Origin of the sequence: Streptomyces sp. NPDC001868 (assembly GCF_040297125.1) — a bacterium.
Taxonomy (GTDB): Bacteria; Actinomycetota; Actinomycetes; order Streptomycetales; family Streptomycetaceae; genus Streptomyces.
In genome coordinates this window covers 1-57,671 of record NZ_JBEOYO010000049.1, presented here as the reverse complement: position 1 = coordinate 57,671, position 57,671 = coordinate 1, and the positions used below count along the sequence as shown (strand labels likewise).

General features: G+C 71.4%; 41 protein-coding genes (1 of these 41 running past the window's edge). 16 read left to right on the top strand and 25 right to left on the bottom strand.

Annotated elements, in window-relative coordinates:
- The 4 genes from ABT147_RS37140 to ABT147_RS37125 all read left to right on the top strand — a co-directional run.
- Positions 1-499, top strand: the 3' end of a protein-coding gene (locus ABT147_RS37140; RefSeq protein ID WP_502983223.1) for an LpqB family beta-propeller domain-containing protein. It extends 1,370 nt beyond the left edge of the window; only the last 499 of its 1,869 coding nucleotides appear in the window; its start codon lies off the left edge, out of view; the stop codon is at positions 497-499.
- A gap of 316 nt (positions 500-815) precedes the next feature.
- Positions 816-1,607 carry a ComF family protein gene (locus ABT147_RS37135; RefSeq protein ID WP_351414682.1) on the top strand — a complete coding sequence of 264 codons (792 nt, stop codon included), beginning with the start codon at positions 816-818 and terminating at the stop codon, positions 1,605-1,607.
- 314 nt (positions 1,608-1,921) lie between these two features.
- A complete protein-coding gene (gene hpf / locus ABT147_RS37130) occupies positions 1,922-2,614 on the top strand; it encodes a ribosome hibernation-promoting factor, HPF/YfiA family (protein WP_502983222.1) in 693 nt (230 codons plus the stop codon).
- A gap of 205 nt (positions 2,615-2,819) precedes the next feature.
- On the top strand, positions 2,820-3,569 hold the full coding sequence (locus ABT147_RS37125) for a response regulator (protein ID WP_351414657.1): 750 nt from the start codon (positions 2,820-2,822) through the stop codon (positions 3,567-3,569).
- A gap of 55 nt (positions 3,570-3,624) precedes the next feature.
- Here ABT147_RS37125 and ABT147_RS37120 read toward each other — a convergent pair whose 3' ends face one another.
- Positions 3,625-4,815: a winged helix-turn-helix domain-containing protein gene (locus tag ABT147_RS37120; RefSeq protein ID WP_351414655.1), complete on the bottom strand. Its 1,191-nt coding sequence runs from the start codon at positions 4,813-4,815 to the stop codon at positions 3,625-3,627.
- 190 nt (positions 4,816-5,005) lie between these two features.
- Positions 5,006-5,575: a GNAT family N-acetyltransferase gene (locus tag ABT147_RS37115; RefSeq protein ID WP_351414653.1), complete on the bottom strand. Its 570-nt coding sequence runs from the start codon at positions 5,573-5,575 to the stop codon at positions 5,006-5,008.
- A gap of 301 nt (positions 5,576-5,876) precedes the next feature.
- Between ABT147_RS37115 and secA the strand changes: the two genes are divergently transcribed.
- Positions 5,877-8,723, top strand: a complete 2,847-nt coding sequence (secA, locus tag ABT147_RS37110) for a preprotein translocase subunit SecA (RefSeq protein ID WP_351414651.1) — start codon at positions 5,877-5,879, stop codon at positions 8,721-8,723.
- Positions 8,724-8,887: 164 nt separating this feature from the next.
- On the opposite strand, the gene ABT147_RS37105 is transcribed toward secA, so the two are convergent.
- On the bottom strand, positions 8,888-9,394 hold the full coding sequence (locus ABT147_RS37105; RefSeq protein ID WP_351414649.1) for an Rv3235 family protein: 507 nt from the start codon (positions 9,392-9,394) through the stop codon (positions 8,888-8,890).
- 342 nt (positions 9,395-9,736) lie between these two features.
- Between ABT147_RS37105 and ABT147_RS37100 the strand changes: the two genes are divergently transcribed.
- Together ABT147_RS37100 and ABT147_RS37095 are read left to right on the top strand one after the other, a co-directional pair.
- Positions 9,737-10,252 carry a DUF6912 family protein gene (locus ABT147_RS37100; RefSeq protein WP_319126809.1) on the top strand — a complete coding sequence of 172 codons (516 nt, stop codon included), beginning with the start codon at positions 9,737-9,739 and terminating at the stop codon, positions 10,250-10,252.
- 370 nt (positions 10,253-10,622) lie between these two features.
- Positions 10,623-11,291 carry an HAD family hydrolase gene (locus ABT147_RS37095; RefSeq protein ID WP_351414647.1) on the top strand — a complete coding sequence of 223 codons (669 nt, stop codon included), beginning with the start codon at positions 10,623-10,625 and terminating at the stop codon, positions 11,289-11,291.
- Positions 11,292-11,311: 20 nt separating this feature from the next.
- Here the strand turns inward: ABT147_RS37095 and ABT147_RS37090 are convergent, their stop codons facing one another.
- Positions 11,312-11,878 carry a DJ-1/PfpI family protein gene (locus ABT147_RS37090; protein ID WP_351414645.1) on the bottom strand — a complete coding sequence of 189 codons (567 nt, stop codon included), beginning with the start codon at positions 11,876-11,878 and terminating at the stop codon, positions 11,312-11,314.
- Positions 11,879-12,473: 595 nt separating this feature from the next.
- Between ABT147_RS37090 and ABT147_RS37085 the strand changes: the two genes are divergently transcribed.
- The 3 genes from ABT147_RS37085 to ABT147_RS37075 all read left to right on the top strand — a co-directional run bounded on the left by ABT147_RS37085 (position 12,474) and on the right by ABT147_RS37075 (position 21,646).
- On the top strand, positions 12,474-17,447 hold the full coding sequence (locus ABT147_RS37085) for an NAD-glutamate dehydrogenase (protein ID WP_351414643.1): 4,974 nt from the start codon (positions 12,474-12,476) through the stop codon (positions 17,445-17,447).
- Positions 17,448-17,678: 231 nt separating this feature from the next.
- A complete protein-coding gene (locus ABT147_RS37080; RefSeq protein WP_351414679.1) occupies positions 17,679-20,531 on the top strand; it encodes a bifunctional glycosyltransferase/CDP-glycerol:glycerophosphate glycerophosphotransferase in 2,853 nt (950 codons plus the stop codon).
- Positions 20,528-21,646 carry a glycosyltransferase gene (locus ABT147_RS37075; protein ID WP_351414641.1) on the top strand — a complete coding sequence of 373 codons (1,119 nt, stop codon included), beginning with the start codon at positions 20,528-20,530 and terminating at the stop codon, positions 21,644-21,646. The genes ABT147_RS37080 and ABT147_RS37075 overlap by 4 nt, the downstream gene beginning before the upstream one ends.
- Position 21,647: 1 nt before the next feature.
- On the opposite strand, the gene ABT147_RS37070 is transcribed toward ABT147_RS37075, so the two are convergent.
- The gene (locus tag ABT147_RS37070) at positions 21,648-22,481 is read right to left on the bottom strand and encodes an ABC transporter ATP-binding protein (protein ID WP_502983224.1); all 834 of its coding nucleotides are present in this window, start codon (positions 22,479-22,481) and stop codon (positions 21,648-21,650) included.
- A 10-nt stretch (positions 22,482-22,491) separates the two neighbouring features.
- Positions 22,492-23,439: an ABC transporter permease gene (locus ABT147_RS37065; protein ID WP_351414639.1), complete on the bottom strand. Its 948-nt coding sequence runs from the start codon at positions 23,437-23,439 to the stop codon at positions 22,492-22,494.
- Positions 23,440-23,647: 208 nt separating this feature from the next.
- Between ABT147_RS37065 and ABT147_RS37060 the strand changes: the two genes are divergently transcribed.
- Together ABT147_RS37060 and ABT147_RS37055 are read left to right on the top strand one after the other, a co-directional pair.
- On the top strand, positions 23,648-24,286 hold the full coding sequence (locus tag ABT147_RS37060; RefSeq protein WP_351414637.1) for a TetR/AcrR family transcriptional regulator: 639 nt from the start codon (positions 23,648-23,650) through the stop codon (positions 24,284-24,286).
- Positions 24,287-24,386: 100 nt separating this feature from the next.
- A complete protein-coding gene (locus tag ABT147_RS37055) occupies positions 24,387-24,878 on the top strand; it encodes a DUF6174 domain-containing protein (protein ID WP_351414635.1) in 492 nt (163 codons plus the stop codon).
- 5 nt (positions 24,879-24,883) lie between these two features.
- Here the strand turns inward: ABT147_RS37055 and ABT147_RS37050 are convergent, their stop codons facing one another.
- The 3 genes from ABT147_RS37050 to ABT147_RS37040 are packed head-to-tail and all read right to left on the bottom strand — an operon-like array spanning position 24,884 to position 26,875.
- The gene (locus ABT147_RS37050; protein ID WP_351414633.1) at positions 24,884-25,831 is read right to left on the bottom strand and encodes an ADP-ribosylglycohydrolase family protein; all 948 of its coding nucleotides are present in this window, start codon (positions 25,829-25,831) and stop codon (positions 24,884-24,886) included.
- Positions 25,818-26,015 (bottom strand): DUF397 domain-containing protein, encoded by a 198-nt coding sequence (locus ABT147_RS37045; protein WP_351414631.1) that lies wholly within the window; start codon positions 26,013-26,015, stop codon positions 25,818-25,820. Before ABT147_RS37045 ends, ABT147_RS37050 begins: the two co-directional genes overlap by 14 nt.
- A gap of 11 nt (positions 26,016-26,026) precedes the next feature.
- Positions 26,027-26,875, bottom strand: a complete 849-nt coding sequence (locus ABT147_RS37040; protein ID WP_351414629.1) for a helix-turn-helix domain-containing protein — start codon at positions 26,873-26,875, stop codon at positions 26,027-26,029.
- Between the two features lie 210 nt (positions 26,876-27,085).
- Between ABT147_RS37040 and ABT147_RS37035 the strand changes: the two genes are divergently transcribed.
- On the top strand, positions 27,086-27,466 hold the full coding sequence (locus ABT147_RS37035; RefSeq protein WP_351414627.1) for an ATP-binding protein: 381 nt from the start codon (positions 27,086-27,088) through the stop codon (positions 27,464-27,466).
- A 1-nt stretch (position 27,467) separates the two neighbouring features.
- Here ABT147_RS37035 and ABT147_RS37030 read toward each other — a convergent pair whose 3' ends face one another.
- From ABT147_RS37030 to ABT147_RS37000, 7 genes are all read right to left on the bottom strand, one after another.
- Complete coding sequence (locus ABT147_RS37030; RefSeq protein ID WP_351414625.1) at positions 27,468-27,599, bottom strand: hypothetical protein; 132 nt, start codon at positions 27,597-27,599, stop codon at positions 27,468-27,470.
- 3 nt (positions 27,600-27,602) lie between these two features.
- Positions 27,603-27,980: a toxin-antitoxin system YwqK family antitoxin gene (locus ABT147_RS37025; protein ID WP_351414623.1), complete on the bottom strand. Its 378-nt coding sequence runs from the start codon at positions 27,978-27,980 to the stop codon at positions 27,603-27,605.
- Entirely contained in the window at positions 27,980-30,430 is a 2,451-nt protein-coding gene (locus tag ABT147_RS37020) for a hypothetical protein (protein WP_351414621.1), read from the bottom strand. Before ABT147_RS37020 ends, ABT147_RS37025 begins: the two co-directional genes overlap by 1 nt.
- Positions 30,427-30,861: a DUF6507 family protein gene (locus ABT147_RS37015; protein WP_351414619.1), complete on the bottom strand. Its 435-nt coding sequence runs from the start codon at positions 30,859-30,861 to the stop codon at positions 30,427-30,429. The genes ABT147_RS37020 and ABT147_RS37015 overlap by 4 nt, the downstream gene beginning before the upstream one ends.
- Before the next feature lie 143 nt (positions 30,862-31,004).
- Positions 31,005-31,967, bottom strand: a complete 963-nt coding sequence (galE, locus tag ABT147_RS37010; protein WP_351414674.1) for a UDP-glucose 4-epimerase GalE — start codon at positions 31,965-31,967, stop codon at positions 31,005-31,007.
- Positions 31,968-32,099: 132 nt separating this feature from the next.
- The gene (locus tag ABT147_RS37005) at positions 32,100-33,692 is read right to left on the bottom strand and encodes a glycosyltransferase (protein ID WP_351414617.1); all 1,593 of its coding nucleotides are present in this window, start codon (positions 33,690-33,692) and stop codon (positions 32,100-32,102) included.
- Positions 33,693-33,825: 133 nt separating this feature from the next.
- A complete protein-coding gene (locus ABT147_RS37000; protein ID WP_351414615.1) occupies positions 33,826-34,353 on the bottom strand; it encodes a MarR family winged helix-turn-helix transcriptional regulator in 528 nt (175 codons plus the stop codon).
- Between the two features lie 129 nt (positions 34,354-34,482).
- Here ABT147_RS37000 and ABT147_RS36995 point away from each other — a divergent pair, with 129 nt between their 5' ends.
- Positions 34,483-34,896, top strand: a complete 414-nt coding sequence (locus ABT147_RS36995) for an organic hydroperoxide resistance protein (protein WP_351414613.1) — start codon at positions 34,483-34,485, stop codon at positions 34,894-34,896.
- Positions 34,897-34,995: 99 nt separating this feature from the next.
- On the opposite strand, the gene ABT147_RS36990 is transcribed toward ABT147_RS36995, so the two are convergent.
- From ABT147_RS36990 to ABT147_RS36950, 9 genes are all read right to left on the bottom strand, one after another.
- A complete protein-coding gene (locus ABT147_RS36990) occupies positions 34,996-36,585 on the bottom strand; it encodes a hypothetical protein (protein WP_351414612.1) in 1,590 nt (529 codons plus the stop codon).
- Positions 36,586-36,624: 39 nt separating this feature from the next.
- Positions 36,625-37,944, bottom strand: a complete 1,320-nt coding sequence (locus tag ABT147_RS36985) for a hypothetical protein (protein ID WP_351414610.1) — start codon at positions 37,942-37,944, stop codon at positions 36,625-36,627.
- Positions 37,941-40,256, bottom strand: a complete 2,316-nt coding sequence (locus ABT147_RS36980) for a bifunctional glycosyltransferase/CDP-glycerol:glycerophosphate glycerophosphotransferase (RefSeq protein ID WP_351414608.1) — start codon at positions 40,254-40,256, stop codon at positions 37,941-37,943. The genes ABT147_RS36985 and ABT147_RS36980 overlap by 4 nt, the downstream gene beginning before the upstream one ends.
- A 5-nt stretch (positions 40,257-40,261) precedes the next feature.
- Positions 40,262-42,478, bottom strand: coding sequence for a bifunctional glycosyltransferase/CDP-glycerol:glycerophosphate glycerophosphotransferase (locus tag ABT147_RS36975; RefSeq protein WP_351414606.1), 2,217 nt, complete (start codon positions 42,476-42,478; stop codon positions 40,262-40,264).
- Positions 42,479-42,723: 245 nt separating this feature from the next.
- Positions 42,724-44,964: a bifunctional glycosyltransferase/CDP-glycerol:glycerophosphate glycerophosphotransferase gene (locus ABT147_RS36970; RefSeq protein ID WP_502983221.1), complete on the bottom strand. Its 2,241-nt coding sequence runs from the start codon at positions 44,962-44,964 to the stop codon at positions 42,724-42,726.
- Between the two features lie 364 nt (positions 44,965-45,328).
- Positions 45,329-46,231, bottom strand: coding sequence for a carbohydrate ABC transporter permease (locus ABT147_RS36965; protein ID WP_351414602.1), 903 nt, complete (start codon positions 46,229-46,231; stop codon positions 45,329-45,331).
- On the bottom strand, positions 46,228-47,586 hold the full coding sequence (locus ABT147_RS36960) for a carbohydrate ABC transporter permease (protein ID WP_502983220.1): 1,359 nt from the start codon (positions 47,584-47,586) through the stop codon (positions 46,228-46,230). Before ABT147_RS36960 ends, ABT147_RS36965 begins: the two co-directional genes overlap by 4 nt.
- 10 nt (positions 47,587-47,596) lie before the next feature.
- Positions 47,597-49,021: an ABC transporter substrate-binding protein gene (locus ABT147_RS36955; protein ID WP_351414598.1), complete on the bottom strand. Its 1,425-nt coding sequence runs from the start codon at positions 49,019-49,021 to the stop codon at positions 47,597-47,599.
- A gap of 364 nt (positions 49,022-49,385) precedes the next feature.
- The gene (locus ABT147_RS36950; RefSeq protein WP_351414596.1) at positions 49,386-53,774 is read right to left on the bottom strand and encodes an FHA domain-containing protein; all 4,389 of its coding nucleotides are present in this window, start codon (positions 53,772-53,774) and stop codon (positions 49,386-49,388) included.
- Between the two features lie 496 nt (positions 53,775-54,270).
- Here ABT147_RS36950 and ABT147_RS36945 point away from each other — a divergent pair, with 496 nt between their 5' ends.
- Positions 54,271-55,983, top strand: a complete 1,713-nt coding sequence (locus ABT147_RS36945) for a serine/threonine-protein kinase (protein WP_351414594.1) — start codon at positions 54,271-54,273, stop codon at positions 55,981-55,983.
- A 348-nt stretch (positions 55,984-56,331) separates the two neighbouring features.
- Entirely contained in the window at positions 56,332-57,570 is a 1,239-nt protein-coding gene (locus tag ABT147_RS36940) for a serine/threonine-protein kinase (protein ID WP_351414592.1), read from the top strand.
- Positions 57,571-57,671 lie beyond the last annotated feature (101 nt).

The window sequence follows — 57,671 nt, the reverse complement described above, 5'->3', positions numbered from 1 at the left end:
GGTCCTGGCTGACGGCATGGGGGAGCCGCTGGAGGTGCGGACGCCCAGCCTGGACGGGCGGATCGAGGCGGTGCGGGTGGCCGCCGACGGGGTGCGGATCGCGCTGATCCTGGAGAACAAGGGCAAGCGGGCGCTGTACATCGGGCGCGTCGAGCGGGACGCCGACGCGGAGAGCACCACCGTCTCGATCGTCGAACTGCGGTCCGTGACACCGGATCTGGAGGACGTCACCGCCATGTCGTGGGCGGGCGACAGCCAGCTCGTGGTCGTGGGGCGCGAACCCCGTGGTGTGCAGCAGATGCGGTACGTCCGGGTCGACGGCTCGCCGACGCCGGACTCCGGGCTGTCCGCGCTCACCGGTGTGGAGGAGGTCGCCGCGTCCGAGGACGAGAGCCAGCCGTTGGTCGCGCACTCGGCCGACGGGATCGTCCGGCTCTCCCCGGGCGCGCAGTGGCAGACGGTGGTCAAGGAAGGGTCGGCGCCGGTCTATCCGGGGTGAGGGCCCGAGAACATCAGGGCCCGAGAACATGAGGACTTGAGGGCCTGAGGGCCTGAGGGCTTGAGGACCGGGCGGGCGGTGCGTGCGATCAGCACGACGTTGCCGTGCGGCTGGGCGCGCTCGACAGGGGTGACCTGCGGCGGCGGGGACCGAGTACGGTCTTCGCCGCCGTTCGGTCTTTTCGCGGTGGCATTCGGTCTTCTTCGGGCACCCGTCGTTCGTGTGGGTGACAACCCCTCTGCGGTTTCGGTGAGTTGTCCACAGGCGGTTGTCCACAGGGGTGGCAGGGCTTCGCATGCGTTGGCAGAGTGTGGGCATGCGGGGGTGGTGGCAGGACCTCACGGATCTGGTGCTGCCGGCCGAGTGCGGAGGCTGTGGAAGGCCTCGCGCGGTGCTCTGCCCGGAGTGCCGCGCGGCTCTGACCGGGGCCGCACCGTGCCGGGTGCGACCGGAGCCGGAGCCGTCGGGGTTGCCCGTGGTGCACGCGGCCGCACCGTACGAGGACGCGGTGCGGGCCACGCTGATCGCGCACAAGGAACGGGGAGCGCTGGCGCTCGCCGGACCGCTCGGCACGGCCTTGGCAGGGGCCGTGCAGGCGGGTGGCGGTGGGCCGGTGCTGCTGGTTCCGGTGCCGTCCGCGCGGCGGGCGGTGCGGGCGCGGGGGCACGACCCGGCGCGGCGGATCGCGCTGGCCGCCGCCGGGGAACTGCGGCGTACCGGGACGCCGGCCCGGGTGGCCGGGGTGCTGCGGCAGCGGCGTGCCGTGGCCGATCAGTCGGGGCTGGACTCCCGGCAGCGGCTGGACAACCTCGCGGGTGCCCTGGAAGTGGCCGCCGGGGGTACCCGGCTGCTGGGCGGTGGCGCGGTCGTGCTGGTGGACGACCTGATGACGACGGGTGCCTCGCTCGCGGAGGCGGCCCGGGCGGTGCGGGCGGCCCGGGACGGGAGGGCGGCCGAGCCGGGACAGTTCGACGCGGAACGAAAGGGGGAGGAGCAGGTGCGAACACAAGGGGTGACGGGAATGACGGGCGCGGACACCGCCCCGGACACGATCAGCGCGGCGGTGGTCGCCGCGCCGCCCGACGCTTTCGAAATAAACCGGAACTGACTGAGAACTTGCATCGTTGCAGGTAACGAGAGGGTCAATTCACCTGAACGGAGGTACGTCTCGGTAGAGGGTGACGACATCCGTCCGAGCGAGATATGTTCGGTTGTGAGGGAATGGCCCCGGCCGTTCACCACATATCCGAATGCTGTGCTGCGGGTTTTCCGAATCACCCCGCATCGGTGGGTGGAGATCTTGCCCACGGGGGAGGAGGAGGTGGAAGTCACCGAGTCCGCGGTTCCGGGAGTCACCGGAACCTGGTGCACAAGGGAGATGCTCCGCCAGTGGAGCGGAGCGATCCGGGAACGGAGTTCTGCGTGGACATCGTCGTCAAGGGCCGCAAGACCGAGGTGCCCGAGCGGTTCCGCAAGCACGTGGCCGAAAAGCTGAAGCTGGAGAAGATCCAGAAGCTCGACGGCAAGGTGATCAGCCTCGACGTCGAGGTGTCCAAGGAGCCCAACCCCCGACAGGCCGACCGCAGTGACCGGGTGGAGATCACGCTCCACTCCCGCGGGCCGGTGATCCGGGCGGAGGCAGCGGCAAGCGATCCGTATGCGGCGCTCGACCTGGCGGCGGACAAGCTGGAAGCCCGGCTGCGCAAGCAGCACGACAAGCGTTACACGCGCCGAGGCGCGCGCAGGCTCACGGCCGCGGAGGTCGCCGACCACGTCCAGGGCGTGGCGACCCTCAACGGCAACGGATACGTCGCCGACGAGGAGAAGCCGGACGGCGTGCCCACCAAGAAGATCGGCTCGCTGGAGGTGAAGGGCGAAGGCCCCCTCATCGTCCGCGAGAAGACCCATGTCGCCTCCCCGATGACCCTCGACCAGGCTCTCTACGAGATGGAGCTGGTCGGGCACGACTTCTACCTCTTCGTCGACTCCGAGACCAAGGAACCGAGTGTCGTCTACCGGCGGCACGCCTACGACTATGGCGTCATCCACCTCAGCACGGACCCGATGGTCGCCCAGGCGCACGCGGACGCCGCGGGCGGCGCGCTCGGCGGCTGACCGCGCCGGGTGACAGCTGAGCCGGTGCCCCTGGAGCGCTTGTGCGCCCCCAGGGGCACCGGTGTGCGACCCCTTGCGGCCCGCTCTGTCAGCGCAGCACGGGCCGGGCATGGAATCATGGCCGAACCGGCCCCAACCCGGGGGCCGTTGCCTTGGGTTGGCGATGGCACAGAAACACAGGCCACGGCCTTCAGGGGGAGGAACGATGGCGGACAGCAGTTTCGGACCGATGCGTGACGAGGATGCCGACGAAGGCTCCGTCGGCATGGGCTCCGCCGCGGGCTCCTCGCGCAAGGAGCCGATCCGGGTTCTCGTCGTGGACGACCACGCGCTTTTCCGCCGCGGTCTGGAGATCGTGCTCGCCGCCGAGGAGGACATCCAGGTCGTCGGCGAGGCCGGTGACGGGGCGGAGGCGGTCGACAAGGCCGCGGATCTGCTGCCCGACATCGTGCTGATGGACGTACGGATGCCCAAGCGCGGCGGTATCGAGGCGTGCACCTCCATCAAGGAGGTGGCCCCCAGCGCGAAGATCATCATGTTGACGATCAGCGACGAGGAGGCCGATCTCTACGACGCGATCAAGGCGGGGGCGACCGGTTATCTCCTCAAGGAGATCTCCACGGACGAGGTGGCCACGGCCATTCGCGCGGTCGCCGACGGGCAGTCACAGATCAGCCCCTCGATGGCGTCGAAGCTGCTCACCGAGTTCAAGTCGATGATTCAGCGGACCGACGAGCGGCGCCTCGTACCGGCGCCGCGGCTGACCGACCGGGAACTGGAAGTGCTCAAGCTCGTGGCGACCGGGATGAACAACCGGGACATCGCCAAGGAGCTGTTCATCTCCGAGAACACCGTGAAGAACCATGTGCGCAACATCCTGGAGAAGCTTCAGCTGCACTCCAGGATGGAGGCCGTGGTGTACGCGATGCGGGAGAAGATCCTCGAAATCCGTTAGGGCGGGCCGGTCACTTCGGCCGTCCGGCCCCGCCTCGGTCACTTCGGTCGGCAGGTCACGTCAGGGCGCGTACCAGGGCGGCGTGTAGCTCCGGGGTGTCCACTCGCTCCACGCGTACGTCCGTGCAGTCCACCCAGGTCGCCGCCTCCAGGAGGGCCTGGGCCACGGCCGGGACCGCCTTGGGGCCGTCGAGGGTGACCTGTTTGGCGACCAGGGTGCGGCCGTCGCGGGCGGGATCGACGCGGCCGACGAGCCGGCCGCCGGACAGGACCGGCATCGCGAAGTAGCCGTGGACGCGCTTCTGTTTGGGGACGTAGGCCTCCAGACGGTGGGTGAAGCCGAAGATCCGTTCCGTGCGGGCCCGTTCCCAGATGAGGGAGTCGAACGGGGACAGGAGCGTGGTGCGGTGGCGGCCGCGCGGGGGCGCGACCAGGGCCGCCGGGTCGGCCCAGGCGGGCTTGGCCCAACCCTCAACCGTCACCGGGACCAGGCCCGAGTCGGCGACCACCGCGTCGAACTGCTCGCCCTTGAGGCGGTGGTAGTCGGCGATGTCCGCGCGGGTGCCGACGCCGAGGGCCTCGCCGGCCAGGCGGACCAGACGGCGTACGCACTCGGTGTCGTCCAGCTCGTCATGGAGGAGGTCCGCCGGGATCGCGCGCTCCGCGAGGTCGTACACCCGCTTCCAGCCGCGGCGCTCCACGCACACCACCTCGCCGTACATCAGGGCGCGTTCGACGGCGACCTTCTCGCCGGACCAGTCCCACCATTCGCTGGTGCGTTTGGCTCCGCCCAGTTCCGTGGCCGTGAGGGGGCCCTCGGCGCGGAGCTGTTTGATGACGCGGTCGTAGGCGCCGTCCGGGAGTTGGTGGCCCCAGAGGGGGCGGGCCCGGTAGGCGCGGCGGCGGAAGGCGAAGTGGGGCCACTCCTCGATGGGGAGGATGCAGGCGGCGTGGGACCAGTACTCGAAGGCGTGGGGGCGTGCCGAAGGCGCGCCGGCGGGGGCGGTCGTCCAGTAGGCCTTGTCGACCGTGGTGCGGCCGACGGCGCCCAGGCGGGCGTACGGGATGAGTTCGTGGGAGCGGGCCAGGACCGAGATGGTGTCGAGTTGGACCGCGCCCAGGTGTCGCAGGACGCCGCGGACGCCGGATCTGCGGTCCGGGGCGCCGAGGAAGCCCTGTGCCCGTAGGGCGATGCGGCGGGCCTCGTCTGCGGTGAGTTCTGTTGTGGGGCGCGGGAGGGAGGTCATGCTCCGCAGGGTAGGGGAGGGGACTGACAGTGGGGGGTGAGCTGGGGGGGATGGGGTCCTGGGCGGGGGTTTTCGGGCGCCCGGTGGTGGTGCCGGGCGGGTGGGGTGCGCGGCTCGGCGCTGACGAGGTGCCGCTGCGCCCACCCGTGCCGCCCAAGCGGCACGACTGCCCGCAGCTACGACAGGAGCCTTACGCCCGTGCCGGTAGGTAAGGCGCCGGGGAAGGCAGGCCCAAGTCTGAGGGGAGGAGAGAGGCCAGCCAGCAGTCGCGGCGGACTCCGTTGTTGTTGAGGGCGGCTCGGAGGGTGCCTTCGAGGGTGAAGCCGAGGTGTTCGGCCACGGCTCGGGAGGCGGTGTTGCCCACTTCGGCGCGCCATTCGAGGCGGTCCAGGGCGAGGGTGGTGAAGGACCAGTGGACGGCGGCGCGGGTGGCCTCGGTCATGTAGCCCTTGCGGCGGTGCTCCTTGGTGGCCCAGAAACCGAGCTCGCCGGTGCCGAGGGCACGCATGGTGATGCCGAGCATGCCCGCCAGTTCACCGGAGGCGAGGAAGAGGCCGAAGGTGAACATCGAGGCGGTGGCCCAGCCTTCGGGAACGGCCTGCTCGACGAAACCTTCCGCGTGCTCACGCAAGTACGGTGAGGGGATCATGGTCCAGCGCTGGATGTCCGGGTCCTGCGCGGCCTCGTACACCGTGTCCGTGTCGTGGTGGTCCACGGTGCGCAGCAGCAGGCGCTCGGTGGTCAGGGTGACGGGTTCCATCGGGCGATTCTGCTCGGCGGAGCGGAGGGGCGCCATCCCCTTTTGCGGCCGGTCCGCGGCCGGTCCGCGGCCGGCGCGGGGGCGCGGTGGGTGAGGAGGCGGTCACAATTCGCGCATTTCGTGTGCGGAACGCGGCACCATCCGCAACGCCCGCCCGTTGTCCTGGTAGCTGTCACTGCCAGACCTCCCGGCACGGCGGGGTCCTCGCTTACGATGGCCGTTGCTCAAACTGTGATTCAAGTCTGCCAACTGTCATTGAACCGACCCTCCCCAGGCCCGACCGGCAAGGAGACAAACCCCCGTGTCCGTCCTCTCGAAGATCATGCGTGCAGGCGAAGGCAAAATCCTGCGCAAGCTGCACCGCATCGCGGACCAGGTCAACTCCATCGAAGAGGACTTCGTCGACCTCTCCGACGCCGAGCTGCGGGCCCTCACCGAGGAGTACAAGCAGCGGTACGCCGACGGTGAGACCCTCGACGACCTGCTCCCCGAGGCGTTCGCCACCGTGCGCGAGGGCGCCAAGCGCGCGCTGGGCCAGCGCCACTACGACGTGCAGATCATGGGCGGCGCCGCCCTGCACCTCGGCTATGTCGCCGAGATGAAGACCGGTGAGGGCAAGACCCTCGTCGGCACGCTGCCCGCGTATCTGAACGCGCTGTCCGGCGAAGGCGTCCACCTGATCACGGTCAACGACTACCTGGCCGAGCGCGACTCCGAGATGATGGGCCGCGTCCACAAGTTCCTGGGCCTGGAGGTCGGCTGCATCCTGGCCAACATGACGCCGGCCCAGCGCCGCGAGCAGTACGCCTGCGACATCACGTACGGAACGAACAACGAGTTCGGCTTCGACTACCTCCGCGACAACATGGCGTGGTCCAAGGACGAGCTCGTCCAGCGCGGCCACAACTTCGCGATCGTCGACGAGGTCGACTCCATCCTCGTCGACGAGGCCCGTACGCCGCTGATCATCTCCGGCCCGGCCGACCAGGCAACCAAGTGGTACGGCGACTTCGCCAAGCTGGTCACGCGCCTGAAGAAGGGCGAGCCCGGTCAGCCCCTCAAGGGCATCGAGGAGACCGGCGACTACGAGGTCGACGAGAAGAAGCGCACCGTCGCCATCCACGAGTCCGGCGTCTCCAAGGTCGAGGACTGGCTGGGCATCGACAACCTCTACGAGTCGGTGAACACCCCTCTGGTGGGCTACCTGAACAACGCCATCAAGGCCAAGGAGCTCTTCAAGAAGGACAAGGACTACGTCGTCATGGACGGCGAAGTCATGATCGTCGACGAGCACACCGGCCGTATCCTCGCCGGCCGCCGCTACAACGAGGGCATGCACCAGGCGATCGAGGCGAAGGAAGGGGTGGACATCAAGGACGAGAACCAGACGCTCGCCACGATCACCCTGCAGAACTTCTTCCGCCTCTACAAGCGCCACGACCACAACGGCAAGGAACGGCCCGGCCTCTGCGGCATGACCGGTACGGCGATGACCGAGGCCGCCGAGTTCCACCAGATCTACAAGCTCGGTGTCGTCCCGATCCCGACCAACCGGCCGATGGTCCGCAAGGACCAGTCCGACCTGATCTACCGCACCGAGGTCGCGAAGTTCGAGGCGGTCGTCGACGACATCGTCGAGAAGCACGAGAAGGGCCAGCCGATCCTCGTCGGTACGACGTCGGTCGAGAAGTCCGAGTACCTCTCGCAGCAGCTGAGCAAGCGCGGCGTCCAGCACGAGGTGCTCAACGCCAAGCAGCACGACCGGGAGGCGACGATCGTCGCCCAGGCCGGCCGCAGGGGCGCCGTGACCGTCGCGACGAACATGGCCGGCCGTGGTACGGACATCAAGCTCGGCGGCAACCCCGACGACCTCGCCGAGGCGGAGCTGCGCCAGCGCGGCCTCGACCCCGAGGAGCACATCGAGGAGTGGGCGCACGCCCTGCCCGAGGCTCTCGCGAAGGCCGAGGAAGCGGTCAAGGCGGAGTTCGAGGAGGTCAAGGAGCTCGGCGGGCTGTACGTGCTGGGCACCGAGCGGCACGAGTCCCGCCGTATCGACAACCAGCTGCGCGGTCGTTCCGGCCGTCAGGGCGACCCCGGTGAGTCCCGCTTCTACCTCTCGCTCGGTGACGACCTGATGCGGCTGTTCAAGGCCCAGATGGTCGAGCGCGTGATGTCCATGGCCAATGTGCCGGACGACGTCCCGATCGAGAACAAGATGGTCACCCGCGCGATCGCCTCCGCCCAGTCGCAGGTCGAGCAGCAGAACTTCGAGACCCGGAAGAACGTCCTCAAGTACGACGAGGTCCTCAACCGGCAGCGCGAGGTCATCTACGGCGAGCGCCGCCGCGTCCTGGAGGGCGAGGACCTGCAGGAGCAGATCCAGCACTTCATGGACGACACCATCGACGCGTACATCACCGCCGAGACCGCCGAGGGCTTCGCCGAGGAGTGGGACCTCGACCGGCTGTGGGGCGCCTTCAAGCAGCTCTACCCGGTGAAGGTCACCGTCGAGGAGCTGGAGGAGGCCGCCGGGGACCGGGCCGGGCTGACCGCCGAGTTCATCGGCGAGTCCATCAAGGACGACATCACCGAGCAGTACCAGGCGCGTGAGGCGCAGCTCGGCTCCGAGATCATGCGTGAGCTGGAGCGCCGGGTCGTGCTGTCGGTGCTGGACCGCAAGTGGCGTGAGCACCTCTACGAGATGGACTACCTCCAGGAGGGCATCGGCCTGCGCGCGATGGCCCAGAAGGACCCGCTGGTCGAGTACCAGCGCGAGGGCTTCGACATGTTCACCGCCATGATGGAGGGCATCAAGGAGGAGTCCGTCGGCTATCTGTTCAACCTGGAGGTCCAGGTCGAGCAGCAGGTCGAGGAGGTCCCGGTCGAGGACTCGAAGCCGTCCCTCGACAAGAGCGACGCGGTGCCGGCCCAGGCGGGCGCGTCCCGGCCGGAGATCCGCGCCAAGGGCCTGGAGGCCCCGCAGCGCCGTGACCGCCTCCACTTCTCCGCGCCGACCGTCGACGGCGAGGGCGGCATCGTCGAGGGCGACCTGCCCGAGGACGAGCCCGTGCGCTCCGAGGCCGACGGTCTCACGCGTGCGGAGCGGCGTAAGCAGCAGGGGAAGACGAGCCGTCGCCGTAAGAAGTGAGGGTCGTCGCTCCGCGAGCGGCGAGCGGTGACCATGAGTGGTGAGTAGCAGGCCGTGAGGCTGTGAAGGGCCGGGCATCTTCGGGTGTCCGGCCCCTCGTGCGTCCCGGTCGTCGTGTGTTTCGGCTGGGGTCGACGTCCGGTGCGTCGGGGCGGAGCGGTCGCTCAGTCGTCGTCCGGGTGGGGGAGCTTCGGGCCGCCCAGTTCCACGGCTGTGCAGCGCCAGCGGTGGTCGGGGCCGTGTTCCAGGCGGAAGGCCATGGCGCGGAGGCGGTCGCCCGCGCCGATGCGGGCGAAGACCTCCAGGGCGCCGGGGCCCGCCACGTAGTAGCCGATGTCCCGGACGACGGGGTGGGCGCCGTGGGTGAAGCGCAGCGGGCCGCGTTCGGCCAGCCAGGCGAGGTCGTCGTAGGCCCTTCCCGCGGTGTGGCGCAGCATGCTGTGGACCGGGCGTCGGCCGCTCAGTACGGCGAGGAGGAGGTCGGCGAAGCGGTCGGTGGGGCGGGGGTGGGGTGCGGGAACGGGGGTGGTCGGGGGCTGGGGCTGGGGTGTGGAGGGGCGGCCGGCCGCCGGGGTCGTGCGGGCGGGGGTGCGGCCGGGGCGGCGGCTGTCGTGGCGTACGGGCGGGCGGGTGCCGGGGTGGCGCCTGGTCCTGGTCATGACCTTGTTCATCGGAAAACCCCGTTCGTCGGTGAGGCCGCCGGTACCGGTCGGTAACTTGGCGATGGGGATCTTGTACGAGGCCGGAGGGGGGCGTCGCAAGGAGGTGTGGGGGTCTGCCGGGGGGCGCGGGAGATTCACCTATCAGGGTGAGCGGGAGGGGTGCCGGGCCCGGCGGGGCAGGGGTGTGCCGGGTGAGGTGGCGGGCCTGGGGTGGACGCGTCCGGGGGGCTGGGCGGGGGCTCGAAAGGGGACGCCCGCACGTATCCTGAAGGCCCTCCGGAGGCTTCGCGGGGACCTCTGCGACGAAGCTTTCGAGGTGCTCCGAGATCACGACTACGAAAGCGGCATGCCATGCGCGTCTACGTCCCCCTGACCCTTCCCGGGCTCGCCGAGGCGTACAAGACGGGTGAGCTGGGGGAGGGGGCGTTCGTCGCGTACGCCGTCACGCCGGCTCTGCGGGAGTGGTATCTGTCCGACGACATCGAGGAGTTGGAGTACGCGGCGCTGAACCGGGCGGCGCTGGCGTCGTTGCGGCTGGTGGCCGTGGATCCGGGGGCTGCTCGGCGGCGGGTCGTCGTGGCCCTGGATGTGGCCGACCGGGACGCGGTGGCCGATCCCGACCGGGGGCTCGATCCGGTGGCGCTCGGTGAGGTGCGGGTGGCCGGGCCGGTGTCGTTGGGCAAGGCGGCGGCTGTGCATGTCGACTCGGTGGAGGCCGAGGGGGAGGTGGGGGAGGCGGCGGACGCGTTGGGGGCGGCGGACCAGGGGGATGACGACGCGCAGTTCATCGTGGACGGGGCGGACGATCACGAGCTGCTCTGGTACGCGACGCAGGAGATTCCCAACCTGGTGGGGTTGGGGGGCTGAGCGGTCCGGGCGGGCATGGTGTCGCGGTGCCCCCCGCTGGGCCGGAGCCACGTACGGCCTGGGTGGGTGCCGCCTGCTGGGGCTGGGCGGGGGCCGGGTTTCGCTTGCCGGCGCTTGCCGGCGCTTGCCGGGTGCCGCTGCGCCCACCCTCCCCCACTCTCGGCTTCGCTCGAGCGGGAGGGACCCCCATCGCCCCAGCGGCACGACTGCCCGCAGCTACCTACGTATGGGCCGTGGGCGGGCGTCGCCCAGCGGCACGACTGCCCGCAGCTATGTAGGGAGTGCCCGCAGCTGCAGGTGGCGGGGGCTCCCAGGCGGTGTGGTCGGTGGCCGGGAATGGGTTGTCAGGGGGGCGGGGTACGTTGTGGGGATGGGGATGAATGGTGTCGGGGCTCATATCGTCTGGGACTGGAACGGGACCCTGTTCCATGACAACGAGGCGATCATCGGGGCGACGAACGCGGCGTTCGCGGAGCTCGGGATCGAGCCGATCACGCTGGAGCGGTACCGGGAGCTGTACTGCGTGCCGGTGCCGAAGTTCTATGAGCGGCTGATCGGGCGGCTGCCCACGGACGAGGAGTGGGAGGCCATGGATGTGGTCTTCCACCGGTACTACGCGGAGCACCGGGTCGCCTGTGGGCTGACCGACGGGGTGCCGTCGCTGCTCGCGGAGTGGCTGTCGGCGGGGCGCAGTCAGTCGATCCTCAGCATGTATGTGCACGAGGAGCTGGTTCCGCTGGTGCGCGGCTTCGGGATCGAGCCGCACTTCGTCCGGGTCGACGGGCGCACCGGGCCCTCCGGCGGCAGCAAGACCGAGCACATGGTGCGGCATCTGCGCCGGCTCGTGGGGGTGGAGCCGAGACGGACCGTCGTGATCGGGGACGCCGCCGACGACGCCGTCGCCGCCCGGCACGTGGGTGCTCAGGCCGTGCTCTACACCGGGGGCTCCCACAGCAGGGCCAGCCTGGAGCCGGTCGGTGTGCCCGTCGTGGACACCCTGGAGGAGGCCGTCGCCGAGGCCGAGCGGCTGGCGGCGTAGTACCCGACCGCCCTCACCCCCTACGTCACCGGCGCCTTCGCCCGCAGCACCGTGAGGAACTCCCGCATCCAGCCGGAGTGGTCCGGCCAGGCGCGGGCGGAGACGAGGGTGCCGTCGACGACGGTCTCGGCGTCCTGGAAGGTGGCGCCGGCGGCCTGCATGTCGAGTTCGAGGGCGGGGTACGCGGTGACGCGGCGGCCGTGGAGCGCGTCCACGGAGGCGGTGAGCAGCGGGCCGTGGCAGATCTGGGCCACCGGCTTGTCCGTGTCGAAGAAGGATTTCAGGATCTTGCGCAGCTCGGGGTCGTTGCGCAGATACTCCGGGGCCCGGCCGCCGGGGACGACGACGGCGACGTACTGACCGGGGTCGACCTCGGAGAAGGCCAGGTCGGCGGGCCAGCTGTAGCCGGGCTTCTCGGTGTAGGTGTCGTAGCCCGGTTCGAAGTCGTGGACCACGAAGCGGAGCTGTTTGCGGCTGGGGGCGGCGATATGGACCTCGTACCCCTCCTCACGGAGGCGTTGGTAGGGGTACAGGACCTCCAGTGACTCCGCCGCGTCGCCGGTCACGATCAGGATCTTGGCCGTCATGGTGGGGCTCCCCTCGGTACCTCAGGGCTTCCTTCGTCAGGCTATGGCTTCCTGGGCAACGTGCATCCGGGGTGAAGGTTTGCCAAGGGGGGTGTACGGGATCCGGGTCCGGCGAAAGCGCGTATAAGCTCGGTTGCGCGGAGGTAAGCTCAAAAGTGCGCGATGGGTACTGTGCAGAACGTCAAAGTTCGACCCCTTGTTTTGTACACATACGGCTCATGACGTGCCCCCCTTGCGGAGGGATAGCCTTGTGGCGTGATCAGCGCGATAGCTCGCGGGGACGCCTTCGTCCCTGCCCTGCGCCCGGCGCACACGGACGACATCCGTGGCCGGGCGGCGGTCGCTGGTCCTCGCGGGCGGGAGGGAGCCACCAGGGCTCCCGGGACGCCGGGTGCATCCACGGGCCGGACGGTGCCGAGAGCAGCGTCACACCCCTGCCGGGCACCGAGAATGGCTGATTACCCCCCGCTCATCTCACCCCGCGGCATAGCGTCGAATCAGACCGGACACCCCGTGTCGTGGTGGCGCGTCGGAGGGGACGAGTTCGTACTTCCTTCTACGTCACGCAACGGCGCGCGACAGGAGCCAGAGGACAATGCAGACCAAGCTGGACGAAGCCAAGGCCGAGCTGCTCGAACGGGCCGCCCGGGTAGCTGAGAACAGCCCGGTCGGGGGGTATCTACCGACTGGGACGACGAGCGAGACCACGTCCGGCATCCCGGACCACGACACCGTGCTCGCGTTCCTCCAGCGCTACTACCTGCACACCGCCCCGGAGGACCTGAGCGGCCGTGACCCGGTCGACGTCTTCGGAGCCGCCCACTCCCACTACCGACTGGCCGAGAACCGCCCCCAGGGCACGGCCAACGTACGGGTCCACACCCCGACCGTCGAGGAGAACGGCTGGACGTGCAGCCACTCCGTCGTCGAGGTCGTCACCGACGACATGCCCTTCCTCGTGGACTCCGTGACCAATGAGCTGTCGCGGCAGGGGCGCGGCATCCATGTCGTCATCCACCCCCAGGTCGTCGTCCGCCGGGACGTCACCGGCAAGCTCGTCGAGCTGATCATCGAGCCGGCCGCCGTCGCCGCGGCGGCCGCCGCCGTGGCCGCCGGTGAGACGCTGCCGCACGACGCGCACATCGAGTCCTGGATCCACGTCGAGATCGACCGCGAGACCGACCGGGCGGACCTCAAGCAGATCAACAACGATCTGCTGCGCGTCCTGTCCGACGTCCGCGAGGCCGTCGAGGACTGGGAGAAGATGCGGGAGGCGGCGGTCCGGATCGCAGACGGCCTGCCCGCCGAGCACACCGCCGACGACCTGCGCGAACAGGAGGTGGAGGAGGCCCGCGAGCTGCTGCGCTGGCTCGCCGACGACCACTTCACCTTCCTCGGGTACCGCGAGTACGAGCTCCGGAAGGACGACTCGCTGGCCGCCGTCGCGGGCACCGGCCTCGGCATCCTGCGCTCCGACCCGCACCACGCCGGACACGACCACCACCCCGTCAGCTCCTCCTTCGAGCGGCTGCCCGCCGACGCCCGCGCCAAGGCCCGGGAGCACAAGCTCCTCGTGCTGACGAAGGCCAACAGCCGGGCCACCGTCCACCGGCCGTCGTACCTCGACTACGTGGGCGTCAAGAAGTTCGACGCCGAGGGCAACGTGATCGGTGAGCGGCGCTTCCTCGGACTGTTCTCCTCGGCCGCCTACACCGAGTCCGTGCGCCGGGTGCCCGTCGTCCGCCGCAAGGTCGAGGACGTCCTCAAGGGCGCCGGATTCTCGCCCAACAGCCACGACGGGCGCGACCTGCTCCAGATCCTGGAGACCTACCCGCGCGACGAACTGTTCCAGACCTCCGCCGACGAACTGCGCGCCATCGTCACCTCCGTGCTCTACCTCCAGGAGCGCCGGCGGCTGCGGCTCTACCTCCGCCAGGACGAGTACGGGCGCTACTACTCCGCGCTGGTCTACCTCCCGCGCGACCGCTACACCACCGGCGTACGCCTCAGGATCATCGACATCCTGAAGGAGGAACTGGGCGGCATCAGCGTCGACTTCACCGCCTGGAACACCGAATCGATCCTCTCCCGGCTGCACTTCGTGGTCCGCGTCCAGCCGGGCACCGAACTCCAGCACCTCAGCGACGCCGACAAGGACCGCCTGGAGGCCAAGCTCGTCGAGGCCGCCCGCTCCTGGTCGGACGGGTTCGCCGAGGCGCTCAACGCCGAGGTCGGCGAGGAGCGCGCCGCCGAACTGCTGCGCCGGTACGCGAACGCCATCCCCGAGGGCTACAAGGCCGACCACAACCCGCGCACGGCCGTCGCGGACCTCGTCCGCCTCGAAGCGCTCGAACAGGACGAGGACTTCGAGCTCAGCCTGTACGAGCCGGTGGGCGCCGCCCCCGACGAGCGCCGGTTCAAGATCTACCGCAAGGGCGGCTCCGTCTCGCTCTCCGCGGTGCTGCCCGTCCTCAACCGCATCGGCGTCGAGGTCATCGACGAGCGGCCGTACGAGCTGCGCTGCGCGGACCGGACGACCGCCTGGATCTACGACTTCGGGCTGCGCATGCCCAGGCCGCAGGCCGGGAGCGTGGACTACGCCGGGGACGACGCCCGGGAGCGGGTGCAGGAGGCCTTCGCCGCCACCTGGACCGGGCAGGCCGAGAACGACGGGTTCAACGCGCTCGTGCTGAGCGCCGGCCTCACCTGGCGGCAGGCCATGGTGCTGCGCGCGTACGCCAAGTACCTGCGGCAGGCCGGGTCCACCTTCAGCCAGGACTACATGGAGGACACCCTCCGCAACAACGTCCACACCACCCGGTTGCTCGTGTCGCTGTTCGAGGCGCGGATGTCACCGGACCGGCAGCGGGCCGGCCGGGAGATCGTCGACGCGCTCCTCGAAGAGGTCGACGCGGCCCTCGACCAGGTCGCGAGCCTCGACGAGGACCGGATCCTGCGGTCCTTCCTCACCGTCATCAAGGCGACGCTGCGCACGAACTTCTTCCAGGAGGCCGCAGGCGGCAAGCCGCACGACTACGTCTCCATGAAGTTCGACCCGCAGGCCATCCCCGACCTCCCGGCGCCGCGTCCGGCGTTCGAGATCTGGGTGTACTCGCCGCGCGTCGAGGGCGTGCACCTGCGGTTCGGGAAGGTCGCCCGGGGCGGGCTGCGCTGGTCCGACCGGCGGGAGGACTTCCGGACCGAGATCCTGGGCCTGGTCAAGGCGCAGATGGTCAAGAACACCGTCATCGTGCCCGTCGGCGCCAAGGGCGGCTTCGTCGCCAAGCAGCTCCCGGACCCGTCCGTGGACCGGGACGCCTGGCTGGCCGAGGGCATCCGCAGCTACAAGACCTTCATCTCCGCCCTGCTCGACATCACCGACAACATGGTCGCCGGCGAGGTCGTACCGCCGTCGGACGTCGTCCGGCACGACGAGGACGACACCTATCTCGTCGTCGCCGCCGACAAGGGCACCGCGACCTTCTCCGACATCGCCAACGGGGTCGCCGAGAACTACAACTTCTGGCTCGGGGACGCCTTCGCCTCCGGCGGCAGCGCCGGCTACGACCACAAGGGCATGGGCATCACCGCGCGCGGTGCCTGGGAGTCGGTCAAGCGGCACTTCCGGGAGCTGGGCGTCGACACCCAGAGCGAGGACTTCACGGTCGTCGGCATCGGCGACATGTCCGGTGACGTGTTCGGCAACGGCATGCTGCTCAGCGAGCACATCCGGCTCGTCGCCGCCTTCGACCACCGGCACATCTTCATCGACCCGAACCCGGACGCGGCCACCTCGTACGCCGAGCGCCGCCGGGTCTTCGAACTGCCCCGGTCGAGCTGGGAGGACTACGACACCGATCTGATCTCCACCGGCGGCGGCGTCTTCCCGCGTACCGCCAAGGCGATCCCGATCAACGCCCACATCCGGGACGTCCTCGGCATCGAGGAGAAGGTCGCCAAGATGACCCCGGCCGACCTGATGAAGGCCATCCTCAAGGCGCCGGTCGACCTGCTGTGGAACGGCGGCATCGGTACGTACGTCAAGGCCTCCACCGAGTCCCACGCGGACGTCGGCGACAAGGCCAATGACGCCATCCGGGTGGACGGCGGCGACCTGCGGGTCCAGGTCGTCGGCGAGGGCGGCAACCTCGGACTGACCCAGCTGGGCCGGATCGAGTTCGCGCAGAAGGGCGGGCGGGTCAACACCGACGCCATCGACAACAGCGCGGGCGTGGACACCTCCGACCACGAGGTGAACATCAAGATCCTGCTCAACGGCCTGGTCACCGACGGCGACATGACCGTCAAGCAGCGTAACAAGCTGCTCGCCGAGATGACCGACGAGGTCGGCCGTCTAGTCCTGCGCAACAACTACGCGCAGAACACGGCGATCGCCAACGCCCTCGCCCAGTCCAAGGACATGCTCCACGCCCAGCAGCGCTTCATGCGCCACCTGGTGCGCGAGGGCCACCTCGACCGGGCGCTCGAATTCCTGCCCACCGACCGGCAGATCCGCGAGCGCCTGGGCACCGGGCAGGGCCTCACCGGCCCCGAGACGGCCGTCCTCCTCGCCTACACGAAGATCACGGTCGCCGACGAACTGCTGCACACCTCGCTGCCGGACGACCCGTACCTGCGCAAGCTGCTGCACGCGTACTTCCCTGCCGCGCTGCACGAGCGGTTCCCCGAGCATGTCGAGAGCCACCCGCTGAGCCGGGAGATCGTCACGACCCTGCTGGTCAACGACACGGTCAACACCGGCGGTACGAGCTTCCTGCACCGGCTGCGGGAGGAGACCGGGGCCTCCCTGGAGGAGATCGTCCGGGCGCAGACCGCGTCCCGCGCGATCTTCGGGTCGGGCGCGGTGTGGGACGCGGTCGAGGGCCTGGACAACACGGTCGACGCGGCCGTCCAGACCCGGATCCGGCTGCACTCCCGCCGCCTCGTCGAGCGCGGTACGCGCTGGCTGCTCAACAACCGGCCGCAGCCGCTGGAGCTCAGCGGGACCATCGACTTCTTCAAGGAGGACGTGCACCTGGTCTGGGGCGAGCTGCCCAAGCTGCTGCGCGGCGCGGACCTGGAGTGGTACCAGAAGATCTACGACGAGCTGACGGGCGCCGGGGTCCCGGAGGAGCTGGCCACCCGGGTCGCGGGCTTCTCCTCGGCCTTCCCCACGCTCGACATCGTCGCCGTCGCCGACCGGGTCGGCCGGACGCCGATGGAGGTCGCCGAGGTGTACTACGACCTCGCCGACCGGCTGCGCATCACCCAGCTCATGGACCGCATCATCGAGCTGCCCCGCGCCGACCGCTGGCAGTCCATGGCCCGCGCCGCGATCCGCGAGGACCTGTACGCGGCCCACGCCTCCCTCACCGCGGAGGTGCTCTCGGCGGGCAACGGCACCTCCACACCCGAGCAGCGCTTCAAGGTGTGGGAGCAGAAGAACGCGGCGCTCCTCGGCCGGGCGCGCACGACCCTGGAGGACATCCAGAGCTCCGACGCGTTCGACCTCGCGAACCTGTCGGTGGCGATGCGGACGATGCGGACACTGCTGCGCAGCCACTCGTAGCGGTACGGCGGTACGCGTACGACGACGGGGGCGCCCCCGGGTTCATCGGAGCCCGGGGGCGCCCCTGTGTCCGTGTCAGCCTGTCTCCGGCGCGTAGCGCGGGCGCGGAACCTGTATTCACCCATTGACATCTACCCAAGTGGCCCTGAAGCGCGCCACCGCTTATAGAGGGTAGAAGCAGGGACGAACAGAACTAATGGGGTGAATGTCGGCGTGGACCAGCGACCCGCCATGTCCGTCGTCGTGATCGTCTACAACGACGAGGCCCGGCTTCCCACGGCCGTCCGCTCGGTGCTGGAGCAGACGCTGCGGAGCGTCGAGGTCGTGATCGTCGACGACCACAGCACGGACGGCTCGTACGAGGTGGCCGCCCGCCTCGCCGCCGAGCACCCGGACCGCGTACGGGCGTACCGGCTCCCCGTGAACAGCGGCGGCTGCGGCGCGCCCCGCAACCAGGGCATCCGGGAGACCCGGGGCGAGTACGTCCTCTTCCTCGACAGCGACGACGTCCTGGAGCGGAACGCCTGCCGGAACATGCTGGAGGCCGCCGAGACCACCGGCGCCGACCTCGTCTCCGGCCTCTGCGTCCGCGTCCACGTGGACACGCGGACGCGCAAGGAGGTCAAGTGGTACCCGTGGCTGTACGCCCGCACCCGTACCCTCGACTCGGTCTCCGAGCTGCCCGACCTGCTGGTCTACGACACCCTGTCCACCAACAAGTGCTACCGCCGGGACTTCCTGGTCGACAACGGCCTGCTGTTCCCCGTCGGCATCCACTACGAGGATCTCTTCTTCTCCGCCCAGGCGTACACCGCCGCCCGCCGGATCACCCTGATCCCCAACCGGGTCTACGACTGGAACGTCGTCGAGAAGACGGCGGCCAAGTCGATCAGCAACCGGCGGGCCGAGATCGCCAACTTCGCGCACCGTATGGAGATCCACCGCCGGGTCGACCGGCTCCTCGCCGACAAGGGCATGAAGGAGCTGAAGTTCCACAAGGACGTCAAGTTCCTCAAGCACGACCTGGTGCTGCATCTGCGTGACCTGCCCTTCCGGGACGCGGCCTACCGCCGGGAGTTCGCGGAGCTGGCCCGCGCCTATCTGACGTCGATCGACCCGGCGGCGTACGACGAGGTCGAGCCCATCCACGCCATCTGCGCCTATCTCCTGCGGATGAGCGACTGGGACAACCTGCTGCCCGCCGTGGACACGCTCACCAACCGCGACAAGGTCTCCGCGCCCCTCGTCGAACGCGACGGACGGATCTACTGGTGCGCCGACCACATCGAGGAGGACCCCTTCGCGCGCCGGATCCTGGACGTCACCGAACTCGGCTACCACGCCCGCCCGGTCCGGAAGCTGTTCCTGCGCAACGAGCTGACGGAGTACGCGGAGGAGGCGGCCGGCAGGGGCGGTGTCCGGCTCGCCGGGCGCGTCACCAACCCGCTCGGGGTCATCCCGCCCGCTGCCCGGCTCACCGCCTCGCTGGAGTTCTACGCCCGCCGCCCGGGTGTGCGGTTCCAGACCTTCCGGGTGCCCGTGACGACCGTCCGGCACGACGGCCCGTACGTCTCCTGGCAGGCCGGCGTCAACCTCTCCAAGACCCTCCGCCCGCTGGGCATCGTGGACGCCGTCTGGGACGTACGCCTCCATCTGGACGTCGACGGCGAGCGCACCTCCAGCAGGCTCACCGCCGCCGAACCGGGCCTGGCCACCGGAAAGTTGCCGGTCCGCCCGCGCCTCACCCGGCTGGTCGCCGACCGGATCGAGCCGCAGATCTCCGCCCGGGGCCACCTCGCCTTCCGGCTGGTCCCCGACAAGAAGGCCAACGTCCTCGTCACCCGGGGCCTCCAGGGGACCCCTGGCCGGCTCGCCAAGTCCGGCTACCGCAAGGCCAAGGCGCTCCGCAAGAAGGCCACCTCCGGAGACACCAAAATCCGCCTCTATCACGAGGTTCTCCAGCGCATGCCGATGCGCCGGCGCCTGGTGGTGTTCGAGAGCCACCTCGGCCGGCAGTACAGCGACAGCCCCCGGGCGATCTACGAGGAGATGCGCCGCCAGGGGCTCGACTTCGAGGCGGTGTGGTCGTACGCGGGCGGCCGTCCGCAGGGGTTCCCCGCCGACGCCACCCTCGTCCGCCGCTGGTCGCTGCCGTATCTGCGGGCACTGGCCCGCGCCGAGTTCTGGATCGACAACCAGAGCTTCCCGCTGAAGCTGACCAAGCGCCCCGGCACGACCTACGTCCAGACCTGGCACGGCTCCGCGCTCAAGCGCATGGGTTTCGACGAGCCCGGCTGGAAGCTCAAGACCCGCGCCGAGCAGGCCGAACAACAGGCCACCCTCGACCGCTTCGACCACTTCCTGATCCGCTCGGAGCACGACGTCCGCACCCTGGCGAAGGCCTTCCGGCTGCGGGAGAAGGTGCTGCTGAGGGTCGGCTACCCGCGCAACGACGCGCTCGTACGGGCCCGGCGCACCTCCGAACGCGCCCGCTTGGTCGCCGAGTTGGGCATCGAGGAGCTCTCGGCGATCCCGGCGGACAAGAAGATCCTGCTCTACGCCCCCACCTTCCGGCACCAGGGGCAGCGCCGGTTCACCCTCCCCTTCGACGTGGAGCGCTTCGCGGAGACCTTCGGCGACGAGTACGTCCTCCTCGTCCGCGCCCACTACCTCAACCACGTCGTGCTCCCGCCGTCGGTGCGGGGCAAGGTCATCGACGTATCGGCGCACCACGACGTGACCCCCGTCCTCGCCCTCGCGGACGCGCTGATCACGGACTACTCGTCGGTGATGTTCGACTACGCGCTCCTGGACCGCCCGATGCTCTTCTTCACCTACGACTACGAGGAGTACGTGCACGAGGGCCGCGGCACCTACTTCGACCTCCTCGAACGGGCTCCGGGCCCGATCGTGCGCACGGAGGACGAGCTGTACTCCGTACTGCGGTCGATGCCGCTGGAGGACCAGACGCTCAAGTACGCCGCCGCGCGGGAGCGGTTCACGGCCGACTTCGGCGAGTACGACAAGGGGACGGCGGCGCAGAGCGTCGTCGACCAGTTCTTCTCCGAGTGGAGGCGCAAGTGACCGGGCGGGACGAGGCACGTGGGGCCGGGTCGCGGGACGTCTTCCTCGTCGCCAACAGTGTCGACGAGCTGGGCGGCGTGACCAGCTGGTCCCACCACCTGGCCCGCCTCCTCGCCGAGCGCGGCCACCGCGTCCACGTCATCGGGATCACCACCCCCGAGGACCCGCACGACCTCGGCGAACTCCCGTACCCCACCACGCGGTTGTACGACGGCCAGCCGCCCGCCCCCGGCCGGGCGCGGGACGCGAGCATGCGGGACAGGGCGACCGTGCTGACCGGCCTCTTCCGGGCCGCGCGCCCCGGCGGGGTCGTGATCGTGACCCAGGTGTGGGCGATGGAGTGGGTGAGGCTCGCCGACACGGCCGGGCTGACCGTCATCGGGATGAGCCACGAGTCCTTCGAGACCTCGCGCCGCTCCTCACGCTTCCAGCGGGTGCTCAGGCACTACCGGGACGTCGACCGCATGCTGGTCCTCACCCGCGAGGACGCCGACCTGTGGATCGGCGAGGGCCTCGACAACGCCTCGTATCTGCCCAACGCCGTGCCCTGGCTGCCGGAGACGCCCTCGCCGCGCACCGGGAAGGCCGTCGTCAGCATCGGCCGGCTCAGCGACGAGAAGGGCGTCGACATGCTCCTCGACACCTGGGCGGAGGTGGCCCCCCGCCACCCCGACTGGGCCCTCCTCGTCTACGGCTCCGGCGAGGACGAGGAGCTTCTGAGGAAGCAGTGCACGGCCCTGGGTCTCGACGACTCGGTGTCCTGGATGGGCCGCACGAACGACGTCCCGGGCGCCCTGCGCGGCGGCTCCGTCTTCGCCCTGTCCTCACGCGGCGAGGGCTTCCCCCTCGCCCTCATGGAAGCCATGGCGATGGGCGTCCCCTGCGTCGCCTTCGACTGCGCCCCCGGCGTCCACGAGATCGTCCGCGACGGCGAGGACGGGCTGCTCGCCACCCCAGGCAACACGGGCGAACTGGCCCGCAGACTGGACCAGTTGATGACCGACAAGGCCCTGCGGGACCGGATGGGCGACAAGGCGAGGGAGAACATCCGACGCTACGGGACGAAGGAGATCGTGGACAGGTGGGAGGCGTTGTTCACGTTCCTGGAGAGATGATCTATTTCTTCCCGCCGGTGAACTTCTCGTACTCCTTCAACACCTCGTCCGTGGGCCCGTCCAGGCGAAGCTCCCCCCGCTCCAGCCACAGCACCCGGTCACATGTGTCCCGGATCGACTTGTTGTTGTGGCTGACGAGGAACACCGTCCCCGCGTGCTTGCGCAGCTCACGAATCCGCGCCTCGGACCGCTTCTGGAAGGAGCGGTCGCCGGTGGCCAGGGCCTCGTCGATCAGCAGTACGTCGTGGTCCTTGGCGGCGGCGATGGAGAACCGCAGCCGCGCCGCCATGCCGGAGGAGTACGTGCGCATGGGGAGCGTGATGAAGTCCCCCTTCTCGTTGATGCCCGAGAAGTCGACGATCTCCTCGTACCGCTCCTTGACCTGCTCCCGGGACATCCCCATGGCGAGCCCGCCGAGGTGGACGTTCCGCTCGCCCGTGAGGTCGTTCATCAGGGCCGCGTTGACGCCGAGCAGGGAGGGCTGGCCGTCGGTGTAGATCCGGCCGTTCTCGACGGGGAGGAGTCCGGCGACGGCCTTGAGGAGGGTCGACTTGCCGGAGCCGTTCGTCCCGATCAGCCCGATGGCCTCGCCCCGGTACGCGGTGAACGACACGTTCCGCACGGCGTGCACCTTGCGGACACCGGCCGCCTGCTCGGACTTCCTCCGCCGCAGGATGCGGTTGAGCGCGGCGGTGGCGGTGCCGCGACCGGCGCCGGTTCCGTTGACGCGGTAGACGATGTCGACGGAGTCGGCGATGACGGTGGGGACGAGTTCGACGGGGGTGTGCGGGGCGGCCTCCTGGCGCGTGCCGGGAACGGTGGGGGTGGGGGTGATCGTGTCGATGTCAGCCACGGCCGTACGTCTCCTCAGCCTTCCAGAAGTAGATGAACCCGCCGACGCCCGCGACGAGCGCCCAGCCCGCGGCGATCGCCCAGACGTGGGACGGCAGTTGGCCCGCGTGGAAGCTGTCGATCAACGCGAAGCGCATGAGGTCGATGTAGACGGCGGCCGGGTTGAGCTCCAGCAGCAGGTGAACGAAGGCCGGCATGTCCCGGTCGGCGAGGATGTGGTCCATGCTGAACATCACGCCCGACGCGTACATCCACGTACGCAGCACGAACGGCATCAGCTGCGAGATGTCGGGCGTCTTGGCGCCGATCCGCGCCATCACCATCGCGACACCGGCGTTGAACACGAACTGAAGCGTCAGCGCGGGAACGATCAGCAGCCAGGACGCGGCGACCGGTACCCCGAACGCGAGCAGGATCACGACCAGCGCGGCCATCGAGAACAGCAACTGCTGGAGCTGCTGCAGGCAGAACGACAGGGGCAGTGAGGCCCGGGGGAAGTGCAGGGCCCGGACCAGGCCGAGGCTGCCGGATATGGCCCGGGTGCCCGCCATGATCGAGCTCTGCGTGAAGGTCCACACGAACACGCCGGTCACGAGGAACGGGACGTAGTCCGGCACGCCCTTCTTGGTGCCCATCAGCAGACCGAAGATCAGGTAGTACACCGCCGCGTTGAGTAGCGGGTTCGCGATCTGCCAGACCTGGCCCAGCTTCGCCTGGCTGTACTGCGCGGTCAGCTTGGCCGTGGCGAAGGCGGTGATGAAGTGCCGTCTGGCCCACAGCTGCCGGACGTACGCGCCGAGCGAGGGGCGGGCCCCGCTGACGCTGAGTCCGTACCGCTCGGCGAGCTGGGCCGGGGTCTCGGCGGGGGCGGGGGCGGGGGCGGGGGTGGCTCGGGGGGTGTCCGCCGTGGTCGGGGGCGGTGTGTGGAGGACCTGGCTCACATCCGCTGCTTTCGCTAGTGAGGTCGCTGGTGGGGGCGCTGGTGGGGTCGCTTGTGTGTGGGGGCGTCCCGCGGACGTGACTGTGCTTCTTACGTCGTCCTTGCCCTGCTCTTACGTCGGGACGGGACCGTATCGTCGCAACGCGAGAGTATGCCGTTTCAGCGTCGGAACGCAACCGTTTCGTCGTCACGCCCCTATGCTGTGAGCCATGACGACGAACGCCGACCCCTCCGCAGCGCAGCCGCCGCCACGGCCGCGCCGCCGGGCTCCCGCCGGGGCGGCCGTGCTCCGGGAGGACGTGACCGAGGCGATCCGGGGGGCGGTCTTCGAGGAACTGGCGGCCGTCGGCTACGCCCGGATGTCCATCGAGGGGATCGCGCGCCGCGCGGGCGTCGGCAAGACGGCGGTGTACCGGCGCTGGCGCTCCAAGCTGCACCTGGTCCTCGACCTGGTCTCGGCGGTGGCGGTGCAGGGCCTGCCGATGCCGGACACGGGCTCCCTGGAGGGCGACCTCCGGCTCCTCTACGAGGTCACGTCCCGCGCCCTGCGCCACCCTGTCGCCGGCCAGATCATCCCCGACCTCCAGGCCGAGGCCGCCCGCAACCCGGAGATCGCCGAGGCCATGCAGAAGGCGTTGCGGGAGGGCCAGCAGAGTGTCGCCACCGGGATCGTCGCGGCGGCGGTCGCCCGGGGCGAGGTCCGGGAGGGCGTGGACGAGGACCTGGCCCTGGACGTGATCTCCGGGCCGCTGTACTGGCGCTCGGTGGTCGTCCGGGCACCGAAGCTGCCGAAGGGGTATCTGGAGAGCCTGACCAGGGCTACGGCGGGGGCGTTGCGGGCGCTGTAGGGGCGCCGCTGCGGAGCGGCATCGAGGGCGGGGAGTGTGGACCCGAACGTTCCGCAGGCGGGCGGCGTCCTCATCACAGCCGCTCAGAAATGGGGTCGCCGTGACTCTCTTACGCTCCCGCGCTCGTTCCGTCCTCTCAGCTGCCGCGCTGATCGCGGGGATGGTGGGGGCGACCGTCGCCTGTGACGGCGAGACGCCTCCCGAACCGACCGGGAGAGCCTCGCCGAAGGACACCACGGCGCGGATCGACATCACGTGGCAAGAGCCTGCCTCGTACGTCTACACACTCACGTCGAACTCTCAGGTCCTGGCGGGGACCTTCCGTGTGACGGTCCGGGACGGCAAGGTGGCCGAGGCCGTCGGCCTCGACGACGACAGCCGGTGGATGGTGGAGCAGGGGCTTGACCGGATTCCCAAGATCGGCGACCTGTTGGACCGGCTGGAGAGGGCCTGGCACGAGCAGGCGGACACGGCGGAGGTGGAGTACGCCGCCGGCGGGTATCCCTCGCGGATCACCCTGGACATGGACGAGAACGCCATCGACGACGAGGCCGAGTACGTCATCAGCGCCTACGAGCCGGGCGACGGCTGAGGCTGTCAGGACGCCTCCTGAGCCGCCAACCGCGTTGCCAGGCCGATGAGTTCGGGCGTGCGCAGTACGCGCTCCCCGAATCCGGGGAGGGGCACGTGCAGCGGCTCCAGCCACCGCTCCGGGATGGCCTCGGCGCCGTACACGGCCCCCGCGAGCCCTCCGGTCACCGCCGCGACCGTGTCGGTGTCGCCGCCGAGGTCGACGGCCGCGCGTACGGCGTCCTCGTAGTCGCCGGTCGTCCGTACGGCCCAGACTGCGGAGCCGAGGCAGGGCCAGACGGCGCCGTTGAACTCGGTGGCCTGGTCGGGGTGCCAGTCGGGGGCGAGGACGACCTCGTACCGGGTGCGGTGGTCGGGGCGGAGCGCGGCCAGGGTCTCCGGGAGCGCGGCCAGCGGGTCGCCTCCGGCCAGCGCGACCCGGACCAGCTCGTGGAAGGCGGCGGTGCCTTCCCAGGCCGCCGGGTCGCCGTGCGTGAGTGCGGACAGCCGCCGGGCCGCGTCCATGGTGCGGTCCCGCCCGTCCGGCGCGAAGTACACGGCCGACGTGGCGGCCCGCATCAACGCGCCGTTGCCTGCGGCCCGTAGGTTCACCTGGAAGTGGATGGCCGCGGCGAGGTCCCAGGGGTCGCCGCTGGTGAGGACGTCCTCGGTCTGGATGCCGATGTCCTTGGGGCCGGCGGTGGCCCAGCGCTGGAACCGCCGGAAGACGTCGGGCAGTTCGAGCCCGCCGTGCTCGACGAGCGACTCCCCGACGAGGACGGCCATCTGCGTGTCGTCGGTCGCCTCACCCGGGTCCCAGCCGCCGCCTCCGCACATCTCCCCACCCTGCCCGGCCTTCGGGAAGCGCGCGGAGAACGCCCCCTCGGGCCCGAACTCGAAGGGCGCGCCCAGCGCGTCCCCGACGGCGGCCCCGAGAACCGCGCCGAGGGCCCGCTGCGGGTCAACGACGGCCAAGGGTGCCTGCTTTGAGGGTGGCGAGGAGGGCGTGGAGGGGGGTGGGGGTGGTGGTGAGGTGGGTGGTGGGGGTGTCGCTTTCGCGTATGTGTATCGCGGCGGAGGCGGGGGCGAGTTCGACACAGGTGTCACCAGCGTCGGCGCCTGAGAAGGACGACTTCTGCCAGCGGAGGGCGTCGGGCACGTCGGTTCCTTTCACAGCTCGTGGGCAATGCGGGCGATGAGATCTCGGGACTCCGCAACAGGGAGAGCCGCCGCCGTCACCCGCTCGTATCGCCGTCGATACTGCAACAAGCGTGCCTCGGCGTCGAAGAACTCGCTGTCGTGGCCCGTATCGATCTGCACGGTGTCCAGCCGGGGGACCGGCCCGTGCAGGTAGAGCATCGAGTAGCCGGTTCCGGCGAAGTCGTCCGTGTCGAAAGGCAGCACACGGACGGTCACGTTGGCAGCGTCCGATCGTTCGAGGAGCCGCTTCAGCTGGGTCCGGGTCGTGTCGCGGCCGCCTACGCGGATGCGAAGAGCCGCCTCGTGGACGATGGCTTCGTACGGCGTTCCGGAGGGCTCGTCGAGGACATGCTGGCGTTGAGAGCGGTACGCCACGAACGTCTCCACGTCGCCTGGGGGTGTTCGCGATGCGTAGTTGAACAGGGCCCGCATGTGCTCCTCGGTCTGCAGCAGCCCAGGGATATGCACGACTTGGAAGGTGCGGATGCGAGTGGCGTGATACTCGGACTCCGCCAGAGCGAGCCCCTGCGGAGCCACGGTGCCCCGGTACTCCTCCCACCACCCCTTGCCGCGCTCGTTCGCCATGCTCACCAACGCGTCGACGTACGCCGGGTCGTCGCATGCGCAATGCGCGGCCAGACGGCGGATCCGCTCCTCGCTGATCCCGCTGCGGCCGGTTTCCACATGGCTCTGGTACATGGGGCTCGACCCGAGGAACGCGGCAGCGGCCAGAGCGGTTATCCCGGCCCGTTCGCGCATCTTGCGAACTTCAGCGCCCAAGCGCTGCTGTCGAGCTGTCGGGTTGCTCCTTAGCGGCATCCGCCCTTCTCCCTGGTCGTCCTGCTGAACGGGGCTGCCGGGAAAGCATGGCACGGGTCACACGGTCGGGTGCCCATCCGGCATATAGCTTGCAGTGCATATACGTTGCAGTCTACTTTCGGTGGCGTGCCCGGCACGGTGAGTGCTGCCAGCCGGCCCTCTCCTTGCCTCAACTCACCCATGCCTCAAGCAAGTTGGAGTTGACGAGCCATGCCCAAATACGCCCTCAACTGCCCTCCCCTGGACACCACTCCCCGTATCGCCCGCGACTTCGTCGCCTCCGTCCTGCGAGCCCTCCGGCTCGACGCGCTGGTGGACGACGCGGTCCTGTGCACCTCGGAGCTGGTCACCAACTCCTGTCTGCACGCGAAGAGTTCCGGCGCCCATTTACTGCTGATCACCAGCCCGGAGGGCCCCGTGCGGGTGACCGTCTACGACGACGACCGGACGCCCCCGTCCCTTCTCCAGGGCTACGACGGCGAATCGGGCCGGGGCCTGTGGATCGTGGACGCCGTCACGGAGGGCCGGTGGGGGACGGAGGCGCTCGGGGCGTCGGGGAAGGGGGTCTGGTTCGAGGTGGGGAAGGGGTAGATCACGCGCGGCGCTGGTCGTGGCCCCTCAACACCTGGATGTCCCCGCCACGCTCCCGCAGCACGCCTCCGTCGAGATTGACGCGTACGAGGGACGCGTTCCTGTGGTGAGGTCTGCGGCGAGTGCGTCGCACGCGCTACTCCGGTCTGAACCCCGGTGCGTACCAGGAAAGGGTCTGCTCTCCGTGCTCGTCCCATTCGAGTTCCGCGAGTGGGTGGTGGCCGTCCTCGGTCATGATCCGCTTTGCCGCGAGAGAGCCGTCCGGATGCCATTTCCGGGACTCCCCGGTCGGAAACCCCCCGCGCATGGTTCCCTCGGCTCGCAGGGTGCCGTCCTCGTACCACTGCCTGACCGGGCCGTCCACGACTCCGTCCTGGTAGGTCTCCAGGCTGACGAGCGCGTTGCCCTGGTATTCGACAACCTCACCGGTGAACAGCTCACCCTGGTAGAAGAGGCGTTCTCCGTCGTCGAAATCCACCTTGGGATCGTCGATGTCGATGCGGGGAAGGGTCATCAGGGCATCCAGTTCTCGGGGCCAGGGGGGTCCTTGAGATAGCGGCCGTGGCTGCTCGGTACCCCTTCCAGCATATGGTTGCAGTTACCACAGAACGGCGCGCCTCGGGGGTAGAGCCCGGTCGCCTTGTCGGCCATGTACGGGAATTGAACCGAGGCGCGCATCTCCGCCAGCGCCGCCGGCCCGTCCGGGAGGCCCGCCTCCGTGCGGGCCCACAGAAGCTGGTTCGCCGCCTTGACCTCCGCGTGGCTGAGGATGGGGGCGTGGTGCGGTGGGTTGCCGGCGATGTCGTCGTAGCGCGCCCGCAGGGTGGGGTGCAGCCTTGAGAGAGGGATGGACTCGGGCGGCCTGGGCCCGTTGATGCCTTCGACGACATGTCCGGTGCGGAGGTCCATCACGGCACCGACGCACGCCCCGGTCTGTGCCCGAGGCCAGGTCTTGGCGTCCTTTGCCTGCAGATAGGCGTCGGCGCGTTCACGGGACAGGTCGTCCAGGTAGTCGGCGACCGGGCGGCCGTTCACCTCGGTGATGAGGTCGTCGGACCGCGTCACCTGGGTGTCGTCCAGCGTGGCGAGGAGCTTCTCGCCCCCACCGGGCGGCGGTACCAGGCCGTCGCCCCCCGGCAGATCGGTGATGTGGTCGACGGGCGGTGACGCCGGGGGTTCCGGTTGGTGGTTTCCGCCGGAATCCGGGTGAGATCCGGTGGTGTTGTGGCCCTGCCCCGGAGGGGCACCCTCGCCGTGACCCCCCGAGGGAGTCTCGCCATGCCCGCTTGAGGGGGTCTCGTGGTGACCTCCGCCCGGCGTATCGCCGTGTCCGCCCGTAGGTGCCTGTCCGTGGCCACCGCCGGTCGGACCGTCGCCTCCCCGCGAGCTGCCACCGCCCGGCGTCTCATGACTCCCCACCGGCCCCCGGCCCAGGTCATCGGCGCGGCCCGCGGGCAGGTTGTCCGCGCGGCCGCCGGGCAGGTTGTCGGCTCGCCCGCCTGGCAGGCCGTCGTCCCCGATCCGCCCCACAGCCCCCGTACCACCGTCGCCCACCTTCGCCCCGGCTCCCACCAGCTCCGGCTCGGGGCGCGAGACATCGACGCCCCGCTCGGCCGCCGTCCCCTCGTGCTTGATGGTGTCCAGGGACTCGCGGACCGTGCCGTCGGCGTTGTGGACGACCAGGGTCTGGGTGTCGAGGTAGACGACCTCGCCCTTGGGGGTCTCCATGCGGACGCTGTTCTCGGGGGTGAGGCCGGCCGGGAGGTCGTCCGTGATGTTCGGGACGTCGGCGATCTGGTACGTGCCCTCGCCGAGCTTGATGTGGGTGCCGTCGGTGATGCCGCGCAGGCTCGCCATGACGTCGCTGATCTTGACGGCCGTCGCGCCGACGCCCTTGGTGAGGTACGTCATCGGGTCGACGATCTTGCCGGCCTTGCCCGCGAAGGAGATGGCCTTGGCGATGGCGCCCGCCTTGCCCGCGCCGGACACGGCACCGCCCGCGCCGCCCGTGAAAATGGTCGTGATGACGTTGAAGGTGACCGCCCCGGCCGCACGCGACGGGTTCTTGCCCCACTCGTCGTACGCGATCAGCGCCTTGCCCGTCTCGACGACGGCCGTACGGGAGTCGCGCAGCCAGGAGGGCAGCTTGTCGTCGGGGACCAGCCAGTACGCGGTGCCCACCACCGGTACGGCGGAGATGACGATGCCCGTGGCGAGCTTGCCGAGGCCGACCCAGGCCTGGCCCGCCGCGTCCCAGCCGTTGAAGCCGACCAGGGTGCCCAGGCCCTTGATCGTGCCCCACACCCCGTCGACCACGAATCCGACCGCGAAGTCCCAGACGTGCTCGTGGACGTAGTACCAGGGGTTGGACTCCTCGACCGGGTCGCCCCACGGCAGACCACCGGCGTTGTTGAGGTCCTCGCCCCGGTAGCCGTACATGTTCTCTTTGTTCGAGCCGTCGTTGACGACGAGCGCCTCGCCGCCGACCAGCGCGACGATCTTGTTGTAGCAGTCGCGTTCGGCGGCCTGGAACGCGGCGTACGCGGCGTTGATGTCCGAGCGGCGGTTGTTGTTCTCCTCGACGAGGTCGCCGTCGGCGCGCCACTCGTCGTCGCCCTCGATCTTCTGGCGGAAGGCGATCGCGTCCCGGCGGAGCTGGTCGAACTTCTGCTTCAGCGGGCCCACGGCGGCGGCGTACGTGTCCAGCGCCGAGGCCACGGTCTCCAACTCCGTGGCGAACTCGTCGCCCTTGGCCGCCACCGGCGCGGTCGTCGCGAACAGGGCCTCCGCCTCAGGGGCCTTGTAGTACGCGGAGAGGCCGCCGAAGCGGGTGTGGATCGCCGAGCCCGAGTCCTTCAGGGAGGTGCCGGCCGAGCGGACGCCCGTGATGCTCAGGTCCAACTGCTCCAGACTGCCGGTGAACTCGGGGACCTCCTCCGGGATGACGGGGATGTCGTCGCTCACTTCGGCCCCTGCCCGCCGTTGCCGTCGACACCCGGCGGGGGCGGCACCACCGTCGCCTTCAGCGCGTTGGCCTGCTGCTCGGCCGCCATGTCGAGGTCACCGGTCACATAGGCGTTGGTGGCCTTGGCCGCGCCCTGCACGGAGTCGATGGTCCGCTGCGCCATGTACGCCAGCTTCTGCTGCCGCTCCTGGAGGTACTGGCTCAGCGCCGCCGCGACAGGTCCGACCGGCACCCGGGGGGTGCCGGCGGCCACCGGCCCGATCATGGGCCCGTTGAACTGCCCACCGGGCACGGCCGTACCGGCCGACTCGGCCGCGCTCGCCATGTTCGACACCAGTGAGTTGGCGGCCTTCTCCAGACCGCCCGCCGCCTCACCGGTCGAGTTCAGCGTGGTCTGCACGTTGATCGGATCGATGTCCCAAGCCGGCATCGTCGCTACCCCCGTAACGCCCTGTCGGACACGTCGTACTGTCGTCGTCGTACTGGTCGGCCTGCGTGTCGTTGACTTCCTCTAGTACACACGAGCAAACGGCACCGGACAGTTCCCACTTCGCGTCGATTCCGTCACAGGCGCTACCGCCGCCCCGTCCAGCCCGCCCACGCCGACGTGATCATGTCCTCGACGCCGTACCGCGCCTTCCAGCCCAGTTCGGCGGCGATCCGGTCCGCCGAGGCGACGACGCGCGCGGGGTCGCCGGGCCGCCGGTCGACGACGACCGGCGGCAGGTCGTGGCCGGTGAGCGCGTTGATCCGGTCGACCATCTCGCACACCGAGACGCCGTCCCCGCGCCCGATGTTGAGGGTGAGGTCCGTGCCGGGGGCCTCACGCAGCCGCCGGGCGGTCGCCACATGGGCCTCCGCGAGGTCGACGACATGGATGTAGTCCCGGACGCAGGTCCCGTCGGGGGTCGGGTAGTCGGCGCCGAAGATACGCGGCGGGGCGCCCTCGGAGAGCTTCTCGAAGACCATGGGGACGAGGTTGAAGACGCCGGTGTCGGCCAGTTCGGGGGTTGCCGCGCCGGCCACGTTGAAGTAGCGGAGGGAGGCCGTGGACAGGCCCGTCGCCCGGCCCGTGGCCCGTACCAGCCACTCGCCGACCAGCTTGGTCTCGCCGTACGGGCTCATCGGCAGGCACGGGGTGTCCTCGGTGACGAGGTCCACATCCGGCATGCCGTACACGGCGGCGGAGGACGAGAAGACGAAGGACGCGACCTGGGCGTCCGTGACGGCCGACAGCAGGGTGCGCAGGCCCTCGACGTTCTCCCGGTAGTAGTGCAGCGGCAGTTCGACCGACTCGCCGACCTGCTTCTTCGCCGCGAGATGGACGACGCCGGTGACGCCCCGGTCCCGGATCACCCGGGCCAGCCGCTCCCCGTCGAGGGTGGAGCCGATCTCCAACGGCACGCTCTCGGGCACCCGTTCGGCGACGCCCGTGGACAGATCGTCGTAGACGACGGCCTCCTCGCCCGCGTCGAGCATCGCGCGCACCACATGCGCCCCGATGTATCCGGCGCCACCGGTGATCAGCCAGGTCATGGACGACCGTCCCTTCGTAGTCATGGCGATGTCATGCGCGCCACGGCGGTGATGGCATACACGCCACGGCGGCGATGTCGGGCGACGCCACAGCGAGGACGCGGGCCCGTGCAGATGCAATCAGGCCGGGTATCAGTGAAGCAGGCGTTTGAGGCGACGTCGTACGACTTCGGTCAATCCTCGCCAACCGGGCGCGAGTCGTACCGCGAGCGCCCCCGCGTGCGTCGCGTACGGCTGCACCAGGAGCACTCCGTGGCGTGTGCTCGGCAGTGCGCTCCGGCGCAGGAGCCCGGCGCCCGCGACGGCGTGCGCGGTGGTCTCCCGGGGGCCGCCGTCCGCGAAGTTCAGCCGCAGCCGGAGGTCCCAGGTGCCGCTGCCCAGCGCGGCCAGGTCCAGCGGGAGGTCGGCCGTCCAGCTGTCGAAGTCCGGCTCGGCCGTGAGGGACGCCGTGCCGGCGAAGCCCACCCGCCCGTCGTCCCGCTCGACGAACTCCGCCCGCACGCTCCGCGGTCCCGCCTCCGCCATCCGCCCGTACAGCTCGTGCAGCCGCAGCCGGAGCGTCGTCCCGCGCGCGCGTGGCCGCAGTTCCGCGTCGACGGCGGCGGGCAGCAGATGCACGGGGCGGGTGAGGAGGTGGTCCAGCTCGACCTGGGGCAGGTCGGCGGACCAGACGGGGGAGCCGTCGGCGTCGCGCGCGTAGGGCGGGGCGAGCCGGGCCGGGCGGGCCGCGATCTCCTTGAGGCGGGCCAGGTCGCGGGGCTCCTCGGCGGCGAGGATCACCCGGGCGACGACCCGGCCGGGAGCGGGCGCCGAGGCGAAGTCGCCCTCGTCGAAGGAGGCCAGGTGCTTGCGCGTCAGGTCCCACCATTCGCGCCGGTACTCCGTGCCGCGCAGGTCCAGCTCACGGGCGTACATCCGCAGCGAGTGGTCGAGGAAGCGCGTCCGGGTGGCCCGCGCGAGCTGCTTCTCGCCGGCGCCCAGCAGGATGTCGTACGACAGGCGGTCGGCCTCGGTCCGGGCCCGCCAGTTGGTGATGCCGGAGCGGTCGAGGGAGATGGACAGCCGGGCCGCCGAGCGGCGCACGTGCCAGACGTACACCGGGTCGGGGACGAGCGCGAGGCGCGGCGCGGCGGCCAGTACGCGCGCGCCGAACACGAAGTCCTCGTACGGGAAGCGGCCCTCGGGGAAGCGGATCGCGCGCTCGCGCAGAAAGGTGGTGCGGTAGAGCTTGTTGACGCAGAGGGTGTCGTGCACCAGGCGCACGCGCCGGGACGGGTGCTCCACCAGCGTGCGCCGGTCGTACAGCTCGGGCTGCCAGGGTGTCTCCCGGCCGGACGGCAGCTCCTTGCGCACGCACAGCCCCGACGCGACCGGCGCGTCGTGCTCCAGGGCGGCGCCCAGCAGCGTGTCCACGGCACCGGGCGGCAGTACGTCGTCGCTGTCCAGGAACATCACGTACGGCGAGGCCGTGGCGTCCAGTCCGGCGTTGCGCGGGGTGCCGCAGCCGCCGCTGTTGGACGGGAGCCGGATCACCCTCAGGCGGGGCTCGTCCTCGGCCAGACGGTCCAGCAGCTCCGCGCTGCCGTCCGTCGAGCAGTCGTCGACCGCGATCACCTCACCGACGGCCGGCCCCTGCGCGAGCGCCGAGCGCACGGCGTCCCCCACATGGGCGGCGTCGTCGTACCCGATGACGACGACGGAGACCTGCGCCTGCTGAAGAGCCATTGGTTGCCCCGCACCTGTGAGAGATATGTGTGCAATCTTCCCTTAAGGGCGGCTTCACGGCCCCTGGGGAAGATGGCACGCGGGAGGCCGGGGTTCCGCGTGAAGGCGTCGGATGCTGTCGGTCTACCGACGGTTACCCTGTCGGCTCCTGTGTCGGCTCCTCCAGGGCCGCCTCGTCCAGGGCCGCCGTCAGACGGTCCAGACGGTCGCGCAGCTCGCGGATCTCGTCGAGGTCGAAGGTCGTCGCGGAGACGATCCGGCGCGGCACGGCCAGCGCGCGCTCCCGCAGGGCGGTGCCCGCCTCGGTGGGCCGCACCACCACCGACCGCTCGTCACGGGCGCTGCGCTCGCGCCGTACGAGACCGGCCGCCTCCAGGCGCTTCAGCAGCGGCGAGAGGGTTCCGGAGTCGAGCCGCAGATGCTCGCCCAGCGCCTTCACGGGCAGCTCGCCCCGCTCCCACAGCACCAGCATCACCAGGTACTGGGGATAGGTGATCCCCAGGTCCTTCAGGACGACGCGGTAGACGCTGTTGAAGGCGCGCGAGGCGGCGTGCAGGGAGAAGCAGATCTGCCGGTCGAGACGGAGGAAGTCCTCCTCGGAGATCTGCCCGGGGAACTCGTCGGAGATCCCCTCGGGCGTGGGGACGGCACTCGTGGTCATGGGTCCAGGATAACTCCTGCCCGCCATTTAGTTGTGGGCAATTGAATTGTGTGCTCTACTTGAGTCCGTGAACGGCGGTCGGACCGGACCGCCGGACGTGACTTGACCTGTGAAAGGGATGGTTCATCCATGGACGCGCTCTACACCGCTGTCGCCACCGCCACCCACGGCCGTGACGGTCGCGCCGTCAGCAACGACGGCAAGCTCGACCTCGACCTGGCCCTCCCGGTGGAGCTGGGCGGCAACGGCCAGGGCACCAACCCGGAGCAGCTCTTCGCCGCCGGCTACTCCGCCTGTTTCGCCAGCGCGCTGGGCCTCGTCGGCCGCGCCGCCAAGGTCGACGTCAGCGACGCCGCCGTGACCGCCGAGGTCGGCATAGGCAAGCAGGGCGAGGGCTTCGCCCTCAAGGTCACCCTCCGCGTGGAGCTCCCCGACGCCGTCGACGAGGCCACCGGCCGCAAGCTCGTCGAGCAGGCCCACCAGGTCTGCCCCTACTCCAACGCCACCCGCGGCAACATCCCGGTCGAACTGGTCGTCGAGTAGGTCGCGCGATCCGGGAGGGGCTCACACCAGTAGGGGCGCGGGGAACTGCGCGATCAGCCCCCACCGGCCGTCACTTCGCGGGTCGCTCCGCCCCACCCCCTACGGAGCGATCCGCGCCAGCACCTCCCCGGTCCGAGGACTCCAGTCCACGACCACGGCCTCCTCCGGCACCCGCCGCCACCGCGTCAGCAGCAGCCACTTCACCCCGTACCGCCGCGCGACGACCACACGCTGAGCCTGGGTCGACGCGGGGTCGAGGTAGCCCCGGACATCCGCGTACCGCCGCGCCCGCTCCCCCTCCTCCAGTGCGGGATCGGGCCACGTCGGCGCCGCCATGTTCACCCCGTACCCCGGGATCGCACGCCCCGCGTGGTACCCGTCGGTGATCAGCACGTCCCCCGCCCGCACATGCCGCGCCGCCCAGTCGTACGAAGGCCACCGCGGCGGCGGGGCGAAGCCGACGGGGTCGAGCGCCATGGGCACGACCACCCCCGCCTGCACGGTGAGGAACCCCGCGCACGCCCCCGCGAACGCCGTACCCCCCAACGCCCGCCGCGCCCACCCCCACGGACGGGGCGCCGCCAGCTCCACCGCCAGGGCGAACTGCGCGGGCACGGCCGCGAGTCCCAGGACCCTGCCGTACGTGTAGTGCCCGCTGACCCAGCCGTACGCCACGACCAGGCACTCCGCGGTGAACATCAGCACCAGCGGGTCCCTCGGGGACCTGCGCCCCCGCGCCCACAGCGCCGGCAGCCCGAGCAGCGCCAGCCAGAGATGTCCGGCCATGTCCTCGTAGAGGAGCCGGTGCATGCCGTCCACGCCCGTGTTCCCGGCCAGCGACAGGATGTCGTAGTACGGCCAGGAGGCGGCGACCGCCAGGGCGGCCGTTCCCGTCAGCGCCCAGCGCCCCACCAGCGGCCTCCGCCACCCCCGTTGCCAGGCCGCCACGATCGCCAGGGCCCCCGTCACCGAAGCCACGGCCGTGATCGGGTGCACCAGCAGGATCAGCCCGTACAGCGCGCCGAGACCGGCGTAGGCCCCCGCGCTCCCGAGGCCGGTCGGTCCGACGTACCGCACCCGCCGCGACAACCCGCCGCCACGCGCGCGTGCTCCGGTCCACGCCCACGCCCAGAACGTCAGCCCGATGGCGAACGCCGACGGATAGCCGAGGGTCGTCGCCATCGACATCAGCCCGAGATAGCCGCTCCACAGGACCCGCTCGGTGCCCCACAGCAACGTCATGAACAGCAGCGCGAGGCCCGGCGCCCACGGCCGGGGCGTCAGCACGCGCACGAAACGGCCGATCCCGGTGAGCAGCACCAGCAGGTTCACCGGCCCGGCGAGCTTCACCAGCGACCAGCCGCTCAGCCCGGTCAGCCGCGCGAGGACGCCCTGGGTGACGGCGTACGGGGAGTAGTACGGGCTGCCCGCGCCCGGCAGGGCGGCGGTCGGGTGGGCCGGGTGCAGCAGGTCCCAGCGGAGCCGCTCGACGACCGCCGCGTGTTGACCGGCGTCGCAGCACAGCGGCACCCGCCAGTACGCCAGCGTCATCACCAGCCAGAACAGTCCGCCCACCACGAGATACGGAGTCGGCCGCCGGGTCAGCCAGGTACGGCCGCCGCTCAGGGCGGTGGCGCCGAGGGGGGCGCGACGGCCGGAAGGGTGGCCGGTCTGGACTGTCTGAGGCATTTGCCGTGTATTCCCGTTATTGCCATACGGGTCAACGGCTCAGCCAGCGGTCACCACATCGAGTGAGCTGTCGGGTGAGTTGTCGGCTGAGCTGTCGCGTGGGCTTCGGGGAGCCGTGACGCGCTCCAGCAGCAGCGGCAGCCCCAGCACCGGCAGCAGCCACGCCACCACGATCAGCCGGTCGCCCCAGATGGTGATGTCCGGGTGCCCGGCCTGGTTGAGGATCCCGGTGAACGCGCCCGCGACCACGAACCACCCGAACACCGGCCGCTGCCTCGACGCGCCCCACGCGCCCGCCGCCAGCGCGGCCGGGAACAGCGGCTGGGTCAGCTGCCGACGCCCCCATTCCACCCAGAAGTCGGCCTCCAGACGCAGGAACTCCGACCACAGCCGGACCCGGTCGGGGTGGGTGAAGTGGTCGGTGAGCAGGTCCTGAAGGCTCTCCGTGGCCGCCGGGTAGCGCAGCAGCCCGGCGAGCGCCGGCGTGCACACCGCCGCGCCCGCCGACACCACCCCGACCGCCCGCACCCACGGCTCGACACCCCGGCGCCGGAGCGCGACCACCGCGCACGCCCCCACCAGACACACCGCCAGGAACAGCGCCTGCGAGTGCTTGACCGTGAACATGGCCGACAGGGAACCGCCGACCAGCAGCACCCCCGCTCGCACCCGCCCCTCCTTCGCCAGCGCGCACCCCCACAGCGCGGCCAGCGTCAGGGCCAGCAGCAGCCCCTCGGTCATGGGCCGCATGGCCGTCGCACCGCACGGGAGGACGTAGTAGAGGCCCTGGCCGGTGAGGGCGACGGGGGTGGGGGCGCGCACGGCGCGCAGGACGAGGAAGGCCAGGACGCCCCCGGCCGCCGCGATCAGCACGCTCGCCAGCCACACGCCCCGGACGACCCCGAACACCGCGACGAACGGGGCGAGCAGCACCGGATACCCCGGCCGCACCTCGAAGATCCGCAGGAACCGCTCCGAGGCGAACGGGGCGATGGGGCCGTCGGTCTGCCCGGCCGCGAGCCGCCGGTCCACCTTCCGCCACAGCTCCCTGCGGCACTCCTCGGCGACCCGCGCGGCCGGGCTCGGCGCGCGGAACCGCACCACGTCCACACTCTGCTTCCGCTCGGCCGTCGCCGCCCGGCTCCCGCAGTAGTGGTCGATGGTCCCGGCCGCCGACTCCCGCACGCTCGCGCCGCCCAGCGTGAGGGCGTACGAGACATAGTTCTTGGTGTCGGGGGTGGCGCGGCCGGTGACGCTCGCGAACTGGAGCAGCGCGAAACCGGCCGCGAGCAGCAGCACCCACGCCCGCGCGCGCGTCGCGAACACCCGCGCCCGCCCGGCGACCGTGGGCGCCCTCATGACAACACGAGACCCGTGCGCGTCACCGGTCCGGCCGACGTCGGCGATCCGGCCGATCCCGGCGCGGGCACCGTCAACACCCGCTCACCCAGCATCAGCGTCCGGACGACCCGCTCGGCCGCCCGCCCGTCGTCGAACTCGCAGTACCGCTCCCGGAACCCCACCCGCAGCCGCGCCGACTCCGTGTCCCGCCACTGCCCGGAGTCGAACAGCCAGGCGAGCTCACGGTAGGAGCGGGACACATGGCCGGGCGGGTCGGCGGTGATGTCGAGGTACATGCCCCGGCTCACCGCGAAGGCCTCCCGGTCGTCGGCGTGGATCACGATCGGCCGGTCCAGGTTGGCGTAGTCGAACATCAGGGCCGAGTAGTCCGTGACCAGGACGTCGGAGGCGAGCATCAGCTCCTCCACGTGCGGCTCGTCCGTCGCGTCCACGACGACACCCCGCCGGTGCAGCTCGGCGAGCCCCGACCCGCGCGCCGGACCGTCCGCGAGCGACGGATGCAGCCGTACGACGAGGGTGTGGGCCTCGCCCAGACCGGACCGCAGATCGGCGGCGAACCGGGCGAGGTCGAAGCGTTCGACATGGCCGCCCCGCCGGTAGTCGCGGGGCGTGGGCGCGTACAGCACGACCGTGTGCCCGGCCGGGATGCCGAGCCGCTCCCGGACCGACGCGCCGCTGTCCGGCCCGGCGTTCACGAGGACGTCGTTGCGCGGGCTGCCGGTCCGCAGCGAGGTGAAGCCGCACGGGTACGCCCTGCTCCACACCAGCTCGGAGTGGCGGTTGGCGACCAGGCTGTGGTCCCAGCGGTCGGCCCGGCGCAGCATCCCCGGCACGTCCACGCCGAGCCGGGCACCCGGCTTGTGCAGCAGGTCGGCGCCCATGAACTTGAGCGGGGTGCCCTGGTGGGTGTGGATGTGCACGCTGCCCGGGCGCTTGGTGAGGGCGCCGGGCCAGTCGACGTTGCCGACGAAGTACGTCGCCCGCGCGGCCAGCCGCAGCTGCTCGGGCGAGCCCGGCGTGACGTACTCGACGCCCGGCGGCAGCGCCGCCACCCGCTCCGGCCGCACCACCCACACCCCCCGGATGTGCGGCGCGAGATCACGGGCGGCCTGGTACACGGCCGCCGGGTCCCCGAGCACGCCCCGGTGCGAGAACGCCGAGTACAGGGCCAGGTTCGGGTCCAGCGGCAGCCGCTCATGGGCCAGCGACCAGCCCCGCCCGATCAGCCCGGCACCGGCCGCCCGCAGCCGCTCCCCGCGTACGCCGAGCGCGCCACGGATCCGGCCGGCTCCCCGCCGGGCGCGGTAGGCGGCCCAACCGCCGTCCAGGACCCGGTACTCGGGGGCCACGGGGTCGTCGTCCGACCGGTACTTCCGGTACAGCCCCGCCGTCCGCCGGAAGAACTCGGCCCGGTCGCCCGCCGGCACCCGGTCCGGCTCGTCGAGGATGTCCAGACAGTGCTTCGCCATCCGGTTCCGCAGATACGGGCGCCAGTTCGCCGGCTCCGGGCGGGCGGCCTGTGTACGTGCGGCCTGCGGACCCGCGGTCTGCGGACCCGCGGTCTGCGTACGCGCGGTCTCCGCGCGGGAGTCCAGGAAGTCGAAGACCCGCTCGTACTGGTCGTGGACATCGAAGTGCTGACGGCTGACCGTGGACAGGATGTTGCCCCGCCGCCGCTGCCGGTAGGACACGCAGATCCGGTCCAGCACGGCGATCCGCGCGGCGCCGAACAGCACGGGGAACGTCCAGGGCGTGTCCTCGTAGTGGCCCGGCGGGAACCGGAAGCCGTGCGCCTCGATGAACTCCCGCCGGTAGGCCTTGTTCCACACGACCGTCGGCAGTTCGAGGATCTCCGGGTGTTCGGAGACCGCGAAGGTGTCCTCGCCGGCCGCCGTGAGGAGATGCGCGAGCGCGTCCCGGCGCATTCCGCCCCACCAGTACGCGCGGACATGGTCGAAGACCAGCACATCGGGGTCCCCGGCCTCGTCCAGCCGGTCCGCCAGCGCGCGCAGGGCGCCCGGGGTGAGCGTGTCGTCACCGTCGAGGAAGAGGACGAAGTCCCCGGCGGCGTACGGCAGTCCGGCGTTGCGGGCGCGGCCCGGACCCACGTTCGCGGGCAGGTGCAGCACCCGGACGCGCGGGTCGCGGGCGGCGTACGCGTCGAGGATCGCGCCGCCGCCGTCCGGCGAGCAGTCGTCGACGGCGATCACCTCCAGATCCCGGTACGACTGCTCCAGGACCGAGTCGAGGCACTCGCGCAGGAAACCCCGGACCTCGAAGACGGGGACGATGACACTGAAGCGGGGCATGTCCGTCAGCTCCTCACGAGGGTCGCGGCGGCGGGCGCCGGGGCCGGGGTGCGCTCGGCGAGCGGCACGACGGGCGGCAGCGACTCCGGGCGCTCACCGAGGAACACCCGCCGGACGACCCGCTCGGCGGCCCGTCCGTCGTCGAACTGGCAGAACCGCTCCCGGAAACCGGCCCGCAGGGCGCCGGCCTCCCGGTCCGCGTACGTGCCGTCGCGGAACAGGTCCGCCAACTCCCGCTCGGTACGGGCCACATGACCGGGCGGCGTGGCCGGCAGGTCCAGGCAGACGCCCCGGGTCTCCCGGTAGACGTCCCAGTCGTCCGCGATGACCACGATCGGCCGGTCCAGGTTGGCGTAGTCGAACATCAGGGACGAGTAGTCGGTGATCAGTGCGTCGGCGGCGAGACAGACGTCCTCGGTGGAGCCGTGCCGGGTGACGTCGATGATCCGGCCGTCGCCCCTGCCGGCCCGGCCTGCGGCGTCGTGGACGTGGGGCGCCCGCAGCAGCACCACGAACTCCTCGCCCACCGCCTCGCAGAACGCCTCCAGATCGAGCCGGGTGCCGTGGCCGGTGGTGGGGCCGGCCGTGGGGCCGGTGGTGGTGTCAGTGGTGAGGGCGCCGGTGGTGTCGGCGCGGTCGGCGGGGGCGTAGAGGAGGGCCTTCTTGCCCTCGGGCACGCCCAGTTCGCGCCGGGCGCGCGCCACGTCCTCGGCCGTCGCCGTGTAGTAGACGTCATTGCGCGGGGAGCCGTACTCCAACTGCTCGTACCCGCCCGGGAAGGCCCGCTCCCAGGTCTCCGTGGAGTGCCGGTTGGCGGAGAGGGAGAAGTCCCAGCTGTCCACGCGCTCCAGAAGGCCCGTGACACCGCCGGACGCGGCGGCCGCCACCGGGTACGGGGACCGGTCCACGCCCATCGCCCTCAGCGGGGTGCCGCGCTGGGTCCGGAGGTGGACAGCACGGCGGCGCTTGACGACCCCGTCCGCGAAGTCGGCGTCGTCGACGAGGTACTTGGCGCGGGCGAGCATCCGCCAGGAACGCGGGCTGCCGAGGACGGCGTACTCGACGTCCCCGACATCCTCGGGGCGACCGTCCACCGCGTCGGGCGCGAGGAGGAACACCGGGCGGAGCCGGGGGGCGAGCTCACGGGCCTTCGCACGGAGGGCGGCGGGGTCGCCGGTGACGCCACGGCCCCGGTCCGCGCAGTACACGGCGAGGTTCCGGTCAAGAGGAAGGTGGCGCTGGGCGGCGTACAGGGCGCGGGCCAGGGGCGCGCGTGGGCGGGGGAGCGCGGCCAGGGCTCCGGACGCCGCCCGGCCGGCGGCGCACAGGACCCGGAAACCGGCGTACGAGCCGGTCGCGAGCAGTCGGTGCTGTACGCCGAGGGTGCCGCCGGGGGGCTGGAAACCGGCCGGGAGGTGGTGGCGGTACAGGTGCGTGGCGCGGTCGAAGAAGGCGCGGCGGTGGTGGGCGGGCAGCCGCTCCGGGCGCGCGGCGCTCCGCAGCACGACCGCGAACAGCTGCGCGAACAACGCCGCCGACACGCCCCGTTCGGCCGTGGCCCTGGCGAGCACCAGCTCCACCTGGTCGAGCAGTTCGAGCTGGTGCTCGCCGGGCGCGTCCAGCCGGCTGCCCTGCCGGCGCAGCAGATGCCGGACACAGACCGTGTCCCGCAGCTCGGCCGTACGGTCGGCGGCGAGCGCGACCAGTCCGCTCCAGCCGAGGTCGGTGAAGTGGCCGATGGGGAAGGTCAGCTGGCGCTCGGTGAGGAAGTCACGGCGGTAGGCCGCGCTCCACGCCGGCGTGCGCGGACCGGCGGGGCGCACGACGGTCGTACCGCCCTCCCACCAGTGCGCCCGCTCGTGCGCGAGGTACAGGACATCGGGGTCGCCCGTCTCGCCCAGCCGGTCCGCGATCGCCTGCAGCGCGCCCGGCGCGAGCGTGTCGTCCCCGTCCAGGAACAGGACGTACGTCCCGTGCGCCGCGGCCAGCCCCGCGTTGCGGGCGGCGCTCAGGCCGCCCGCCGGGGGTGACTCGACGGGGGCGACGCGGGTGTCCCTGGTGGCGTACGCGGTGCCGACGGCTGCCGCCGGGGAGTCCGGGGCCGCCTCATGCACCGGGATCAGCTCGAAGTCACCGAACGGCTGACCGAGAACCGAATCCAGGGCGAGCGGTAGGCGCCCTTCGACACCGTACGTGGGGACGATGATGCTGAAGCGGGGCATTCTTTCCTTTCGGGGGGTGCGTTCGGGGGGCGATCGGGGGGTTCGTCGTCGGGTGCGGGTCCGGTGGGGCTTCTCGCGCAGTTCCCCGCGCCCCTGAAAACTTCAGGCCCCTGCGGGCCTGAAAAGCGGTGGGGCTGTCGGGTTGAAAAGCACGGGGCGGAGCCCCGGCTTTTCAGGGGCGCGGGGAACTGCGCGGCCAGCCCCCACCGGGCCCGCACTCGAAGCGCGCGGCCGAAGCGGAGCGCCTACGTGCCCAGTACGTCGTCCACGCCCGGATGGGCCGTCGCGGCCGACGGGACGGGATGGCGGTCGGCCAGGGGGACGAAGTCGACCGGCGCGGTGTCGCCGAGGACCACCCGCCGCACCACCCGCTCCGCCGCCCGCCCGTCGTCGTACTGACAGAACCGGTCACGGAACGCGGCCCGCAACTGCGCCGACCGCGAGCCCCGCCAGTGCCCCGTGGCGAAGATGTCGATCAGCTCGTCCTCGCTGCGCGCGACCGCCCCCGGTGGGAAGGACCGCAGATCGAAGTACGTGCCCCGCGCCGCCTCGTACGCCTCCCAGTCCTCCGCGTGGATCACGATGGGCCGGTCGAGGTTGGCGTAGTCGAACATCAGGGAGGAGTAGTCGGTGACCAGGGCGTCCGAGGCGAGGCACAGGTTCTCCACGCTCGGATAGCCGGTGACGTCCAGCAGACGGCCGTGCGCCAGATCCGTCAGCGGGGAGTCGTACGCGTGATGGGCGCGGGCGAGGACCACGAAACGCGGCCCGAGCTTGCGCAGCACCCGCTCCAGGTCGAGGTGGACGCGCTGCGAGTGACGGTAGTCCCGGTGCGTGGGGGCGTACAGGACGGCGACCGCGCCCTCGGGGATGCCGAGGTGTTCGCGCACCCGGGCCACGTCCGTCGAATTGGCCCGCAGGAACACGTCGTTGCGCGGCGAACCGTATTCGAGGGTCGTGTACGCGGACGGGTGGACGCGCTCCCAGACGAGGGTGGAGTGTCGGTTGCCGGACAGGACGTAGTCCCACTGGTCGCTGCCGCGCAGCGCTGCGGCGAAGTCCGTGCCGCGCGCGGCCGCCGGCCGGTCCTGGAGGTCGAGGCCCATGTGCTTGAGCGGTGTGCCGTGCTGGGTCTGGAGCAGGACCTGACCGGGGCGCTTGACCAGGCGCCGGTCGAAGTCCACGTTGTTCACCAGGTACTTGGAGCGCGCGAGCGCCGTCCAGTACGCCATCGAGCCGGGGAGCACCCGCCGGGTCGCCACCGGGAGCGTGTGGTGGTGCTCGGGGCGCGCGATCCACGAGGTGCGCATCTTGGGGACGTACGTACGGAACGCGTTCTCCAGCGCGGCCGGGCTGCACACATAGCCCCGGCCGTCGTACGCGGCGAACACCGCCCGGTCGGCGCGCAGCGGCAGGAGGCGCTGCACGCGGTAGTGCACGCGCAGGCCGCCGGCGCGCAGCAGCCGGGCCAGGCCCCGCACCAGGCGTCCGGCGCCCCGGCCCAGCCGGGACAGGGCCCACAACGTGCGGTAGACACGCTGGCTGCCGAGCCGCAGGAGCGCGTGCCGGAGCCGGGCGCGGGCGCGGATGGGGGCGCCCGGGGTGCGGTAGCGGGTGCAGTGCGCGCGGACCGTGCGCAGGAACTCGGCGCGCGCCTCGCGCGGCAGCCGGTGGCGCCGGGAGAACACGGCCGTGAGGTGATCGACCATGCGCCGGAACAGCACCGGACGCCACTGCGCCAGCTCCGGCCGCTCGTCGACGTACGCGAACACCCGGTCGTACTGCTCGAACACGTCGAAGTGACCGCGGGTGGTCGCCCCGAGCAGGCTGCCGTGGCGGCGGCGCCGGTGGTGGACACAGACCCGGTCGAGGGTGGCGACGGACTCGGCGGCCATCAGGACCGGGTACGTCCAGGCCGTGTCCTCGTAGATACCGGACGGGAACCGGAAGTCGTGGTCCTCGACGAACTCCCGTTTGTACGCCTTGTTCCACACCACCGGGCGGACGTTCAGCAGGCCCGGACGGTCGTCGAGGCGGAACGGGGCCGGGCCCTGTTCGGTGAGCTGGAGGGCGCGTTCGTTGCGGACCAGCTCGCCCGACCAGGAGGTGCGAGCGAAGTCGTGGACGAGGACGTCCGGTTCGCCGGTCTCCTTGACGCGGTCGGCGATCGCCTGGAGCGCGCCCGGCGTGAACGTGTCGTCGCCGTCGAGGAAGAGGAGGTAGTCCCCCCTCGCGTACTCCATCCCCTTGTTGCGGGCGGCACCCGGGCCCGCGTTCTCCCGCAGGCGCACGGTCCGTCGTACGCGGGGGTCACGGGCGGCGGTCTCGTCGGCGATCGCTCCGCAGTTGTCGGGGGAGGCGTCGTCGACGACGATCAGTTCGAGGTCGGTGAAGGACTGGGACAGCACGGAATCCAGGCATTCGTGCAGGTACGCCTGAACCTTGTACGCGGGAACGATGACACTGAACCTGGGCAAGGAGGACATCCATGGGTCGGCGCGGGCATACTGCCCGGAAACGTCCGATCCGATGATTTGGTTACGCGACGTGTTCCATACGGGGGATATCCACGGCGGTTGGGGGCGTGTGGGGGTGAACTTGTGGGCGTGTGGGGTGTGTTCGCGCGGTTGGCTCCGCCGGGGTGTGGGGCGCCCAATAGCTCGGAGCTGTGGGTTCGTTGGCGGGTGCGGGTGGTTCGTGGTTGCTCGCGCAGTTCCCCGCGCCCCTGAAAAGCAGGGGCTGCGCCCCGTGCTTTTCGTTTTTAGGGGCGCGGGGAACTGCGCGAGAAGCCCCACCGGAGCCGCACCCGCGAACGCACAGGCACCCCCGAGTTACTAGGCGCCCTTGCCCTTACTTCACCGCCCCCGCCATCACCCCCGACACGAACTGCCGCTGGAACGCGAAGAACACGGCCAGCGGGATCACCATCGAGATGAACGCCCCGGGCGCCAGGATCTCGATGTTGCTGCCGAACTGCCGTACCTGCTGCTGGAGTGCGACCGTCAGCGGCTGGGAGTCGGAGCTGGAGAAGACCAGCGCGACCAGCATGTCGTTCCAGACCCAGAGGAACTGGAAGATCCCGAGGGAGGCCAACGCCGGCGCGGCGAGCGGCATGACGACGGTCGCGAACAGCCGTATCTCCCCGGCCCCGTCCAACCGCGCCGCCTCCAGCAACTCACGCGGGATCTCCGCGAAGAAGTTCCGCAACAGGAAGATCGCGAACGGCAGTCCGAAGCCGACATGGAACAGGACGACACCGATGATGTCGCCGAAGATCCCGAGATCCCGGAAGAGCCCGGACAGCGGGATCAGCGCCACCTGCACCGGCACCACCAGCAGCCCCACCACGACCATGAACCACCAGTCACGGCCCTTGAAGTCCAGCCAGGCGAAGGCGTATCCGGCCATCGCGCCGATCAGGACGACCAGCAGGGTCGCCGGCACCGTGATCCAGATCGTGTTGACGAGCGCGCCCGTGATCTCGTCGTTCTCCAGCAGCGACTCATAGCTCTTCGCGGTGAGTTGGGCCGGAGCCGAGAACACCTTCCACCACCCCGAGGTGGCGATATCGGTCGGGTCGCGGAACGACGAGACCAGCAGCCCGAAGGTCGGCATCAGCCAGAACAGCGCCACCAGGAGCAGGAGCACACGCAACGCGCCCCCGGCCGCGCCGCTCGCGAGCCGGGCGGCGACGGAGCGTTTCGCGACAGTTGGGGCGCGTTCAGTCGTGGGGCGTTCCTCGACAGTCGTCACCGCTGGCGCTCCTTCCTGAGGCGCCGGATGTTGACCCACATCACCGGCAGCACGAGCAGCAGCAGGACCACACCGATCGCGCTGCCGAGACCGAAGTCGCCCCCGCCGCCGTACGACACCAGATACAGCTGCAGGGCGAGGACGTTGGCCTCGTCCTGGGTGGGCTGGGGCGCGATGATGTAGACGAGGTCGAACACCTTCATCACGTTGATCATCAGCGTGACGAGGACGACGACGAGGACCGGCGCGAGCAGCGGCACGGTGACCCGGCGGAACACCTGCCACTCGTTCGCCCCGTCCACCCGGGCCGCTTCGAGCAGATTGCGGTCGACTCCGGCGAGCCCCGCCGCGATCAGCACCATCGCGAAGCCCGCCCACATCCAGACGTACGACCCGATGACGGCCGGGGTGACGAGCGTCGGGCCGAGCCAGTCGATGCCGTTGTAGGGCGCCGCGAAGTTCGAGCCGGGCAGCTTGAGCCGGGCCCCGTCCGCCGACTCCGGCAGGCTGAAGGTGCCGTCGGCCCCGCTGGTCGCGGTGGCGACGACCTTCCCGTCCTTCACCGCCTCGACCTTGACGCCCTCCAAGCCCTTCTCGCCCGGGTCGACGGCCCCCTTCTCACCACCGCCGCCGAGCCGGAAGTCCAGCCAGACGGTCCCGGTGACACCCTCTTCTCCGGTGGGGGCCTTCGCGTCCCGCGCGTCGCCGGGCAGGCTGTTGGGCGCGATCCCGACGAGGGGCAGCAGCGCCGGCGTACCCGCCTGAACGGTCCCCTCCGTGGTGAACGACCCGCCGCCGGACGCCTTCAGATCGCTCACCTGGGCGTTGGGCCGGGCCTTCGGATACACGGACTCGTCGACGAAGACGTCGTGCACGGACGTCACGACCGCGTTGGCGACCCCTTGGTCCGGATCCTGCTCGTACACCAGCCGGAAGATGATGCCGGCCGCCAGCATCGAGATCGCCATCGGCATGAAGACGATCAGCTTGAACGCCGTTCCCCAGCGCACCCGTTCGGTCAGCACCGCGAAGATCAGACCGAGCGCGGTGACGAGCGCAGGGGCCACCGCGACCCAGATCGCGGTGTTCCGTACGGCGACGAGGGTGGAGTCGTCGGAGAAGATCTCCGCGTAGTTGTCGAGGCCCACGAAGCCCGAGCCGTCCGAGTCGAACAGGCTCCGCCAGACCGAGTACCCGATCGGGTAGACCACGAGCGCGCCGAGCAGCACCAGCGCGGGCAGCAGAAACAGCATCGCCACCCACAGCCGGGTCCTCGTCACGCTCTTGCGCGATGCGGCGGGGGGCGCCGGAGTCGCTCCGGAGCCCCCCGCCGTCTTCGTCACGGCGGACGACATGAGGTCGCCGTCAGCCGTTCCCGTAGGCCTTCGCCGCGTCGGTCTCCAGCTGTTTCTGGGCACCGGCCACGTCGTCGGGGCTCTTCAGGAAGTCCTGCAGGTCCTTCCACTCGCCGACGCCCTGGGTGCCGCCGAACGCCGCCGGGGCCTGGTCGGACATGTCGAAGCGGAAGTCGTCGCCCGCCGCGAGCAGCGCCTTGGCGATCTCCCGGGTGACATCGTCCTTGTAACTCCCCTCGTCCATCTCCTTGTTGGGGGAGAGGAAGCCGCCCTGCGCCGCCCAGATCTCCGCCGCGTCGGTCGAGGCGAGGAAGGTGAGCAGCGCCTGCGCGCCCTTGCCGTCCTTCAGCGCCACGGCCGCGTCGCCGCCGGTGACCACGGGGGATTCGTCGCCGACCGCCGGGAACGGGAAGACCTTGGCGTCCGTGCCGATCTTCGAGTCGGTGTCACCGTTGATCGTGACGGCCACGAAGTCGCCCTCGAAGACCATGCCGGCCGGGGTGTCCCCGCCGAAGGTGTTCGTGATCGACTTGATGTAGTCGGTCTGCAGCGCGCCGGAGGAGCCGCCCGCGAGGAGGTCGTCCTTGCCCCACAGCCCGGCGAGCGTGGTCAGGGCGTCCTTGACGGAGGGGTCGGTCCACTTGATCTCGTGCTTGGCGAGCTGGTCGTACTTCTCCGGGCCGGCCTGCGAGAGATAGACGTTCTCGAACCAGTCGGTGAGCGTCCAGCCGTCGGCGCCACCGATGGACACGGCGGGGGAGCCGGCGTCGGAGAGCGTCTGCGCGGTCTGCAGGAACTCGTCCCAGGTCTTGGGCTCTTCGGTGATCCCGGCCGCTTCGAAGGCCGCGGTGTTGTACCAGACGAGGGACTTGTTGGCGGCCTTCGCGTAGACGCCGTACTGCTTGCCCTCGTACGCGCCGAGGTCCTTCCAGCCGTCCGAGAAGTTCTTGTCCAGCTGTGCCTGGGCCTCGCTCCCGAGCGGTTTCACCCAGCCCTTCTGGGCGAACTGGTGCAACACGCCGACCTGCGGCAGGAACGCCACGTCCGGTGGTTTGCCGCCCTCGATCTTCGTACCGAGGAACGTGGACGTGTTGTTGCCGGTCGGTACGAAGGTCACCGAGGCGCCGGTGCGTTTCTCGAACTCGTCCAGGACTTTCTGGAAGTTGTCCAGTTCCGGGCCCGTGAAGACGGCCGCGACCTCCAGCTTCTGGCCGTCCAGCTTGGGGAGTTGGACGGTGGCCTCGTTGCCGCCGTCGTTGCCGTTGTCCCCGTTGTCTCCCTTGTCGTCGTCACCGCCGCACGCGGTGAGGGAGAGGGCGAGGACGCCTGCGGCGAGGGCGGCGAGGGCTTTGGCCGTGGGTGGATGGGCGTGGTGGTGCGGGGGGTTGGGCTTGGGTGTACGAAGAGTGCGACGAATGCGGTGGATGTTGCGCATCACTGACCCCGTTCTCCGTGCGTCGTCGAACGTAGAGCGCTGTCCCGTGCGCTCTGGTCTACGCCGGGTGGTCGGGGGCGGCAAGGGCGCCTGCCGGGTGAATGTCTTGATCGTGACCGCGTCGTGACCATGGGGGTGGTGATGGGGGCCTAATCGCCGTGGGGGTGTTTCGTCGTTGGAGGGTGACGGCCCGTCGTGGTTGCTCGCGCAGTTCCCCGCGCCCCTTGAAGGGGCCTGCGGCCCCTCAACGCCCGCATGACTGCGGGCAGTCGTGCCGCTGGGGCGATGGGGGAGGGTGGGCGCGGCGGCACCTCGTAGCGCCGAGTTGCGCAGCCCACCCCCGGTCACCCCGGCGCCGGGGCCCTCACAGCAGGGACGGCACCTCCGTCGCCGAGACCTCTCTCGCCGCGCGGTCCAGGGCGCTGGCAAGGAGGGCCAAGTCCGTGGGGCCGTTGCCCAGTTCGCGGACGGGGCGGCGGGCGGGCGGGTCGCCCATGCGGGCCCAGTCGAGGGGGACGACGGTCGGCCGGAGGGTCGCGGTGCGGGGGATGCGGCCCGTGACCCGGCCCGACTGGAAGGCGGTCGTGCGGCCCCCCTCGCCCAGCAACTCTCCCCGCCCGGGCGCGGGTTCGTCCGGCCCCGGCACCGGCGCGCTCAGCACGACCCGCCCACCGGCCGCCCGCCCCAGCTCACCCTCGCCCGCACGCCCGCCCCCACCGGTCGTGGCGACGAGATGCACCCCGAGCCGCTCGCCCTCCCGGGCCACCGCCTCCAGCGCCCGTACGACGGACCCCGCGGCCGGCCGCCCCGTGGAACCCAGGGGCGGTGACAACAGGGCGTCGAGGTCGTCGACGATGACGATGAGCCGGGGAAGCTCCGACGCGGGGTCCTTGCCCGCCGCGCCCCTGCCGTCCTGTTCGGTGCTCCTCCGGCTCGCCGCCGGCCGGAGCCGAAGCGTGGAGCTGGAGGACGAGTCGAGGTCGGCGGCCCCGCCCGACCCCGGCTGCGGGGACCCCGGCCCGGCGGTGCCCGCCCCCGAGGCCCCGGACTTCGCCGAACGCTGCGGGACGATACGGCCCGAGACCGCACGCCGCGTGTGCCACTCCACGAACCCGAGCCCGCCGAGCAACTCGAACCGGCGCTTCAGCTCGGCGATCAGGGACTGTGCGAACTCCCGCATCCGGACGGGGTCGTTGGCCGTGAGATGCGTCCCCACATGGGGCAGGTCGGTACAGACCCCCAGCCCGTCCCCGGCCCGCCCGCCACCGGCACCGGAGGCGCCGCCGGTACCACCCGCACCGCCGTCCCGTCCGTCCACGAGGGCGATGCCCAGCCGGTCGGGCCGCTCGGCGGCGGCGAGCGACGCGGCCACGGACCGCAGCAGCTCCGTACGACCGCTGCCGACGGGCCCCTCGATCAGCAGATGGGGTCCCTCGGCGACGAGGTCCACGGAGACCGGTCCGCGCGGCCCGGCGCCGAGCACGGCCCAGGCCCGCCCGCCGAGCGCCGTCGTGTCGTCGGACGCGTCCGCCCACCGCGCCATCAGCGACGCCGGGGTGGCCCGCGCCAGCCCCAGCTCGTCCAGCAGCCGCGCCGACTGCGGCAACGGCGCCGACACCCGAGCCTGCCGGTCCCCGGCCGCCCCGTCCGTCCGCAACGGTGCCAGCGCCCGCGCGAACCGCTCCGCCCACGCCACCGACACCGCGTCCAGCGTGGCGACCGTGCCGTGGTTCAACAGCCCGGGCGCCTCGTCCGGGTCCAGCGGGACGAGGTCCTGGGCGCCGCCGGGACGCGACCGCTCACCGGCACCGGCGAGCGCGCTCCTCGCGAGGTCGATATTGGTGTGCGTACGGCTCACCGAGGCGGGGTCCGCCTGCGCGGAGCCGTGGGCACGATCGGACCGACCGGAGTGCTCGGGCCGGCCGGAGTGGTCGGAGCGGGGGCGGCTCGACGGGGCGTCGGCGTCCGTACCGCGTGTGTGATCGGCACCGCGCGCGCGGTCGGCGGAGGCGGCGGCCGTGGAGCGCCCGGTCCCCGTACGGCCGTGGTCGGCCGAACCCGACGAACCTGAGCCGGCGCTTGAGCCTGGACCGTTCCCCGCGCCGTACCCGGTGGAGGCGACCCGCAGCAGTCGTAGCGCCGTGGCGACGTCACCGCTGAGCAGGGCGACGGCCCCGCACGCGCGGAAGGCGGGCGAGACCTCGCAGGCCGCCGTGTACGTCTCCGTCACCGGTGAGGCGGGTGACGCGGACTCCGTCTCGGCGAGGCACACGACATGGATCCCGGCGAGGGGCCCCTCCTGCGCCAGCCGCACCACGGCCTCCCGCACATCGGCGCCCCCGGGGTCCCCGTCCACGATCACCACCGTGTACGGCCCCGCGAAGCCACCGCCCGCCGGTCCGTCCTCCCGGGCCCACGACGGCCGCCGCGCGGCCCGCCGCCCGGAGCCGCCCTCGGCCTCGCTGCCGACCCCGGTTCCGGCGTCCGGTGCACGCCCGGCCGTGCGGCCCGAGGCCGCCCCGACCCCGTGGCCCGTCGCGTCGTCCGGCCGGCGCCCGGCCACGCCCGTGGCCCCGGCGCCCGCCGTGCTCCCGGGCGCGTGTCCCGCCGTGTCCGCCGCGTGGTCCTCCACACGGCGCAGCAGCTCGTCCAGACGGGCCGTCGTCTGCTCGCGGTCGTAGGCAAGGAGGAGACGGCAGTCCTGGCCGTGGGAGGGGCGGAGGTGGGGGAGCCAGCCGAGCCAGGACCATTCCGTGGTGCGCTCCTCGGCGGAGCGGGAGCGGTCCGCGCTGATCAGGACCAGTTCCAGGGCGTCGGGGGAGTGCAGCGCGGCGAGCTGGGCCACGACCGCGCGGGTCAGCCCCATCAGCCGGGGGCGCGGCCCGGCCAGCCCCAGCGCGCCGACCTCACGCAGCCCGGTGGTCACCGGCACCGCCGGCAACAGCCCCGATCCGTCCGGCGCCGCCCGGTCCGTCGTCCCCAGCCGCACCGTCAGCGCCTCGGGGTGCCCCGGCCCCCGCTCCCACAGCCGGGCGCCCGGCCCGAGCGCGGTGAGCAGCAGCGCGGCGGGGTCCGGCCAGGTCTCCGGCACCCGCTCCCCACCGGCCGGGAGCACCGAGGCGATCGCCCCGCGCTCGTCCTCGTCGTACTCCGCGTCGTACTCGTACGGGTCGTACTCGGCCCCCGCCTGCCCCCGCCCCCCGGTCAGCCGCCGGGCCCAGGCCCCGAACCCACCCCGCTTACGCACCCCACGCGGCACGTCCGTCCCCCGGAGGGGAGTGCCCTTACGGGTGCCGGACTCACCGGGCCCGCCGACGTCCCCGGAATCCCCTGCCCCGAGGGGGTCGCCGGGGCCTCGGGAGCCACCGGAGTCTCCGGCGCCTCGGGCCCCGCCGGAACCACGGGAGCCGTCGGCCCCACCGGATTCACCGGCGCGGTTCGGCCCACCGGAACCGAAACCGGTCCCTCTGGGCTCACCGGTCCCGTGGGAATCACCGGACCCGGGCGCGTCACCGGAGCTGTAAGCGTCACCGGCGGCGCGCGCGTCACCGGTGCTCCGGGAATCCCCGGGCCTGCGGGAACCCCCGGCTTCGCGGCCAGCGCCTCCCGGGCCATCGCCTACGCGGCCATGAGCTTCTGACCGTGCGCGGTCATGGGTTTCCGCCCAACCCTCACCCGACCCTGACCCTGACCGTGACCCTGCCCCCGTCCCGGACTCGTGCACAGCCCCCTGGCCGACACCGGCACCGGACGCGGCCCCCCGCCCCGTACCGGCCGTGGCAGACCCCGTACCGCTCGCCGACCGCTCGATCCCAGGCACCCCGCCCTGCCCCGGCACGGTCCGCCGCTCGGCACGACCCCGCCCGGGATCCTCGGCCCCGGACCCGCCCGCACCCTGACGAGACACCTCGCCGGACCCGGACCCGGGCCCGGACGCAGACCGAGAACCGGACCCGGAACTGGACCCGGACCCGGCCTCAGACCCCGACCCGCTCCCAGCCCCAACTCCCGTACGGGAAGCCGACCCCCCACCCGTCGAGCCAAAGCCGGTACCGCCTCCTGGCGCTCCCGTCCCGACCGTCACCCGGACATGGCCCTCCCCGTCGGGCGTCGTCCCTATGCCGCGTGCCCCGGAGGACGAGGCCAGGCGGAGGGCGGACTCGCCGATGCGGAGGAGGGCGCCCGGGGCGAGGCGGACCGGGCGGTCGCCTACGCGGGTGCCGTCGAGGGTGGTGCCGTTGGTGGAGCCGAGGTCGACGACCGAGACGCGGCCGTCGGCGGCGAGGGTGACCGCGCAGTGGAGACGGGAGACGTCCGGGTCGTCGAGAGGGACGTCGGCGTCGGCGGAGCGGCCGATGTGGATCTTGCCGCCGTGCAGCAGATGGACACCGCCGGCGTCGGGGCCGGCCACGACGTGCAGCTGCGCGGCGGCCTCGTCGACCTCGGGGCCCGACTCGGAGGGGGCGCCCAGGGAGAGCACGGCGCCGTCGATCAGGGGCGGCTCGCCCAGGGTGCAGCGCTGGGCGTCGAGGCGCTCGGCACCGGCGTACAGCACGACCTGTCCGCCGCCGACCTCCCGGCTGCGCTCCAGCCGCTCCGCGCCGCCCTCGCCGACGGCGGAGGCGAGGCCCGAGGCCACGGCGGCGAGGGCCGTCCCGGCGGGCGCCGTGACCAGCACGTCGCAGGCCGTGGCACGTCCTCGCGGCTCCGAGGGCGGTCCCAGCGGGTCTACGACGGTCAGCCGGATCTGCATCGCCGTCAGCGGTCCCTTCCGCGCGGGCACCCGCGACGACGAGGACGAGACTGCGCGGTCCCCACCGCAGACTTCCCCCACCACTCACGGGCACGTCGGCCAGTACTGGAGGCATCCTCGCACCTGCCACTGACAACACGCCCGCCGCCCACCATCAAGTGATCTTGATTGGTCGGCTCTGCCCCCAAAAGTGCCTGCCCAGTGCCCGCTAGTTGATCACTTGAGATCGGTCACGTCCGGATCGCGTCCGCATTCGGGATCGCTCACGCCCGCATCCGGAACCGCTCGCACCCCTACGCGGCAACCAACCGCCCATCAGGGAGCGTCTTTCCATCGAACGCACACGGGTACCCGTACGTACTCAAGCCACAGCAAGCGGACAGGAAGAGCCAGGAAGACGACAGCCCGGTACCACGGACGGCCGCACTACAGTGGGTCGGAACGTCCGCTGGATCCAGGGCGTGACCAGGCAGGCAAGCAGCAGGGAGCGCATGACGTGCGGCCGGTAGGGAGCAAGTACCTCCTTGAGGAGCCCATTGGACGCGGCGCCACGGGCACTGTCTGGCGCGCCCGCCAGCGGGAGACCGCGGGAGCCGAGGCGGCCGTGCCGGGGCACCCCGGCGAGACCGTGGCGATCAAGGTGCTCAAGGAGGAGCTGGCCAGCGACGCGGACATCGTGATGCGGTTCCTGCGGGAGCGCTCCGTGCTGCTGCGGCTCACCCACCCGAACATCGTGCGGGTGCGGGACCTCGTCGTCGAGGGCGATCTCCTTGCGCTGGTCATGGACCTGATCGAGGGCCCCGACCTGCACCGCTACCTCCGTGAGAACGGCCCGTTCTCACCGGTCGGCGCGTCCCTGCTCACCGCGCAGATCGCCGACGCGCTGGCCGCCAGCCACGCCGACGGCGTCGTCCACCGCGACCTCAAGCCCGCCAACGTGCTGCTCAAGCAGGGCGGCGGCGAGATGCACCCGATGCTGACGGACTTCGGCATCGCCCGCCTCGCCGACTCCCCGGGCCTGACCCGCACCAGCGAGTTCGTCGGCACGCCCGCGTACGTCGCCCCCGAGTCCGCCGAGGGCCAGCCGCAGACCTCCGCCGTCGACATCTACGGCGCCGGCATCCTGATGTACGAACTGGTCACCGGGCGCCCGCCGTTCAACGGCCAGTCGGCGCTCGAAGTCCTGCACCAGCACCTCAGCGCCGAGCCGCGCCGCCCCTCCACCGTCCCCGACCCGCTGTGGACGGTCATCGAGCGCTGCCTGCGCAAGAACCCGCACGAGCGGCCCAGCGCGGTCAACCTCGCCCGCGCGCTCCGGATCGTCGCCGAGGGCGTCGGCGTGCACGCGAACTCCATGCAGATCGCCGCCGCCGAGGGCGTGGGCCACATCCTCGCCCCCGACCCGGCGCCCGCGCAGGTGCCGGGCGCCCCGGAGCCGTTCGGCTCGGCCGACGCGACGCAGGTCCTGCCGCACGGCGCGGGCTCGTACGACCCGAACGGCGCGACCAGCGTGCTCCCGCACACCTCGGGCCCGGCGGGCGCGGCAGACCCCACCGCGGTACTCCCGCACACGTCCGGCGCCGACCCGACATCCGTCATGCCGCCGGTGCCGCCGCACGACCCGGGCGGGCAGCAGCCCGAGCAGCCGCACCCCTGGCAGAACCAGCTCCGCGCGGCCCGCGACCGCAACGAGCAGACCCAGGTCCAGTACCTCGACCCCGGCGACGACCCGCTGCGGCGCCGCCCCCAGCGGCAGGCGGGCCGCCCGCAGCAGCCTCCGCAGCAGCCGCCGCGCAGGCAGCAGCGGGCGCCCCAGGGCGGCCCCGGGCCCGGGTACGGCCACCCGCAGCAGCAACAGCCGTACGCTCCCGCGCCCCCGCCGCCGCAGCAGCCTCAGCGGCGGCAGCCACAGCGGCATGCGCCGGCGCCGCAGCCGCAGCAGCCGGCGCCTCGGCCGCCGCGTGAGCCTAGGCCGCCGCGTGAGCCGCGGCAGCGGAGCGCCAATCCGATGCGGATCCCGGGGCTCGGGTGCCTCAAGGGCTGCCTCTTCATGATCGTCCTGCTTTTCGTCGGTGGCTGGCTCATCTGGGAGTTCACGCCCCTCCAGGGGTGGATCGGCACCAGCAAGGGCTGGTGGGACCAGGTCACCGACTGGGTCGGCGAGGCGGGCAAGTGGGTCCGCGAGCTGGATAACGGCTCCGGCCAGTAGGGCGCCTCATAGCTCGGGGGTGCGGGTGCGTTGGCGGGTGCGGCTCCGGTGGGGCTTCTCGCGCAGTCCCCCGCGCCCCTGAAAAAGCAGGGGCTGCGCCCCGTGCTTCTTCAACGGCCCGCAGGGGCCGTTGCTCTTAGGGGCGCGAGGAACTGCGCGACCAGCCCCCACCGGACCCGCACCCGCCGACACACAGGCACCCCCACCCCCATCCGCGTACTCCACACCCCGGCGGAGCCCTGCGTTGGGGACTTGTCGACATCTGAGGGGTGATTTCCGCCTCGGCGGTGAACGTTGGGTCGTGGGGCGCGTAGCTTTGTCGCCAACACGCGGCCTGTAGGAGCAGTCTTGGGACGGAAGATCGGAAGCCGGTACACCGCGAACCAGATTCTGGGGCGGGGCAGCGCCGGCACGGTGTGGCTGGGTGAGGGCCCGGAAGGCCCCGTCGCCATCAAGCTGCTGCGCGAGGACCTCTCGTCCGACCAGGAACTCGTCGGCCGCTTCGTCCAGGAGCGCACCGCGCTGCTGGGCCTGGACCACCCGAACGTGGTCTCCGTACGCGACCTCGTCGTCGACGGCAACGACCTCGCCCTCGTCATGGACCTCGTTCGGGGCACCGACCTGCGCACCCGCCTCGACCGGGAGCGGCGCATGGCCCCCGAGGCGGCGGTCGCCATAGTGGCCGACATCGCCGACGCCCTGGCGGCGGCGCACGCGGCCGGGGTCGTCCACCGGGACGTGAAGCCGGAGAACGTGCTGCTGGACATGCAGGGACCGCTGGGCCCGGGTGGCGCGCACCCCGCGCTGCTGACGGACTTCGGCGTCGCCAAGCTGATCGACTCTCCGCGCCGCACCCGCGCCACGAAGATCATCGGCACGCCGGACTATCTCGCCCCCGAGATCGTCGAGGGTCTGCCGCCCCGCGCGGCCGTGGACATCTACGCCCTCGCGACCGTGCTCTACGAACTGCTGGCCGGGTTCACGCCGTTCGGCGGTGGGCACCCCGGTGCCGTGCTGCGCCGCCATGTCACCGAGACGGTCGTCCCGCTGCCCGGCATCCCCGAGGAGCTGTGGCAGCTGCTCGTGCAGTGCCTCGCCAAGGCGCCGGCCTCACGGCTGCGGGCGTCCGAGCTGGCGGCCCGGCTGCGGGAACAGCTGCCGCTGCTGGCCGGGATGCCGCCGCTGGACGTCGACGAGCCCGGGACGGAGTCCGGCGACGGATACGAGGAGGCGCCGGCCGAGGCGGAGGCGCCGCGGGAGCGGGTGCGGCGGGGGGCGGTGCCGTTGGTGCCGGGGGCCAAGCCGGACTCCAACCGGGACACGCACACGTCGATGCGGGTGCCGGGGCCGGACGAGCTGGCGGGGGGCGCGCGGGGGACCGCGCGGGTGCCCCGTGCGGCGGGGGCGCCTCGGCCGGGGTCCGCGCGGAACCGGGGCAGCGCGGTTCGCCGCCGACGGATCACCCTGGGGGCGGCGGCGGTGGCGTTGATCGCGGCGGTGGGGGTGGGGGCGTGGGCGGCGACATCCGGGGACGAGGGCGGTGGAGCGCCGTCCGACACGAAGAATTCGGCGCCGGGGAATCCCTGACGGGCGCCTAGTAGTGCTTGGTCAGGTTCGTTCGTCGGTGGCGTGTCTGTTTGGTCGGGTGTGTCGTTGACCGGGTGTGCTGGGTGGGGAGTTGGCCGCGG

Bases quoted from the DNA above. Each gene is read 5' to 3' on its own strand.
- ABT147_RS37135 (WP_351414682.1), top strand. From the start codon at position 816: ATGCGGGGGTGGTGGCAGGACCTCACGGATCTGGTGCTGCCGGCCGAG.
- ABT147_RS37005 (WP_351414617.1), bottom strand. From the start codon at position 33,692: ATGGCTCTTCAGCAGGCGCAGGTCTCCGTCGTCGTCATCGGGTACGAC.
- ABT147_RS37095 (WP_351414647.1), top strand. From the start codon at position 10,623: ATGGGGATGAATGGTGTCGGGGCTCATATCGTCTGGGACTGGAACGGG.
- ABT147_RS37060 (WP_351414637.1), top strand. From the start codon at position 23,648: ATGACGACGAACGCCGACCCCTCCGCAGCGCAGCCGCCGCCACGGCCG.
- galE (WP_351414674.1), bottom strand. From the start codon at position 31,967: ATGACCTGGCTGATCACCGGTGGCGCCGGATACATCGGGGCGCATGTG.
- ABT147_RS36990 (WP_351414612.1), bottom strand. From the start codon at position 36,585: ATGCCTCAGACAGTCCAGACCGGCCACCCTTCCGGCCGTCGCGCCCCC.
- ABT147_RS36955 (WP_351414598.1), bottom strand. From the start codon at position 49,021: ATGCGCAACATCCACCGCATTCGTCGCACTCTTCGTACACCCAAGCCC.
- ABT147_RS37100 (WP_319126809.1), top strand. From the start codon at position 9,737: ATGCGCGTCTACGTCCCCCTGACCCTTCCCGGGCTCGCCGAGGCGTAC.
- ABT147_RS37040 (WP_351414629.1), bottom strand. From the start codon at position 26,875: ATGCCGCTAAGGAGCAACCCGACAGCTCGACAGCAGCGCTTGGGCGCT.
- ABT147_RS36975 (WP_351414606.1), bottom strand. From the start codon at position 42,478: ATGCCCCGCTTCAGCATCATCGTCCCCACGTACGGTGTCGAAGGGCGC.
- ABT147_RS37125 (WP_351414657.1), top strand. From the start codon at position 2,820: ATGGCGGACAGCAGTTTCGGACCGATGCGTGACGAGGATGCCGACGAA.
- ABT147_RS37025 (WP_351414623.1), bottom strand. From the start codon at position 27,980: ATGACCCTTCCCCGCATCGACATCGACGATCCCAAGGTGGATTTCGAC.
- ABT147_RS37080 (WP_351414679.1), top strand. From the start codon at position 17,679: ATGTCCGTCGTCGTGATCGTCTACAACGACGAGGCCCGGCTTCCCACG.
- ABT147_RS37115 (WP_351414653.1), bottom strand. From the start codon at position 5,575: ATGGAACCCGTCACCCTGACCACCGAGCGCCTGCTGCTGCGCACCGTG.
- ABT147_RS37035 (WP_351414627.1), top strand. From the start codon at position 27,086: ATGCCCAAATACGCCCTCAACTGCCCTCCCCTGGACACCACTCCCCGT.
- ABT147_RS37015 (WP_351414619.1), bottom strand. From the start codon at position 30,861: ATGCCGGCTTGGGACATCGATCCGATCAACGTGCAGACCACGCTGAAC.
- ABT147_RS36995 (WP_351414613.1), top strand. From the start codon at position 34,483: ATGGACGCGCTCTACACCGCTGTCGCCACCGCCACCCACGGCCGTGAC.
- ABT147_RS37090 (WP_351414645.1), bottom strand. From the start codon at position 11,878: ATGACGGCCAAGATCCTGATCGTGACCGGCGACGCGGCGGAGTCACTG.
- ABT147_RS36960 (WP_502983220.1), bottom strand. From the start codon at position 47,586: ATGTCGTCCGCCGTGACGAAGACGGCGGGGGGCTCCGGAGCGACTCCG.
- ABT147_RS37105 (WP_351414649.1), bottom strand. From the start codon at position 9,394: ATGAACAAGGTCATGACCAGGACCAGGCGCCACCCCGGCACCCGCCCG.
- ABT147_RS36985 (WP_351414610.1), bottom strand. From the start codon at position 37,944: ATGAGGGCGCCCACGGTCGCCGGGCGGGCGCGGGTGTTCGCGACGCGC.
- ABT147_RS37000 (WP_351414615.1), bottom strand. From the start codon at position 34,353: ATGACCACGAGTGCCGTCCCCACGCCCGAGGGGATCTCCGACGAGTTC.
- ABT147_RS37085 (WP_351414643.1), top strand. From the start codon at position 12,474: ATGCAGACCAAGCTGGACGAAGCCAAGGCCGAGCTGCTCGAACGGGCC.
- ABT147_RS36970 (WP_502983221.1), bottom strand. From the start codon at position 44,964: ATGTCCTCCTTGCCCAGGTTCAGTGTCATCGTTCCCGCGTACAAGGTT.
- ABT147_RS36950 (WP_351414596.1), bottom strand. From the start codon at position 53,774: ATGCAGATCCGGCTGACCGTCGTAGACCCGCTGGGACCGCCCTCGGAG.
- ABT147_RS37120 (WP_351414655.1), bottom strand. From the start codon at position 4,815: ATGACCTCCCTCCCGCGCCCCACAACAGAACTCACCGCAGACGAGGCC.
- ABT147_RS36980 (WP_351414608.1), bottom strand. From the start codon at position 40,256: ATGCCCCGCTTCAGTGTCATCGTCCCCGTCTTCGAGGTCCGGGGTTTC.